The 56,784-nt window shown below is 61.1% G+C and carries 50 protein-coding genes, 1 tRNA gene and 4 pseudogenes (2 of these 55 running past the window's edge); 27 read left to right on the top strand and 28 right to left on the bottom strand.

The features are described 5' to 3' along the window. From AB4O12_RS01100 to AB4O12_RS01045, 12 genes are all read left to right on the top strand, one after another. Positions 1–217, top strand: the 3' end of a protein-coding gene (locus AB4O12_RS01100; RefSeq protein ID WP_016771287.1) for a putative urea ABC transporter substrate-binding protein. The gene continues 851 nt to the left of window position 1, outside the view; the window shows 217 of its 1,068 coding nt (coding positions 852–1,068); its start codon lies beyond the left edge, outside the window; the stop codon is at positions 215–217. An 18-nt stretch (positions 218–235) separates the two neighbouring features. Continuing rightward, positions 236–1,051 carry an ABC transporter permease gene (locus tag AB4O12_RS01095; RefSeq protein WP_024011982.1) on the top strand — a complete coding sequence of 272 codons (816 nt, stop codon included), beginning with the start codon at positions 236–238 and terminating at the stop codon, positions 1,049–1,051. Then, positions 1,048–1,836 carry an ABC transporter ATP-binding protein gene (locus AB4O12_RS01090; RefSeq protein WP_281892689.1) on the top strand — a complete coding sequence of 263 codons (789 nt, stop codon included), beginning with the start codon at positions 1,048–1,050 and terminating at the stop codon, positions 1,834–1,836. Before AB4O12_RS01095 ends, AB4O12_RS01090 begins: the two co-directional genes overlap by 4 nt. A gap of 13 nt (positions 1,837–1,849) precedes the next feature. After that, entirely contained in the window at positions 1,850–2,575 is a 726-nt protein-coding gene (locus AB4O12_RS01085) for an urea amidolyase associated protein UAAP1 (protein WP_130929424.1), read from the top strand. Between the two features lie 11 nt (positions 2,576–2,586). Continuing rightward, positions 2,587–3,228 (top strand): urea amidolyase associated protein UAAP2, encoded by a 642-nt coding sequence (locus AB4O12_RS01080; protein WP_122704851.1) that lies wholly within the window; start codon positions 2,587–2,589, stop codon positions 3,226–3,228. Between the two features lie 283 nt (positions 3,229–3,511). Further along, positions 3,512–7,159, top strand: coding sequence for an urea carboxylase (uca, locus tag AB4O12_RS01075; protein ID WP_460060159.1), 3,648 nt, complete (start codon positions 3,512–3,514; stop codon positions 7,157–7,159). Positions 7,160–7,184: 25 nt separating this feature from the next. Further along, positions 7,185–8,957 carry an allophanate hydrolase gene (gene atzF, locus AB4O12_RS01070; protein WP_460060157.1) on the top strand — a complete coding sequence of 591 codons (1,773 nt, stop codon included), beginning with the start codon at positions 7,185–7,187 and terminating at the stop codon, positions 8,955–8,957. Positions 8,958–9,174: 217 nt separating this feature from the next. Further along, positions 9,175–10,662, top strand: coding sequence for a sensor domain-containing diguanylate cyclase (locus AB4O12_RS01065; RefSeq protein WP_460060155.1), 1,488 nt, complete (start codon positions 9,175–9,177; stop codon positions 10,660–10,662). Continuing rightward, on the top strand, positions 10,655–10,885 hold the full coding sequence (locus AB4O12_RS01060; protein ID WP_041478882.1) for a cysteine-rich CWC family protein: 231 nt from the start codon (positions 10,655–10,657) through the stop codon (positions 10,883–10,885). The genes AB4O12_RS01065 and AB4O12_RS01060 overlap by 8 nt, the downstream gene beginning before the upstream one ends. 33 nt (positions 10,886–10,918) lie before the next feature. Beyond that, positions 10,919–11,611, top strand: a complete 693-nt coding sequence (locus AB4O12_RS01055; RefSeq protein ID WP_460060153.1) for a pseudouridine synthase — start codon at positions 10,919–10,921, stop codon at positions 11,609–11,611. A 316-nt stretch (positions 11,612–11,927) separates the two neighbouring features. Then, the gene (locus AB4O12_RS01050) at positions 11,928–12,812 is read left to right on the top strand and encodes an alpha/beta fold hydrolase (RefSeq protein WP_041478884.1); all 885 of its coding nucleotides are present in this window, start codon (positions 11,928–11,930) and stop codon (positions 12,810–12,812) included. Between the two features lie 157 nt (positions 12,813–12,969). Beyond that, a tRNA-Gly gene (locus AB4O12_RS01045) sits at positions 12,970–13,043 on the top strand. Positions 13,044–13,188: 145 nt separating this feature from the next. Here AB4O12_RS01045 and AB4O12_RS01040 read toward each other — a convergent pair. Further along, positions 13,189–14,472, bottom strand: coding sequence for a type II toxin-antitoxin system HipA family toxin (locus tag AB4O12_RS01040; RefSeq protein ID WP_095180587.1), 1,284 nt, complete (start codon positions 14,470–14,472; stop codon positions 13,189–13,191). Further along, positions 14,472–14,768, bottom strand: a complete 297-nt coding sequence (locus AB4O12_RS01035) for a helix-turn-helix domain-containing protein (RefSeq protein WP_095180586.1) — start codon at positions 14,766–14,768, stop codon at positions 14,472–14,474. Before AB4O12_RS01035 ends, AB4O12_RS01040 begins: the two co-directional genes overlap by 1 nt. Before the next feature lie 299 nt (positions 14,769–15,067). Here AB4O12_RS01035 and AB4O12_RS01030 point away from each other — a divergent pair, with 299 nt between their 5' ends. Further along, the gene (locus AB4O12_RS01030) at positions 15,068–15,277 is read left to right on the top strand and encodes a transcriptional regulator (protein ID WP_081932519.1); all 210 of its coding nucleotides are present in this window, start codon (positions 15,068–15,070) and stop codon (positions 15,275–15,277) included. 64 nt (positions 15,278–15,341) lie between these two features. Here AB4O12_RS01030 and AB4O12_RS01025 read toward each other — a convergent pair. Both AB4O12_RS01025 and tam read right to left on the bottom strand, forming a co-directional pair. Further along, positions 15,342–15,700, bottom strand: a pseudogene (locus tag AB4O12_RS01025) (DUF6124 family protein). A 342-nt stretch (positions 15,701–16,042) separates the two neighbouring features. Then, positions 16,043–16,813: a trans-aconitate 2-methyltransferase gene (gene tam / locus AB4O12_RS01020; RefSeq protein ID WP_460060150.1), complete on the bottom strand. Its 771-nt coding sequence runs from the start codon at positions 16,811–16,813 to the stop codon at positions 16,043–16,045. 176 nt (positions 16,814–16,989) lie between these two features. Here tam and AB4O12_RS01015 point away from each other — a divergent pair, with 176 nt between their 5' ends. Beyond that, entirely contained in the window at positions 16,990–17,400 is a 411-nt protein-coding gene (locus AB4O12_RS01015) for a low affinity iron permease family protein (RefSeq protein ID WP_016771301.1), read from the top strand. 162 nt (positions 17,401–17,562) lie between these two features. On the opposite strand, the gene AB4O12_RS01010 is transcribed toward AB4O12_RS01015, so the two are convergent. The 10 genes and pseudogenes from AB4O12_RS01010 to AB4O12_RS00965 all read right to left on the bottom strand — a co-directional run bounded on the left by AB4O12_RS01010 (position 17,563) and on the right by AB4O12_RS00965 (position 27,559). Continuing rightward, a complete protein-coding gene (locus tag AB4O12_RS01010; protein ID WP_073475791.1) occupies positions 17,563–18,066 on the bottom strand; it encodes a DUF4142 domain-containing protein in 504 nt (167 codons plus the stop codon). A 153-nt stretch (positions 18,067–18,219) separates the two neighbouring features. Further along, entirely contained in the window at positions 18,220–19,569 is a 1,350-nt protein-coding gene (locus AB4O12_RS01005) for a sensor domain-containing protein (protein ID WP_460060147.1), read from the bottom strand. Between the two features lie 75 nt (positions 19,570–19,644). After that, complete coding sequence (locus AB4O12_RS01000; RefSeq protein ID WP_041478891.1) at positions 19,645–20,283, bottom strand: LysE family translocator; 639 nt, start codon at positions 20,281–20,283, stop codon at positions 19,645–19,647. A gap of 61 nt (positions 20,284–20,344) precedes the next feature. Then, positions 20,345–20,476: pseudogene (locus tag AB4O12_RS00995) on the bottom strand (glutathione transferase); the annotation flags it as partial. Continuing rightward, entirely contained in the window at positions 20,475–21,206 is a 732-nt protein-coding gene (locus AB4O12_RS00990) for a PA3715 family protein (RefSeq protein ID WP_150636484.1), read from the bottom strand. The gene AB4O12_RS00990 and the pseudogene AB4O12_RS00995, both read right to left, overlap by 2 nt. A gap of 192 nt (positions 21,207–21,398) precedes the next feature. Next, a complete protein-coding gene (locus AB4O12_RS00985; RefSeq protein WP_150636483.1) occupies positions 21,399–22,730 on the bottom strand; it encodes an MFS transporter in 1,332 nt (443 codons plus the stop codon). A 187-nt stretch (positions 22,731–22,917) separates the two neighbouring features. Next, positions 22,918–23,844: a hydroxymethylglutaryl-CoA lyase gene (locus AB4O12_RS00980; protein WP_460060144.1), complete on the bottom strand. Its 927-nt coding sequence runs from the start codon at positions 23,842–23,844 to the stop codon at positions 22,918–22,920. After that, positions 23,841–25,034, bottom strand: a complete 1,194-nt coding sequence (locus AB4O12_RS00975; protein WP_460060142.1) for a CaiB/BaiF CoA transferase family protein — start codon at positions 25,032–25,034, stop codon at positions 23,841–23,843. Before AB4O12_RS00975 ends, AB4O12_RS00980 begins: the two co-directional genes overlap by 4 nt. A gap of 252 nt (positions 25,035–25,286) precedes the next feature. Next, positions 25,287–26,193 (bottom strand): annotated as a pseudogene (locus tag AB4O12_RS00970) (LysR family transcriptional regulator). 61 nt (positions 26,194–26,254) lie between these two features. Beyond that, positions 26,255–27,559 carry an NHL repeat-containing protein gene (locus AB4O12_RS00965; RefSeq protein ID WP_460060140.1) on the bottom strand — a complete coding sequence of 435 codons (1,305 nt, stop codon included), beginning with the start codon at positions 27,557–27,559 and terminating at the stop codon, positions 26,255–26,257. Between the two features lie 215 nt (positions 27,560–27,774). Here AB4O12_RS00965 and AB4O12_RS00960 point away from each other — a divergent pair, with 215 nt between their 5' ends. Continuing rightward, positions 27,775–28,449, top strand: coding sequence for a hypothetical protein (locus AB4O12_RS00960; RefSeq protein ID WP_460060138.1), 675 nt, complete (start codon positions 27,775–27,777; stop codon positions 28,447–28,449). Here AB4O12_RS00960 and yiaY read toward each other — a convergent pair. Beyond that, complete coding sequence (gene yiaY, locus AB4O12_RS00955) at positions 28,410–29,558, bottom strand: L-threonine dehydrogenase (RefSeq protein ID WP_056783452.1); 1,149 nt, start codon at positions 29,556–29,558, stop codon at positions 28,410–28,412. The genes AB4O12_RS00960 and yiaY overlap by 40 nt on opposite strands. Positions 29,559–29,712: 154 nt before the next feature. On the opposite strand from yiaY, the gene AB4O12_RS00950 reads away from it, so the two are divergent. Further along, entirely contained in the window at positions 29,713–30,732 is a 1,020-nt protein-coding gene (locus AB4O12_RS00950) for a DUF4917 family protein (protein ID WP_423663873.1), read from the top strand. Positions 30,733–30,896: 164 nt separating this feature from the next. Here the strand turns inward: AB4O12_RS00950 and AB4O12_RS00945 are convergent, their stop codons facing one another. From AB4O12_RS00945 to AB4O12_RS00920, 6 genes are all read right to left on the bottom strand, one after another. Beyond that, entirely contained in the window at positions 30,897–31,241 is a 345-nt protein-coding gene (locus AB4O12_RS00945; protein WP_056783446.1) for a YegP family protein, read from the bottom strand. Positions 31,242–31,321: 80 nt separating this feature from the next. Then, positions 31,322–31,903, bottom strand: a complete 582-nt coding sequence (locus AB4O12_RS00940; protein WP_460060135.1) for a DJ-1/PfpI family protein — start codon at positions 31,901–31,903, stop codon at positions 31,322–31,324. Positions 31,904–32,103: 200 nt separating this feature from the next. After that, complete coding sequence (locus tag AB4O12_RS00935) at positions 32,104–33,330, bottom strand: class I SAM-dependent methyltransferase (protein ID WP_460060133.1); 1,227 nt, start codon at positions 33,328–33,330, stop codon at positions 32,104–32,106. Between the two features lie 177 nt (positions 33,331–33,507). Further along, the gene (locus AB4O12_RS00930; protein ID WP_460060131.1) at positions 33,508–34,125 is read right to left on the bottom strand and encodes a TPM domain-containing protein; all 618 of its coding nucleotides are present in this window, start codon (positions 34,123–34,125) and stop codon (positions 33,508–33,510) included. A gap of 33 nt (positions 34,126–34,158) precedes the next feature. Continuing rightward, positions 34,159–34,911 (bottom strand): TPM domain-containing protein, encoded by a 753-nt coding sequence (locus tag AB4O12_RS00925; protein WP_460060129.1) that lies wholly within the window; start codon positions 34,909–34,911, stop codon positions 34,159–34,161. Between the two features lie 13 nt (positions 34,912–34,924). Then, positions 34,925–35,533, bottom strand: coding sequence for a LemA family protein (locus AB4O12_RS00920; protein WP_095180575.1), 609 nt, complete (start codon positions 35,531–35,533; stop codon positions 34,925–34,927). Between the two features lie 258 nt (positions 35,534–35,791). Here AB4O12_RS00920 and bglX point away from each other — a divergent pair, with 258 nt between their 5' ends. Beyond that, the gene (gene bglX / locus AB4O12_RS00915) at positions 35,792–38,083 is read left to right on the top strand and encodes a beta-glucosidase BglX (RefSeq protein ID WP_460060128.1); all 2,292 of its coding nucleotides are present in this window, start codon (positions 35,792–35,794) and stop codon (positions 38,081–38,083) included. Positions 38,084–38,278: 195 nt separating this feature from the next. Here the strand turns inward: bglX and AB4O12_RS00910 are convergent, their stop codons facing one another. The 5 genes from AB4O12_RS00910 to AB4O12_RS00890 form a co-directional block, all read right to left on the bottom strand. Further along, positions 38,279–39,436 carry a phospholipase D-like domain-containing protein gene (locus AB4O12_RS00910; protein ID WP_305382369.1) on the bottom strand — a complete coding sequence of 386 codons (1,158 nt, stop codon included), beginning with the start codon at positions 39,434–39,436 and terminating at the stop codon, positions 38,279–38,281. A gap of 1 nt (position 39,437) precedes the next feature. Beyond that, complete coding sequence (locus AB4O12_RS00905; RefSeq protein ID WP_016771320.1) at positions 39,438–40,028, bottom strand: YceI family protein; 591 nt, start codon at positions 40,026–40,028, stop codon at positions 39,438–39,440. Positions 40,029–40,198: 170 nt separating this feature from the next. Then, positions 40,199–40,495: an amidase gene (locus AB4O12_RS00900; RefSeq protein ID WP_252868926.1), complete on the bottom strand. Its 297-nt coding sequence runs from the start codon at positions 40,493–40,495 to the stop codon at positions 40,199–40,201. Next, positions 40,492–41,571 carry a serine hydrolase domain-containing protein gene (locus tag AB4O12_RS00895; RefSeq protein ID WP_460060126.1) on the bottom strand — a complete coding sequence of 360 codons (1,080 nt, stop codon included), beginning with the start codon at positions 41,569–41,571 and terminating at the stop codon, positions 40,492–40,494. The genes AB4O12_RS00900 and AB4O12_RS00895 overlap by 4 nt, the downstream gene beginning before the upstream one ends. 164 nt (positions 41,572–41,735) lie before the next feature. Continuing rightward, positions 41,736–42,614: an acyl-CoA dehydrogenase middle domain-containing protein gene (locus AB4O12_RS00890; RefSeq protein ID WP_460060124.1), complete on the bottom strand. Its 879-nt coding sequence runs from the start codon at positions 42,612–42,614 to the stop codon at positions 41,736–41,738. 153 nt (positions 42,615–42,767) lie between these two features. Here AB4O12_RS00890 and olsB point away from each other — a divergent pair, with 153 nt between their 5' ends. Both olsB and AB4O12_RS00880 read left to right on the top strand, forming a co-directional pair. Continuing rightward, positions 42,768–43,523, top strand: coding sequence for an L-ornithine N(alpha)-acyltransferase (gene olsB, locus AB4O12_RS00885; protein WP_016771324.1), 756 nt, complete (start codon positions 42,768–42,770; stop codon positions 43,521–43,523). Then, complete coding sequence (locus AB4O12_RS00880; RefSeq protein WP_122691696.1) at positions 43,523–44,317, top strand: lysophospholipid acyltransferase family protein; 795 nt, start codon at positions 43,523–43,525, stop codon at positions 44,315–44,317. The genes olsB and AB4O12_RS00880 overlap by 1 nt, the downstream gene beginning before the upstream one ends. A gap of 105 nt (positions 44,318–44,422) precedes the next feature. Here the strand turns inward: AB4O12_RS00880 and AB4O12_RS00875 are convergent, their stop codons facing one another. Further along, entirely contained in the window at positions 44,423–45,007 is a 585-nt protein-coding gene (locus AB4O12_RS00875) for an acyl carrier protein phosphodiesterase (RefSeq protein ID WP_460060122.1), read from the bottom strand. 168 nt (positions 45,008–45,175) lie between these two features. Between AB4O12_RS00875 and AB4O12_RS00870 the strand changes: the two genes are divergently transcribed. Genes AB4O12_RS00870 through AB4O12_RS00860 form a run of 3 tightly spaced genes read left to right on the top strand, consistent with a single transcriptional unit; the run spans position 45,176 to position 47,762 of the window. Further along, the gene (locus tag AB4O12_RS00870; RefSeq protein ID WP_016771327.1) at positions 45,176–45,478 is read left to right on the top strand and encodes an ArsR/SmtB family transcription factor; all 303 of its coding nucleotides are present in this window, start codon (positions 45,176–45,178) and stop codon (positions 45,476–45,478) included. 34 nt (positions 45,479–45,512) lie between these two features. Then, on the top strand, positions 45,513–46,679 hold the full coding sequence (locus AB4O12_RS00865; protein WP_016771328.1) for an MFS transporter: 1,167 nt from the start codon (positions 45,513–45,515) through the stop codon (positions 46,677–46,679). A 33-nt stretch (positions 46,680–46,712) separates the two neighbouring features. Beyond that, positions 46,713–47,762, top strand: a complete 1,050-nt coding sequence (locus tag AB4O12_RS00860; protein ID WP_016771329.1) for an alkene reductase — start codon at positions 46,713–46,715, stop codon at positions 47,760–47,762. Positions 47,763–47,973: 211 nt separating this feature from the next. Here AB4O12_RS00860 and emhR read toward each other — a convergent pair whose 3' ends face one another. After that, positions 47,974–48,606, bottom strand: a complete 633-nt coding sequence (emhR, locus tag AB4O12_RS00855) for an efflux system transcriptional repressor EmhR (RefSeq protein ID WP_016771330.1) — start codon at positions 48,604–48,606, stop codon at positions 47,974–47,976. 266 nt (positions 48,607–48,872) lie between these two features. Between emhR and emhA the strand changes: the two genes are divergently transcribed. The 5 genes and pseudogenes from emhA to AB4O12_RS00830 all read left to right on the top strand — a co-directional run. Next, the gene (gene emhA / locus AB4O12_RS00850; protein ID WP_039762673.1) at positions 48,873–50,030 is read left to right on the top strand and encodes an efflux RND transporter periplasmic adaptor subunit EmhA; all 1,158 of its coding nucleotides are present in this window, start codon (positions 48,873–48,875) and stop codon (positions 50,028–50,030) included. A gap of 3 nt (positions 50,031–50,033) precedes the next feature. Continuing rightward, a pseudogene (gene emhB / locus AB4O12_RS00845) lies at positions 50,034–53,199 on the top strand (efflux RND transporter permease subunit EmhB). Continuing rightward, positions 53,196–54,656: an efflux RND transporter outer membrane subunit EmhC gene (gene emhC, locus AB4O12_RS00840; RefSeq protein ID WP_024011945.1), complete on the top strand. Its 1,461-nt coding sequence runs from the start codon at positions 53,196–53,198 to the stop codon at positions 54,654–54,656. Before emhB ends, emhC begins: the two are co-directional and overlap by 4 nt. A gap of 377 nt (positions 54,657–55,033) precedes the next feature. Continuing rightward, positions 55,034–56,293, top strand: a complete 1,260-nt coding sequence (locus tag AB4O12_RS00835) for an OprD family porin (RefSeq protein WP_460060119.1) — start codon at positions 55,034–55,036, stop codon at positions 56,291–56,293. 292 nt (positions 56,294–56,585) lie between these two features. Continuing rightward, positions 56,586–56,784 carry the beginning of a methyltransferase domain-containing protein gene (locus tag AB4O12_RS00830; protein ID WP_460060117.1) on the top strand. The gene runs 608 nt beyond the window's last position, so 199 of the gene's 807 nt are visible here — the first part of the coding sequence; the start codon lies at positions 56,586–56,588; its stop codon lies off the right edge, out of view.

The following is a 56,784-nucleotide window of genomic DNA, read 5'->3' as shown; positions in this document are numbered from 1 at the left end:
CGAAGCGCTGAATTTCGCCACCAGCAAACAACTGCCGGACACCATGCGCAAGGTCGCGGAATTCTCCTTCGAGCATGGTCTGCTCGGCGAAGGCGCGAAGGACCCGAGCGCGGTCGGCATGTCCTTCGCCAACGGCGTGACCAGCGGCGACACCGCCAATCTCAAGCTGCGCTTCGATCCGACCTACGTGCAGATGGCCGCCGACGCCAAGCTGTAAGCCACGGAGGATTTGGCCATGCGCCTGATCAATCGCCACCCCGATCGCCCGAGTCGCCTGTTGTTGGTGATCCTGCCGTTCGCGCTCGTGCTGTTCGCCTACTTCACAGGCTCGGCCGAGCGCCTGGCGGACAACCCCAACGACAAACTGCTGCCCAGCGCCGTGCAGATGAGCGACGCGGTAAAACGCCTGGCCTTCAACGCCGACAGCCGCACCGGTGAATATCTGTTGTGGCAAGACACCGCGTCGAGTCTGCGCCGTTTGGCCATCGGCCTCGGCATCGCGGCGCTGGCGGGTCTTTGCCTGGGTATTGCGGCGGGCACCCTGCCGCTGTTCGGCGCGCCGTTGTCGCCGTTGCTGACGGTGCTGTCGATGGTGCCGCCGCTGGCGATCCTGCCGATTCTGTTCATCGTCTTCGGCCTGGGCGAGTTGTCGAAAGTCATGCTGATCGTGATTGGCATCACCCCGGCGCTGGCCCGGGATCTGGAACAGCGTGCCCGCGACATTCCGGTCGAACTGCTGATCAAGGCGCAGACCCTCGGCGCCTCGACCTGGACGCTGATGCTGCGCGTGGTCTTGCCGCAGCTGTTGCCGCGCTTGCTGATCTCGCTGCGCTTGATGCTCGGTTCGGCGTGGCTGTTCCTGATTGCTGCCGAAGCGATCGCTTCCACCGATGGCCTCGGCTACCGGATCTTTCTGGTGCGGCGCTACCTGGCCATGGACGTGATCCTGCCCTATGTGGTGTGGATCACCCTGCTGGCCTGGCTGATGGACTGGGGCCTGAAGCAGCTGACCCAGCGCGCTTTCCCTTGGTATGAGGGAGCGGCGAAATGAGCTTCATCACAGTAAAGAACGTCTGGCAGCAGTACGCCGATCAAGTGGTTCTGGAAGGCTTGAACCTGAACGTCAACGAAGGCGAGTTCTGCACCTTGGTCGGCGCCTCCGGTTGCGGCAAATCGACCTTCCTGCGCCTGTTGCTCGGCCAGGAAACCGCCAGTCGCGGGGAGATTCTGCTCGACGGCCAGCCCTTGGCCAGCGAGCCGGATGCCAGCCGTGGCGTGGTCTTTCAGCGCTACTCGGTGTTCCCGCACCTGAGCGTGCTCGACAACGTCGCCCTCGGTCTCGAATTGCCGCGCGCGCCCTTGCTTGGCCGGCTGTTCGGCAACGCCAAACGCGAGGCGCGCGAGCAGGCTGCAGCCCTGCTGACAAAAGTCGGCCTCGGCCATGCGCTGGACAAGTACCCGGCACAGCTGTCCGGCGGCATGCAGCAACGCTTGGCCATCGCTCAGGCGCTGATCATGAAGCCGCGCGTGTTGTTGCTCGATGAGCCCTTCGGCGCGCTTGATCCGGGCATCCGCAAGGACATGCACGCGCTGCTGCTGGAGCTGTGGCGCGAGACGCAACTGACGGTGTTCATGGTCACCCACGACCTGTCCGAAGGCTTCAGCCTCGGCACGCGCCTGCTGGTGTTCGACAAGGTGCGCCTCGACCCGCACGCCCCCGGCGCCTATGGCGCCCGCATCACCTACGACATCCCGTTGAACAGCGACCGCCGCGCCCAGCGCGCCGCCGTCGAGGCCCTGCCGCTGCCGCTGGCGGGCACCCTTCGCACTGCTTGAGAGGACTGCTCCAATGACTGATTCAATCCAACTATTCCCACCCTTCGCTGAAGAACTGCTGCCGGGCGGCGGCCACCGTTCGTTCGTGCTCAAGCGCGGCCAATTGCTGCGCCTGACCGACCTGCGCGGCGGCGCCAATGTCAGCCTGACCTTGCTCAATGCCAATGAAAAAACCGAGCGGCTGAACCTGCCCGACAGCCTCAAATGCCAACACACCGCCAAGCTCACTGCCGGCCACTGCCTGTACTCGGACATGGGCCGCGTGCTCGCCGCGATCACCGCCGACACCTGCGGCTGGAGCGACAGCCTCGGCGGCGTGCTCTGCGCGCAAGAAGTCGCCGAAAAATACGGTCAGGGCCGCTACCAGGAACTGCGCAACGGCTTCTTTCGCAACGGCACCGACAACCTGCTGGTGGAGCTCGGCAAGTGGGGCCTGGGCCTGTCCGACCTGCTGATGACACTCAACCTGTTCAGCCGTGTGAACGTCGATGAGGCCGGGCGTTTCCACTTCGTCGAAGGCAACTCGAAGGCCGGTGACTACATCGAGCTATATGCGCCGATGGACACCCTGGTGGTGCTCACCGCCCTGCAACATCCGATGGACCCGTCCCCCGAATACGCCCCGAAACCCTTGAAGCTGAGCTGGATGAACGCCGACGCCAGCGTCGCCGAACACTGCCGCACTTCGCGCCCGGAGAACGAGCGCGGCTTCACCAACACCGACCGTTTGTTCGCCTGAGGATCGCTGCCATGTCACTCGCAATCGCCACTTCGCACAAGCAAGCCGACAGCGCGATCTACCGCGCGACCATTCCCGCCGGCGAGCCCTGGCTGATGGAAGTCAAGGCCGGGCAGACCCTGCGCATCCTCGATCTGGAAGGCAATCAGGCAGTCGACACTTTGTTCTACAGCCTCGCCAACCCCAAGGAACGCTACGACGTGCAACGCACCTTGCGCCGGCAGAACAGCGTCTACCTGAGCACCGGCAGCGTGCTGTATTCCAACCTCGGCCAGCCGATGCTGACCATCGTTGCCGACACCTGCGGGCGCCACGACACCCTCGGCGGCGCCTGCGCGCAAGAGAGCAACACCGTGCGCTACGCCCTGGAAAAACGCTACATGCACAGCTGCCGCGACAACTACCTGCGCGCCTGCGTCCACGACGGCCGATTGAGCAAGAGCGACATCGGGCCGAACATCAATTTCTTCATGAACGTGCCAGTGACGGCGGATGGCGGGCTGACCTTCGAGGACGGTATTTCCGCGCCGGGCAAGTACGTTGATTTGCGCGCGGAGATGGACGTCATCGTGCTGATTTCCAACTGCCCGCAGTTGAACAACCCGTGCAATGCCTACAACCCGACCCCGGCGGAGTTGCTCGTATGGAACTGACCATCAGCCGTTTACGCCGTTGGCTTTTTGCCCTGTGCCAGGCGCGTTCCGGGCAGTGCCTGAAATCCACCAGACAACCCTAACCCCTGTGGGAGCGAGCCTGCTCGCGAATGCGCCGTGTCATTCAGCATTGATGTGGCTGATACACCGCCTTCGCGAGCAGGCTCGCTCCCACAGGGTGTTTGTGGTGGGTTTGAGTGAAGTGTGTTTTTTCCATCCGGGACGGCCCGGATGTCTGTCGAAAAACAGCGGGACGGCCCGCTCCCCCTTCAGGGGTTATGCCATGTTCGAAAAAATCCTCATCGCCAACCGTGGCGCGATTGCCTGTCGCATCCTGCGCACGATCAACGTGCTGAAGGCCCAAGGCGTCGCCGTGTACTCAGAAGCCGATGCTGCCAGCCTGCACATCTCCCAGGCCGCTGAAGCGTACAGCCTCGGCGAAGGCGCGGCGTCCGCGACGTATCTGGCCGTCGATAAAATCCTCGCTATTGCCAAACAAAGCGGCGCCACGGCGATTCATCCCGGCTACGGATTTCTCTCGGAAAACGCAGCGTTCGCCGAAGCCTGCGAAGCGCAGGGCATCGCCTTCATCGGGCCGACGCCGGAGCAATTGCGGATGTTCGGCCTCAAGCACACTGCTCGCGCATTAGCCAGACAGCACGGCGTACCCATGCTCGAAGGCACCGACCTGCTCGACAGCCTCGATTGCGCGCTGAGCGCCGCCGAACAGGTCGGCTACCCGGTAATGCTGAAAAGCACCGCTGGCGGTGGTGGCATCGGCATGCGCGTGTGCCGCAGCGCCAGTGAATTGAGCGAATCATTCGAAGCGGTGAAACGCCTCGGCCAGAACAACTTCAGCGACGCCGGGGTGTTCATCGAGAAGTACATCGAACGCGCGCGGCATCTGGAAGTGCAGGTGTTCGGCGACGGCTGCGGTGAAGTCATCGCTCTCGGTGTGCGCGACTGTTCGGTGCAGCGGCGCAACCAGAAAGTCCTCGAAGAAACCCCGGCGCCGAACCTGCCCGAAGGCATGGCCGATGAGCTGTGTGCAGCGGCGATCAAACTGGCGCAAGCAGTGAATTACCGCAGCGCCGGCACCGTCGAATTCGTCTTCGACAGCGAGGCCCAGCGCTTCTATTTTCTCGAAGTGAACACGCGCTTGCAGGTCGAGCACGGCGTCACCGAGCAGGTGTGGGACGTGGATCTGGTGCGCTGGATGATCGAGTTGGCCGCCGGTGATCTGCCGCCGCTGAACGAGTTGTATCAAGGCCTGGAACCGCAGGGCCATGCGATTCAGGCACGTCTGTACGCGGAAGATCCGGGGCGTGATTTTCAGCCAAGCCCGGGCCTGCTGACCGCTGTGCAGTTTCCGCCAGCCAACGGCGTTGAGTTGCGCATCGACACCTGGGTCGAGGCCGGCGTGGAAATCCCGCCGTATTTCGACCCGATGATCGCCAAGCTCATCGCGTGGGCGCCGAGCCGCGAACAGGCTCGCGCCGAACTCCATCAGGCACTGGGCGATAGCCTGCTGTATGGCGTGGAAACCAACCGCGATTACCTGCGGCAGATTCTCCTCGATACTCCATTCGCCAGCGGCCAGCCGTGGACCCGTTGCCTGGAAAATCTGCTCTATCACGCCAACACCTTCGAAGTGCTCAGCGCCGGCACGCAGACCAGCGTGCAGGACTATCCCGGCCGCCTCGGTTATTGGGCCGTCGGCGTGCCTCCGTCGGGGCCGATGGACAGCCGAGCACTGCGTCTGGGTAATCGCCTGCTCGGCAATGAACAAGGCGCAGCCGCGCTGGAAATCACCATGAGCGGGCCGATCCTGCGCTTCAATTGTGACGCGGTGGTCGCGGTGACCGGCGCGCCGATTGCCTTGACCCTTGACGCTGAACCGGTGCCGATGAACACCGCGCTGCTGATCCCGGCCGGCGCGACATTGCAACTGGGCAGCATCAGCGGCGCCGGCGCGCGCAGTTATCTGTGCCTGCGCGGCGGCGTGCAGGTGCCGGATTATCTGGGCAGCAAAAGTACCTTTACCCTCGGCCAGTTCGGTGGGCATGGCGGGCGCGCGTTGAGGGCCGGTGACGTCTTGCATGTGCCGGCATTGGCCGACCACAGCGCCGGCCAGCAACTGGCCGAACAGCACATCACCACGCTGCCGAGCGTGCGCCAGATCCGGGTGATCTACGGCCCGCACGGCGCACCGGAATACTTCAGCGAAAACTACATCGCCACGTTCTTCGCGACCCAGTGGGAAGTGCACTTCAATTCCAGCCGCACCGGCGTGCGCCTGATCGGACCGAAGCCTGAGTGGGTGCGTGAGGATGGCGGTGAAGCGGGTCTGCACCCGTCGAACATCCATGACAATCCGTATGCGATCGGGGCGGTGGACTTCACTGGCGACATGCCGGTGATTCTCGGCCCGGATGGCCCGAGCCTGGGTGGGTTTGTCTGCCCGGTGACGGTGATTGAGGCGGACCTGTGGCAGCTGGGGCAGCTCAAGGCGGGCGATAAAATTCAGTTCATTCCCGTCGACCTCGGCACCGCCCGCGATCTCGCCCTGAAATGGGATGCACCCTGTGGGAGCGAGCCTGCTCGCGAAAGCGTCGCCCCAGACAAATCGATATTGACTGACACGGCCTCTTCGCGAGCAGGCTCGCTCCCACAGGGTTTGGTGTCGCCTGTGGTGTTGGCGTTGGGCCAAGGCGATCAGCGACTTGTTGCACGGGTTTCTGGCGACACTCATTTACTGCTGGAAATCGGCGAGCCCGAGCTTGATCTGGTCCTGCGCTTTCGCGCCCACGCGCTGATGCAGGCGCTGGAAAGCCAGGCCCTGCATGGGGTGATCGACCTCACCCCGGGCATTCGCTCGCTGCAAGTGCACTACCAGCCCGAGCAACTGCCGCTGGCCGATCTGCTCGGCATCGTCGCTGGCGAATGGGACGCGGTGTGCGCCGCCAAGGACTTGCAGGTGCCTTCGCGCATCGTGCACTTGCCGCTGTCGTGGGACGACCCGGCCTGTCAGTTGGCGATCGAGAAATACATGACCACCGTGCGCAAGGACGCGCCGTGGTGCCCGAGCAATCTGGAGTTCATCCGGCGCATCAACGACCTGCCGAATCTCGACGAAGTGCAGCGCACGGTGTTCGATGCGAGCTATCTGGTGATGGGCCTTGGCGACGTCTATCTCGGCGCGCCGGTGGCCACGCCGCTCGACCCGCGTCATCGTCTGGTGACCACCAAGTACAACCCGGCACGCACCTGGACCGCCGAGAATTCGGTCGGCATCGGCGGCGCCTACATGTGCGTGTACGGCATGGAAGGCCCGGGCGGTTATCAGTTTGTCGGGCGCACTCTGCAGATGTGGAATCGCTATCGCGAAGTCGCCGCGTTCGACGGCAAACCGTGGCTGCTGCGCTTCTTCGATCAGATCCGTTTCTACCCGGTCAGCGCCGAAGAACTGCTGCGCATTCGCCGCGATTTCCCGTTGGGGCGCTTCGATCTGAACATCGAACACAGCCAGCTCAACCTCGCCGACTATCAGGCATTTCTCAGTCAGGAAGCCGCGGGCATCAGCGCTTTCCGTGCGCAGCAACAGGGCGCGTTCAAAGCTGAACGCGAGCGCTGGATCGCCAGCGGCCAGGCGCATTTCGACAGTGAAGAAGCCGTGCCTGACGCCAGCGAAGAAGCACCACTGGAAAACGGTGAACACAGCGTCGACAGCCACATCGCCGGCAATCTCTGGCAGGTGCAGGTCGAGGCCGGCCAGCGTGTCGCGGCGGGCGATGTGCTGGTGATTCTCGAGTCGATGAAGATGGAAATCCCTGTGCTCGCGCCGCTGGCCGGTGTGGTGCGAGAGATCCGCGTGCAACCCGGTTCGGCGGTGCGCGCCGGACAACGGGTGGTGGTGCTGGAACTCGACTGAAGCCATTTTTTATAAGGATCAACCGATGAATCTGCAACTCGATGCACTGCGCCAGGCCTACCGCAATGGCGACACCACACCGCGCCAGCTGCTGCTGCAACTGCGCGAAAAAGCCGCTGCGCTGAATCCCGACTATCACCTGTTCATCCACCTGCTCAGCATCGATGAACTGGAGCCGTATCTGGCCGCCCTCGACGGTCGTGACCTCGACAGTCTGCCGCTGTATGGCGTGCCATTCGCGATCAAGGACAACATCGATCTGGCCGGCATTCCCACCACCGCTGCGTGCCCGGCGTTCGCCTATGTGCCGCAGCAGTCGGCGACCATCGTCGAGCAACTGTTGGCGCTGGGCGCGATCCCGCTGGGCAAGACCAATCTCGATCAGTTCGCCACCGGCCTCAATGGCAGCCGCTCGCCTTATGGTGCGTGCCCGAACAGCGTGCTGGCGGAGTATCCGTCCGGCGGTTCCAGTGCGGGTTCATCGCTGGCGGTAGCGCTGGGTGTGGCGAGTTTTGCCTTGGGCACTGACACCGCCGGTTCCGGGCGGGTGCCGGCGGCGCTGAACAATCTGGTGGGTTTGAAGGCGAGCAAAGGCCTGATTTCCACCGCTGGCGTGCTGCCGGCGTGCCGCACGCTGGACTGCGTAACCACCTTCACCGCGACCGCCCGTGAGGCCAGTCAGTTGCTGGCGTTGACGGCCAGACACGATCCTCGCGATGAATACAGCCGAGGCAATCCGGCATGGAACGACGGCTCGGCATTTGGCGCGCCACGGCCGTTTCGCTTCGGCGTGCCACGGGCACAGGACCTTGAATTTTTCGGCTGCAACGAGGGGCCACAGTTGTTCGCAGCGGCCATCGAACGGCTCAAGGCTTTGGGAGGCGAGGCAGTCGAATTGGATCTGTCGCCGTTTCTCGAAGCGGCGCGTCTGCTCTACGACGGGCCGTGGGTCGCCGAGCGTTACAGCGTCGCCGGTGAGCTGATGGAGCAGAATCCCGAAGCGGTGCTGCCAGTGATCCGAGCGGTGCTGGCCAAGGCTCCGGCAGTGACTGGCGTGCAGACCTTCCGCGCGCAATATCGATTGCAGGCGCTGAAGGCCCTCTGCGACGAGGCCCTGGAAAATCTCGACTGCGTGCTGACGCCGACCATCGGCCGTCCAGTGACCCTGGCCGAGCTTGAGGCGGAACCGGTGCTGCGCAACTCCGAACTCGGTTATTACACCAACTTCATGAACCTGCTCGACTACGCCGCCGTCGCCGTGCCGACCGCGTTCATGGACAATGGTTTGCCGTGGGGCGTGACGTTGTTCGGGCGGGTATTTACCGATCAGTATCTGTTGAGCGTGGCGGATGCCTTGCAGCGCCAGCAGGACAGCGCCCTGCCAGCTCCGGCGAACGCTGCGCGCAACGACCGCGCTCGATTGGTGGTGTGTGGCGCGCATCTGCAAGGGCTGGCGCTGAACTGGCAACTGACCCAGCGTGGCGGGCGTTTGCTGGAAACCACATTCAGTTCGCCGGACTATCGACTGCACGCCCTCGCCGGCGGCCCGCCATTGCGGCCGGGCATGGTGCGGGTCAAGGACGGCGGCGTGGCGATTGCCGTGGAGGTCTGGGAATTGCCGAGCAGCGAGCTGGGCTCGTTTCTCACCGGAATTCCGGCGCCGCTCGGGTTGGGCAAGGTGCAACTGGCGGATGGGCGCTGGGAGAGCGGGTTTATCTGCGAGCCGTATGGCCTGGAGGGTGCGGTGGATATCAGTCATTTGGGGGGATGGCGGGCATACCTCAAAACCCTGGCCTGAATCTGTCGCCCTGTGGGAGCGAGCCTGCTCGCGAATGCGGTATGTCATTCAACATTGATGTGGCTGACCCACCGCTTTCGCGAGCAGGCTCGCTCCCACAGGTTCTGGCGCACCACCCCCGAATAAAGGAACGACCATTCACGCCGCACAGGGAGCAGTTATTTGCGCGCAGTGCCACTAGAATGCATCCCATCGGGCCACTGCCAACGGATCTGCCATGCCGCTTCGTTCTCCCTTGTACTCGCAACGTTCACTGGTGCTCACGTTGGTCGCCCTGCTCGGCGCCGGGTTTCTCGCCACCTCGCTGTTGAGCTATTTCGCTTCCCGCGAGTCGATCCGCGACAACATCGTCAACACTGAACTGCCACTGACCTCCGACACGGTCTATTCGGAAATCCAGAAAGATCTGGTCCGGCCGATCCTGATTTCCTCGATGATGTCCCGTGACACGTTCATGCGCGACTGGGTGGTCAACGGCGAGCAGAATCCCGAGCAGATGACCCGCTATCTCGACGAGGTCATGACCCATTACGGCGCCTACACGGCGTTCTTCGTTTCCAATGCCACGCTCACCTACTACCACGCCAAAGGCGTGCTCAAACAGGTCAAAGTCGATGAGCCGCGCGACACCTGGTACTTCCGCGTGCGCGACATGCAGGACCCGTACGAGATCAACGTCGACCCGGATCTGGCCAACAAGGACAACCTGACGTTCTTCATCAACTACAAGGTCTACGACTACCACAACCGCTTCATCGGTGCCGCGGGCGTGGGCCTGACCGTGGACGCGGTGATCAAGCTGATCGACAAGTATCAACAGCGCTATCAACGCAGCGTGTACTTCGTCGACACCTTCGGCCGCCTCGTATTGACCGGTGCCGAGGGTGGTCCGGAAGGCGCGCACATCGGCCAGAGTCTTGGCGAACTGGAGAGCATGAAAGGTCTGGTCAGCCAGTTGCCCAAGCCGCACAGCGGCAGCTACGAATACTCCACCCACGGCCAGGGACATTTTCTCAACGTGCGGTTTATCCCCGAGTTGAACTGGTACCTGTTCGTCGATAAACGCGAAGACGGCGCGCTGAGCGAGATCCGCCAGTCGCTGTATCTCAATCTGCTGATCTGCCTGTTGGTGACGTTGATCGTACTGGCGCTGCTCAATCGGGTGATCAAGCGCTTCCAGGCGAAGATCCAGGCGCACGCCACCCTCGACAGTCTGACCGAACTGCAGAACCGACGCGGCTTCGACATCCTCGCTGCGCAAGCGCTGCACGAGGCCCAACGGGAAACCAAGCCGCTGACCGCGTTGCTGCTCGACCTCGACCACTTCAAAGCCTTGAACGACACCTACGGGCACATGGCTGGCGATCAGGTGTTGATCGGTTTCGCCCGCGACCTGCAAAGTTGCCTGCGTCACGCCGATATCGTCTGCCGCTGGGGCGGTGAAGAGTTCATCGTTCTGTTGAAAGACACCGACGGCGAGACCGGGCAGAAAATCGCCGAGAAGATCCGCCAGCACGTCGAGCAACACGAATATGCCTACGATGGCCACAGCCTGCATCTGACCGTGAGCATCGGCGCCACCACCGTGCAACACGATGACACCTTGCACACCCTGCTGTCGCGGGCCGATCATGCGATGTACCGCGCCAAGCAAACCGGGCGCAACTGCACCTGCATGGAAATGCCGCACTCGACCTATGCCTGATAACGACGTCAAACCCGACCACTGCCCGGCCTGCGGTGCGCGCAACGATTGCAGCCTCGCCGACCCGCGCACCGCCGACCGCGAATGCTGGTGCTATGGCGTAACCATCGACCCGGCGGTGCTCGAAGCGCTGCCGGCCGCGCTGCGCAATCAAGCCTGCCTGTGCCCGCGTTGCGCCCAGGTCGAAGCGCAGTTGCAAGCAGACCGGCGGCCGATCCCGTAAGATGCGCGGCCCTTTGTCCGTTGAATTCTGACCATGCGTGTCGATCGTTTCCTTAGCAATCTGCCCCGCTACAACCGTCAGCAGGTGCGCCTGTTGCTGGTGGAAAAGCGCGTGCGGATTGACGGAAAAGTCGTCAGCGACCCGCACAGTGACGTACTGGAATTCAGCCGGGTCGAAGTTGACGATGAGGTGCTGCAAAGCGGTAAGCCGGCTCGCTATTTCATGCTGCACAAACCGCCGGGCTGCGTCAGCGCCACCCGCGATCCGCAGCATGCGACCGTGCTCGACCTGCTCGATGAACCGCACAAGGACGATCTGCACATCGCCGGGCGTCTGGATTTCAACACCACCGGGCTGATGCTGATCACCAATGACGGCGCCTGGTCGCGGCGCCTGACGCAGCCGCAAACCAAACTGGCGAAGGTCTATTACATCGAAACCGAACAGGACATCGACCCGAGCTACGCGCTGAAATTTGCCGAGGGCATCTACTTCGCTTTCGAAGATCTGACCACGCAACCGGCACAGCTTGAGCTGCTCGGCCCACGCTCGGCACGGCTGAGCATCGTTGAAGGCCGCTACCATCAGGTCAAGCGCATGTTTGGGTTCTTCAACAACAAAGTCCTGCGCCTGCACCGCGAATCCATCGGCGAACTGACCCTCGATCACGCGCTAAAAACGGGCGAGTACCGCGCTTTGCGCACCGAAGAGATTCATTTGTTCTAAGCCGGCGACCGCTCAGCCGAAGTTGTCGAACAATTCGCCGACGGCACTTGCGTGATCCTGAGTCCCCTGCTTGAATCAGGACGTCGGCCGAAATGTGACCGATGAGTCACCACATACTTCCAAGAAACTTTTTGTCGGTCGTCTGCCCTCAAGGGCTGCGCCTCAGCCGGCAATCTGCCCGCCAATAACAACACCCGTCGACCTGCCGTACCGGATCGACATGGGCCAGCAAATTTCAGGCGTATGCCTACCTGTCACAAAGCTCGTGCAATCTCGATTGCGCGCATACCCGCTTGCTTGCCAGGAGTCTTATGACATGAGGCCAGAAATCGCTGTGCTGGATATACAGGGTCAGTATCGGGTTTACACGGAGTTCTATCGCGCAGACGCCGCAGAAAAGACCATCATTCTGGTCAACGGCTCGATGGCCACGACTGCGTCGTTTGCACAGACCGTGAAAAACCTGCACCCGCAATTCAACGTGGTCTGCTATGACCAGCCCTACGCGGGCCGCTCAAAAGCCCACAACCGGCATGAGAAACATCTGACGAAGGAAGTCGAAGGGCAGATTCTGCTGGAGCTGATCGACCACTTCGCCGCCGAACACGTGCTGTCGTTCTCCTGGGGCGGCGCCGCCACTCTGGTCGCCCTCGCCCAGCAGCCCCGGCGCATCGAAAAAGCCGTGATCAGCTCGTTCTCCCCGGTGATCAATGCGCACATGCTCGATTACCTTGAGCGCGGCGTCGATTACCTCGGCAGCCGCGACGGCGATCGGGTCGGCCATCTGGTCAACAACACCATCGGCAAACACCTGCCGTCGCTGTTCAAGCGTTTCAACTATCGCCACGTCAGCAGTCTCGCCGAGCATGAATACGGACAGATGCATTTTCATATCAACGACGTGCTGCACAGCGATCGCCAGTGCTATCTGAATGCGGCGAAAAAGATCAACGTGCCGGTGCTGTTTCTCAACGGCGAATGGGACGAATACACCGCCGCCGAGGATGCGCGACTGTTCGGCAACCACGTTGCCCACAGCAGCTTCACCACCCTGCAAGCCACCGGACACTTTCTCGACATGGAGCACAAGGCCGCCTGCCGCGACAGCCAGAACGCCCTGCTCGGCTTTCTGAAACCTGCGCCGCAAGCCAGCCGAACGCGCTACTCGTTTGTGCAGGATCAACATGCTTTGGCCATTTGAAACAGCGTCATCGCGGGCAAGGCTGCAAGCTTGAAGTGCCTGTTGCACCGGCGCAGCCCTTGCTCGCGATCGACCGTTTTCTGCGTGGCAAAGCCCTCGCAGAGAAAAGAAAACTTCAAATCCGTGGCCGAGTCTGGTACAAAGTCAGCCGCTCTGAGCGGGTATAGTTTAGTGGTAGAACGAAAGCTTCCCAAGCTTTAGATGAGGGTTCGATTCCCTCTACCCGCTCCACCGAATATTGATCTCGCGTTGTGTTGTCTGACGGGGGATGCAGAAATGAAAAACCGGCCTTGATGGCCGGTTTTTTTGTGTCTGGAAGTTGAAGCGTGTTGGCGGTGAAGACTTCCAGAAGATCGCTGAGCCCCTCCTCCCCGGATTACTTCTCGAAATCCTGATGCAGCCTCGCCAGTACATTGAAGATCGGTTCCCCGGCTTTGTGCGGGACATTCAATCGAGTGAATACTTTCTTCCAGTCGGCGAGCGCTGCGAGAGTCTGCTCGATGTATTCCTCGGCCTTGAGGTATTTGTAATCCTTGCAGATCTCCATGATTCGCTTGCGCGTAGGCGTGCCGGGAGTGCGGCCACCGAAGTCAGTGGTGTGCTCGCCCATGGCGTTTGCGAAAGTCAGGTCGTATGCCGGGGACAGCGTCCAGGTTTCTTTCTCGCCTTTTTTTTCAGGATTGTGGCAGAGAAAGGCAAAGTTCTTCGCATGGTCGTCATGGTTGTGAGACAGCGCATTGAAGATCATTAACCTGGCCATCTTTTCCACTTCGACGGAGCTTCTGGTCAACACCTGAGTGAGCTTGAGCAGGTTCGGGTAGTCGATGGATGACAATGCGCGGTAGTCCGCGTACATGAGCGCCGAGACGGTCATCATGTGAATCTTGCGCTCGCCGTCGCGGTCGAAGCGCTTGGTTGCGAAGAAACGCTCAACCTCGCCGCCAGGCATCTGCACATCCAGAAGATCCGATTCAGCCATGGTCACTCCGGCGGCACGAGCCATCTCGGCATAGGCGAGTTCAATGCCGCCGGTTTCAATCGGTTCGTACAATGCCCTGAACTTCACGATCCAATGTGCATAGCCCTCGGGCAGGGCATCAAAGGCCGAAATTGCGTGTTTTTTGTCGGCAGACAGCGCCACGATTGCCTTCGGTCGTGCGCCCCCCGGTGAGCCACCGGCCAGTCGCAATTTGGTAAGCACAGCAGGGGTCTCACCCTCTTGAACTTCGATTGAAGCTTCGTAGAGTTGGCAAATATCCAAAGGGCCTGTGAGCTCTGTTTTTTCCGCCTTCGGCTGATATTCAAACGCCCCCATACTGCGCTCGCCCATATAAGCAAGGCGATCAAGCGCTGTGAGGGTAAGGTGGGTGCCGTCACCGAAGGTGCTGTCGAAATATCGATCCATCAGCAGCATGCCCCAGCCGTCAGGCAGTGAATCGGCGAATGGTCCGTGTAGCCCTTCGAAGAGGCTGGTGTTCCTGGCCAACTGGGGCTTTTCGTCCCAAGCCATTGTCAGCGGCGAAAGATTGTAGCCAGTGGCAAGCCAACCCGGATCGTAAGCGAAGTAAATCCCCCGGCCCGCGACTCTGACCAGCTCACCAACCTTGGCGCCCTCTTTCAAAACATCCAGCGCTTCTGTGTGTTTGAAAGGCTTGATCATCAGCGCATCCCTCTCTTGCGCCTGGCATTCTTCAGCTCATCCAGCGAGCTCGGTTGCTCTGGTTTGAACAGCCTGGTCACAGCGTTGAGTTCATCAAGCGCAGTGGCTATCAGGATCAAAGCCTCCAACGTCACGAGGCCGGTCGCTTCGAATCGCTTGATGGTGGATTCGGAAACCCCCGCCTTTTCTGCGAGCGTCTTGCGGGAAAGGTTTTTGGAGAGCCGCAGGATTTTGGCGTTTTCTCCGACATTTCTAGCGATCTCAGCCGGCGAGTGAAGCAAATGCATGAATGACATGGCAAACCCTTCCAATTCTTAAGGATCTTAATAGAGCCATTGTAGCCATCTAACCTCCCTTAAGGATCAGATATGACCATTTTTGAAAAATTTCACTAATTTCGTGGAGCAATAGAGATCTTCTGATTGCTACACAGCTGACATTGAGGATTACGCGGTTGGGTCACGCGTGGCCGCTTTTGTCACCGCGAATCTGACTCTCCGCAATGCAGTCATATTTGGCAACGTAATGATGAACACAGCGTTTGTTGTGCCGTTCAAGATCGCCGCTCATGTGGTTACCAAAGCGGACATCATTTATGGACATCAAACCCATTCGGAGCACTGAAGACTTGTCCGCAGCATTGCTGCGTATCGAGCAGATTTGGGGCGCTGAGATGAACTCGCCGGAAGGCGATGAATTGGAAATTCTCGCTCGGCGGGTGGGCGAGTATGAGGAGCAGCAATTCCCGATTCCCCCTTCCGAGCCCTTTCAAGAGGACAAACCTGGTATTGATCAGCGGTTTTGACGCTGCACTAGCCGAAAAACCGGTCGCAACGACCGGTTACTTTTTACTCGGAAATCAACGCCGGCTAACCCACCGGCACCACATTATCCAACACCTGATTCACCGCCAGCTCGCCCAGCATGACGACCTGGGCGATGCCGAGCAGGGTTTGCGCTGGCTGCCGTCGAGCAAGGCGGCGAAGTCGCCGAGCATGACGCTGGCCGAGCCGAGGGATTCGCTGGCGTTGACCAATAGCGACTCGGTGTCGGTGCCTGGATTGACCATGAACATGCTGCTGGCCTGGTATGGCGGTGAGCTGGTTTGCGGCGGGATGAGATAGTGGTCGAGAGCGCGTTCGGCGGCTTCGTGGAGTTTTTTCGAATCGAGGGACTCGTACGGAGAAGCCGGATCGGTTTCCGGCGGATTTGGCGTTACCTTGAACATGGAATCTTCCTGTAGTGGTAACTGCAACCATCCCGCTGCTATACGAAAGGGTGGCAGCTGTACGCAAGTTAGCAGACCGGTAGGAAGTCCAAAACCCGGCGCACCCGAGGGTGCCATGCGCACAGCCACCATCAAGTGCAGGCGAAGCCTGACTGGAAGGTACATGTGCAACCGTTGGTCAATCCTGGCCGGGCTTCTAAACCCATCACTGCCCCAGCGAGCCCCTCACCCTCACCCTCTCCCGAGGGAGAGGGGACCGATCGGGTTGTTCTTGCGAGTTACGCCGACCTGAACCAATGCGTCGAACTCACGATAAAAAACGAGCTAGACGAATGAATATTTTCAGCGGGTCGCAACAATGAACAAACGTGGAAACGGCAACAGCACCGAGCCGTCAGCCAAGGCCGGATAAGCCTTGGCAACTTCCGCCAGATACCGCTGCAGATACTGCGCCCGCTCCTCCTCGGTCAATGGGCTCAGGAATGGAATCAACCCGCTACCCTTGAACCACTCCACCACCCCCGCTGCACCATCGCGAAGTTGATGGTGATAGGTGGTGCGCCACACATCGACCCGCGCGCAGTGCGGCCGCAGCATTGAAAAATACTCACTGGCACTGGCCATGTCGGTGCGCTGCCCGGCAGCGTCTGCGAGCTTGCTCGCCCACGGCCCATTGGCGGCGACTTCACGCATCAAGCGGTGGGACGGTTCGTTGAGGTTGTCCGGCATCTGGATCGCCAGGCTGCCACCGCCTGAAAGCTTGCTCGCCAGGGCTGGCAGCAACGAAGCGTGATCAGGCACCCATTGCAGCACCGCATTGGCGAAGATCACATCGAACGGACCCTCGTCAGCCCATTTGTCGACCTCGGCCACCTGAAACTGCACGTCAGGCAAGCGCTTGCGCGCGGCGGCAATCATGTCCGCCGAACTGTCGAGGCCACTGACGCTCGCATCGGGAAAACGCTGCACCAGCAATTCGGTGGAATTGCCCGGTCCGCAACCAATGTCCACCACCGCCCGGGCCTGCGCGGTGGGTATCGCCGCCAACAGATCACGGGCCGGGCGGGTGCGTTCATCTTCGAAAGCGACGTATTGCTTGGCAGACCAACTCATTGCGTTCTCCTGTCGGGGCATGGCTTGAAACCGGGAAGTGCAGCTGCCCATACCATACAGCGATAAGGCCGATGAGCTCGCCTCGCCTCCGGCGTCCGGCCCGGTTATTTGTAATTAGAATTTTCAGCACAACACCGATGTCTGAATTTCAAGCTCCCAAAACAAGGACTTCCATCATGAAATTCGCAAAGATTGCCCAGAAACTTGCCCTGTGGGCCGGTAGCCCGAAGACGTTCATGGGGGCGTTGATTCTGATCGGGCTGTGGGGGTTGAGCGGGCCGATTTTTGGTTACAACGACACGTGGCAGCTGATCATCAACACCTCGACGACGATCATCACGTTCCTGATGGTGTTCCTGATTCAGAACACGCAGAACCGCGATACCGACATTCTGCATTTGAAACTCGATGAGCTGTTGCGAGTGAACAAGGAAGCGCAGAACGCGATGCTCGGGCTGGAGGCGCTGGATCTGAAGCAGCTCGAAGCGCTGCGCCGGCATTACCGCGCGCTGGGTGAGAATCAGGTGTTTGATCTTGAGGGGCTTGGCGACAAGAGCAAGCCAAAGCAGGATTTGAATGAGTGCTGAGCAAGTAAACACACCCTGTGGGAGCGAGCCTGCTCGCGAAGACGCAGGGTCAGTCAAAACATCATTGACTGATACACCGCTTTCGCGAGCAGGCTCGCTCTCACAGGGGAGGCATCGCATTTCAACTGAAGGTTTCGCTCGCGCTGCACCAACAAGGCGAAGTTAGCGACTGGCCTGCAACGCTCGAGCTTTCTCCAGATGGCTTTGCAGTTTCGGCAAAGTCTCATCGGCAAACGCTTTGATTTCCGGCACGTCGGTGGTCTGTGCCTGTTGCTCGATCTGGGTGATGGCCTCTTCGGTCGCCTTGACCTGACTGGCGGCGTAAGCCTGATCGAATGTCGCGCCGTCCTTCACTTCCGGCATCAGTTCTTTGGCCTTGTCAGCAAGTTCTTCGCGGGGGGCAACCGGCAGGTCGAGTTTCTTGGCGATTTTCGCCAGATGCTGGTTGGCCGTGGTGCGGTCGTTGATCACAACGATGGTGTAATCCTTGACCTCTTTCGATTCGGTCTTGCCGTGGGCCAGACGACTTGCTTCGATGTCGGCCATGCCTTTGGCGGAGGCATCGTTGATGAATTCGGCAGGCGACTGGGCGAACGCACTGCTGGCGCACAGGCCCAGCAGGGTTGCAAAACTGACGTTACGTAAACGGGTGGCCATCCGGCTCATGGTCGCGCCCTCCTTCGTGGAAAATTCAAACGGGCCGTGATTCGCCCGCAGCTCAAATAGTCGCGGCGGACAATTGTCCGCCTCAATTAGGAATGCTTTAGCGGTCAAAGGTTTAGAAAATCTGCCTGAACCGCGACGAACGGCGCGCTCGCTTCAGCTTCCCAAGGCTCGATGATTCAGGCGTTTGGCCGCATACATGGCTTGATCGGCATGCCGAAACAGTTGCTGTTCTTCTTCGCCGTGTTCAGGAAAGCGCGCCACGCCGATGCTCGATTCGATCCACAAGTCATGCCCGTCGAGGCGCATGGGCTGCGCCAGAACCTGTCGGATTTTTCCGGCGACACTGTCGGGATCGCCGGCGGCATGCACGCTGTGCAGCAGCACGACGAACTCATCGCCACCGATACGCGCCACCGTGTCGGTTTCACGCACGCAGCCTTTCAGCCGGTTGGCCACGGTTTGCAGGAGCATGTCACCGACGGCATGGCCATGGGTGTCGTTGACCTGTTTGAAGCGATCCAGATCGACATACAGCAGCGCCATGCGCCCGTGCCCGGTTCGCGCATGGGCCAGCGCTGCCTTGAGCCGATCACGCAGCAGTTCGCGGTTGGGCAGTTGCGTCAGTTGATCGTATTGCGCCATGCGTTTGAGCCGCGCGTGCAGTTGCTGGCGCTCGACGGCCGTGGCGACTTGTGCACAGACATATTGCAGCAGTTCCTTGTCCTGCTCGGTGTAGCGTTCGCCGCCAGCGAGGCTTTTGACGATCAAGGCGCCGATGGTGCCGTTTTTTGAGTTCAGTGGTACGCCGAGCCAGCAAGGCGCGTTTTGTTCCGCCACCAGCTCAGCAAAATCGGGCGTGGCATCGGCGCTGTCCGGCGTCAGCAACATCGGCTGGCCGCTGCGGATCACTTGCGCGCAGAGCCGTCCGATGACGGTGCCGGGCTGCTCGGGCTGCAATTCGTGATCGTCGACGTGATAGGGAAAATTCAGCTGCGCGCAGTGTTCGTCGTACAGCGCCACGGAAAAATTCAGCGCCGGCAGCCACTCGCCAATCAGCAGATGGATGCGTTTGAACAGCGCCAGCAAATCTTCCGCCGCGTGCGCCGCTTCGGAAATCGCGTACAACGCCGCTTGCCGCGACTCGGCCTGCTTGCGCTCGGTGATATCGCGGGCGACGGCGATGCGCAGTTGATCGACTTCCGACCAGCGCGCCGACCAGGAAATGTGCGCGACGCTGCCGTCCTTGCGCAGATAGCGGTTCTCGAAATTGTGCTTCGGGTCGCCGCCCATGATTTCGCCAGCGGCCGCAAGGGTGCGCTGGCGATCAGCCGGGTGCACCAGCTCGATCATCGAGCGGCCGATCAGTTCGTCAGGCGTGTAGCCGAAAATCCGCTCGCAGGCAGCGCTGACAAAAACGAAACGGCCCTGTTTGTCGACCGCGCAAACGGCGTCCAGCAACAGGTCAATGTAGCTCGCCAGCGGCGCAGGGTTTGGGCTTGCCATGGTTCTAACGATTGTCCGCGCAGTGCAGCGATTTCAATCATCCATGATCGTGATTGCGCGTCCCTGCCCATTCCATCAAGTCTTGTTCGGCAGCAGCCCCGGCAGCGCGTGCATCAACGCGTTGATGGCGAAGCCGATAAACATCACGCCGCATAAACGCGTGATGAGCAGCTCATGCCGCTGATACACCATGCGCACTCGCTGTGCGCCGACCACGCCGATGAGGATAGCGTAGGCCAGGGCGCCGCCGATGAAACTCAGGGCGATCAGTGCAGGTAGCATCGACCAGTTGAGCAGTTCGGCGCGGCTCGACAACAGCGCCGTAAAGGTCGCCACCGCCACCGGATAGGCCTTGGGATTGGTCAGGCCGAAGACGATGCCGTGCCAGAACGGCTGCCGCGCCGCCCCTTGCGCCTCGTCGCCATTGCGGCGTTGGGCACGCACCGCACGCCAGCCGAGCCAGAACAGGTACAACGCGCTGAGCACGCCGAGCACATCGAACGCGGTGCTGCCGATCTCGCGGGCGCCGACGATTGCCACCAGCGCGGTGCTGCACCAGATCACATCGCCGAGCAGATGCCCGCACAGAAACCCCGCCCCGGCCCGCCGGCCATGGGCCGCGCCAATCCCGAACACCGCCAGCACGCCCGGCCCGGGCGTGATCCCGTAGATGAAACCCGAAGCCAGAACGGCCAACAGCAATGATGGAGTCATGAGAAACCTGCAAGCGCCAGAACACGTGGCGCAGAGTCTATATCACCGCGATTGAAGCGGATCAGGGTTCGTCGCAGAAACGCATGCCGGGGTACGGTTTCTGCCGACACGTAGCCAGCCGCGATTGCAAATCGCCGACGTGGACTTCCAGCTTGTGCCCGTCGGGATCGAGGAAGTAGAACGACGCGCCTTCAATAGCCTCTCAGATTTTCGGGAACGAAATATTGCTGTCCGTCATAGCGCAACGTGGTCAGCACCGGCTTTTCGTGGGTAGTTTTCGATTCGCAGGTGTCGGGTGGCCCCTCACCGACCAGGCCCATGGTGACTGAGCGGACAATGATATCGGCGTAACCATGGGAACTGGTTTTGCCCATCTCAAGCGTACGCACCGTCTCCGAGCGCTCTCCGGCGCAATTGCCATCCCATTCGCCACTGAAGCTGTAGGCGACCAAGCGATCCAGCACCGGGCGCAGTTTGTCGCCCTCTTTCACGTAGAGCGACAGCAGGGTTTCATCCAGCGGATTGACGCGTGACGAGCCTTTGAAATGGGCGCGAACGCCGAAGGCACGGAGGTCGGGCGTGAGTTTATAACGCGCCGTATCCAGCTCCAGACTCTCCAGCGCGATGGCATCGGAGAGAAACGCCGACCGCTGATGATAGGTCGCCAGCGGTTTGGGGCTGCCGGCCGTGATGATAGCCAGATCCAGATCGTACGAGCCCACGCTGCCGTCATGGCCATAGACCGGATCGGGCACGAACGTCGATAGCGCGATAATCGTCAGCGACGGATAAGCCGGCCATTCTTTGCACAGCGAGAAATCCGCTTCCGCGCTGACCGCCGGCGGTGTGCAATCGGCCCAGGCCTGCCCAGCCATGAACCACCCGCAGAGCGCTGCGCTGATCCATACTGACTTCACTGTCATTTCCTGCTCCTTGAAGATATTTCCAGGCGCGCACTATCCCTTTCTGCATCGGAGGATTCAACAGATCTGGCCAGCGAATCTTCTCATGTGTCTGAAGTCGGAATTCGCGAGCAGGCACGCTCGCACAGGAAAGCGCATTCCAAAGTGGGAGCGAGCCTGCTCGCGAAGGCGTCATCACAGACGCCGCGAGTCTCAGAACTTATCCAGCGTGCGCAACTTCTGCGGCAAGCCCCACAACAGCAAAGCGGCCGCAATCAGCGCGGCGACGCCGATGACGTACAGCGCCGGGGTGGTGCTGCCGGTGAGGTCCTTGATGCGTCCGACCATGACAGGGCTGACGATCCCGCCGAACTGCCCCAGGGTATTGATCACCGCGATCCCGCCCGCTGCGCCGGCACCGGCGCCCGCCAGCAGTTTCGGTGGCAGGGTCCAGAAGCTCGGAATCGAAGCGATGATGCCCGCGCCGAGCAGGCCGAGCGCGACGATCAGGAAGGTCGTGTGGCTGGCGAAGATTCCCGCGCTGAAGAAGCCGATCGCGCCGACGATCACCAGCCCGGCGACAAACTTGCGCCGTTCACCGGTGGCGTCGGACAAGCGTCCGATCACCACCATGCTGATCGCCCCGCAGATGTACGGAATGGCGGTCAGCAGGCCGATCATCACCGGGCTTTCGGTGCCGGCGCTGCGGATCAATTGCGGTGCCCAGAAATTCAAACCGTAGGACGCGACCTGGATCAGGAAGTAGATCAAACCCAACGTCAGGAACCCGGGAATTTTCAGCGCCGCGAGCAATGAGCCGCCGCTCTTGTGTGGTTCGTGATGAGCGATGCGACTGGAGAGCAATTTCTTCTCGTCAGCCGTCAGCCAGTGCGCATCCTCGATGCGGTCCTTCAGCTGCGTCAGCACCAGAAAACCCAGCGCGATGCACGGCACGCCTCCGAGCAGGAACAACCAATGCCAGCCGCGCATCTGCAATACGCCATCGAGGTGTTGCAACACCAGCCCTGAGAACGGTGCGCCGACCAGCCCGGCAAACGCCGAGGCGAGAAACAGCATCGAGGTGATGCGGCCACGGAAGTGCTGCGGAAACCACAGCGTCAGGTAATACAGCACGCCCGGAGCAAACCCGGCTTCCATCGCACCGATGACGAAGCGCAGCGCATAGAACTGCCATTCGCTGTTGACGAAGACCATCGCCGCCGTCGCCACGCCCCACGACATCATGATCCGCGCGATCCAGCGCCGCGCGCCGACCTTGTACAGCATCATGTTGCTCGGCACTTCGAACAGCACGTAACCGACCACGAACAGCCCGGCGCCCAAGCCATACGCGGTGTCGCTCAGACTCAGGTCGGTCTGCAACTGGAATTTGGCGAAGCTGATGTTGATGCGGTCGAAAAAGGCGAACAGGTAGCAGACCATGATCAGCGGCATCAGGCGCCAGGCAACTTTGCTGACCAGGGCTTTTTCGGCGTCGTGATCGACGGACGGATTCACGCCCGCCTCCATTACATTGAGGCTCATAGATTTTCTCCAGGCGGACTGCCGATGGGCGTCCGATTGTTTTTGTTGTCTGGTGATGACGCTCCCTGTGGAGCGCTTTTGTGTGGGAGCTGGCTTGCCAGCGATGGCGTCAGTTCAGCTAACGCTTTCGTTGAATTTGCTGCCGTCATCGCGGGCAAGCCCGCTCCCACAGGGGTACTGGTGTTTCTCAGGTGGGCATCGGATGCAGATCGCAGTTGCGCCCGGCCTTGGCCAGTTGGCCGGGGACATCGTGGCCCAACAGCGCCGGCAAGCCGCGCGAAAGCTTCAGCAGCAGCGGCAAATCGATCCCCGTGGGAATGCCGACTTCAGCGCACAGGTTCACCAGGTCTTCGGTGCAGATATTGCCCGACGCCCCCGGCGCAAACGGACAGCCACCGAGGCCACCCAGCGCCGCATCGAAGCGCCGCGCGCCGGCCTCGTAAGCGGCCAGCACATTGCACAGGCCGAGGCCGCGGGTGTTGTGGAAATGCAGGGTCAGATCGGCCGGCGAAACCCGCTGCAAAACGCGCCGCACCAAGCGATCGACCTGACGCGGATTGGCCATGCCGGTGGTATCGGCGAGGCTGATGCCCTGAATGCCGAGCTCTTGATAAGCGTCGACGATCTGCAGTACGCGATCCTCATCGATCCGGCCTTCGAACGGACAACCGAACGTGGTGGCGATGCTGCCGTTGAGGCGCACACCTGAGCCGCTGACAAACGCAACAATGTCAGCGAATGCCGCCAGCGACTCTTCGCAACGCATGCGCATGTTGGCGAGGTTGTGGGTCTGGCTGGCGGACATCACCAGGTTCAACTCATCGGCATTCGCCGCCAGTGCCCGTTGTGCGCCTCTCAGATTAGGGATCAACGCGACATAAATTACCCCTGGCTGGCGCTGAATGCCGTTGAACACTTGCTCGCCGTCACGCAGGGCCGGAATGGCTTTGGGCGAGACGAACGAGCCGGCCTCGATGCGGCTGAATCCGGCCTCTGACAATTGATTGATCAGGGCGATCTTGTCAGAGGTTTCCACCCACGTCGGCTCGATCTGCAAACCGTCGCGGGGTGAGACTTCCTGGATGATCAGGGTTTGCGAATAGTCAGTGATCATTGCACCACCCCCTGGCCTTTCAGACGTTCGATGTCGAGTTCAGTCAGGCCAAGATTGGTGAGAATAGCGTCGGTGTGCTGGCCCAGCTGCGGCCCCGACCAGTTCACCCCGCCGGGGGTCTCCGAGAGTTTGGGGACGATGCCGGGCATCTTCACCGTTGCGCCACCGGGCAACTCGGCATCGAGCAGCATGTCCCGCGCCTGATAGTGCGGATCGGCGACGATATCAGCCACCGAATAGATGCGCCCGGCCGGCACTTCGGCAGCTTCGAGAGCAGCCAGTACCTCGTCGATCGGCAGGCTGCTGGTCCAGTGTGTGATGGCCGCATCGAGCAAACCGCTCTGCGCCGCGCGGCCGTCGTTGTGGGCGAACTCTTCTGCGTCGGCCAGATCAGCGCGGCCGATAGTGTGCATCAGGCGCTTGTAGATCGGGTCGCTGTTGCCGGCAATCACCACATAAGCGCCGTCGGACGTGAGGTAAGTATTGGAGGGCGCGATGCCCGGCAAGGCGCCGCCGCTGCGCTCGCGGACATGGCCGAGCATGTCGTATTCCGGCACCAGACTTTCCATGACGTTGAACACGCTTTCGGCCAGCGACACATCGACGATCTGTCCACCGCCCTGCCCGGTCTTGACCCGCAACAGCGACATCAGCGCGCCGATCACCGCGTGCAGCGAGGCCAGCGAATCGCCGAGGCTGACGCCGACCCGCGCCGGTGGCGAATCGGGATTGCCGGTGGTGTAGCGGATGCCGCCCATGGCCTCGCCAATCGCACCGAAACCGGGCCGGTCACGGTAAGGGCCGGTCTGGCCGTAGCCGGAGATACGCACCAGGGTCAGGTTCGGATTCAGCGCATGTAGCACGTCCCAACCCAGACCGAGTTTTTCCAGCGCACCGGGGCGCAGGTTTTCAATGATCACGTCGGCGTCGCCGGCCAGTTGCTTGACCAGTTCGATGCCTTCAGCGGATTTGAGATTGAGCGCCAGGGATTTCTTGTTGCGCGATTGCAGGTACCACCACAGCGATGTGCCTTCGTGCAGCTTGCGCCATTTGCGCAGCGGGTCGCCCTGACCCATGGCTTCGATCTTGATCACCTCGGCGCCGAACTCGGCAAGCATGCGCGCGGCAAACGGCGCGGCGATCAGGGTGCCGATCTCGATCACTTTGATTGCACTCAAAGGGGCAGTCATCGCGGGTACCTCTTGTTCTTGGAATATGTCGCCAAGGCTAGAGGAACGATCGTCAGCGAATCCAGCCGTCTCTCGGCAATGGGCGTTCGCGAAATGCGAATGCTCCTCTGTGATTGCGTGGTGAATTCAGGGCCGCCTTCGCGAGCAGGCTCGCTCCCACAAGGATCTGTAGTGGTTTCAGATTCTGTGTTCACACAAGTTCAATGTGGGAGCGAGCCTGCTCGCGAAGAGGCCATCAGCCGCAATGAAGATCTACCGCCCGCGCAAATGCTCAAACAACATCCGGCTCACCGGCGACAACCCCTGCCTCATCGCGCACCACCACAATCAGCGCGCGATCCGCCCAGGCATCGGTCAGCGGCACCGCACGCAAGCCCAGTGCCTGACCAAACAACTCATAGGCTCGCTGCGGCAGAATGCCGATGCCCATGTTCGCCTGGACCATCCGGCACACCGCATCGAATCCCGGCACATGAATGCGGATGCGCAGGACTTTGCCGGCCTGCCGCGCCGCCGCATGGGTACGCATGTTGATCGAACTGGCTGCGTGCAAGCCGACGTAATCGCTGTCGAGAGTTTCATCGAAAGTCACCGATGCGCGCGTAGCCAACGGATGCTCCGGGAGCATCACCACCACCAGTTTGTCCTGGCGGTACAACACGCTGTGCAGGCCTTTGGTGTCGCTGTCGTCGGAGCAGATGCCGAGGTCGGCGACGCCATCGAGCACGCCCTGAATCACCCCGGCGCTGGGGCGTTCTTCAAGGTCGGTCTTGACCTGCGGCTGCCGCGCGGAGAAGTCGCGCAAGTCTTCGGGCAGGAACTGAATGATCGCCGAAAGATTGGCCAGCATGCGCACGTAACCCCGCACACCGTGGCTGTGCTCGCCCAGTTCCAGGCCCATCTTTTCCACGTTGAAGAGCATCTGCCGCGCATGGTGCAGCAGGGTCTCACCGGCCGGCGTGAGGATCATGCCTTTGGCTTGGCGCACGAACAAAGCGATGCCCAGCGCCTCCTCCAACTCCATCAGGCGCTTGCTCGCCGCCGACACCGCGATGGCTTCGCGCGCAGCCGCACGGGTCAACGTACCTTCCTCGTGGACGGCGACGAACAGTTGCAGAGTGATCAGGTCGAGACGGCGGATCAGGCTTTTTTGCAGCATGGTGGCTCGAAGGCAGGGTTCATCCGAGCCGGCAGGATAGCCCGGTTTTACCGCTGACTGCTCAGTTGCTCATGCTGGCGCGCTGTTTTGTGACAGGCGCGGTCAGCAAGCGAACCAGCTGCGCGCTGTCGTCCCTGCGACCCAACACCAGGATCGATAAGCCTTGCAGGCAGGCATCGATGGCTGGCCATGAAATGTCCTTCGCGCCCTCGACATCAAACGAATCATCCACTGCGCCATCGACCAGAAAGCCTGCCGTCAACAAGCCTCGTGCGCTGCCCGAGGTCTGTCCGACCGCCACAATCCGTTTACCGGCGATATCATCCAGCGCAAACCCTGCCTTCCAACCTCTCAGATCCCGTTCCTGCGCCGTCGGGGTGAGGACAGGATTGTTGAACGCGTCATCCATCTGGCCGGCGTAGGTAATACCACTGATGAACCCGTGTTGCAGTTTCGTGCCTTGCGTTGACTCGACCGCCGAACCGAGCAGAAGCAGGCGCTGCGCCGTTTGCACCGCGATGTCCGTCACGCTGCTTTCGAGCGGCTGGCCATCACGCTGAATGTTCAACAGCAGTACACCCTTGTCGCCGAACGCTTGTGCAACTTTCCCGTTGTGGTCGAACGCCATGACCAGTCCCTGATTGGTTACTTCCGTTTTGCCATGCAGCAGAATCAGCCCATCGTCGAGCTGGATGATCCCGGACAGCGAAATGGCCACCCCTGGCAGTGACAGGGGCAGCCAACCGTTGCTGGCGAACGATAAATCGTCCGAGCCATCGAGATGGAGTCGCGTCAACAGGCCACTGCCCTTTTGCGCGGTCACGAACAGCAACCGGTCCGGCTGCGCAAGCTGCGGATCGGATTTCGCCAGCAGCAGTTGCCCATGCGTGGCCCCAAAGAGTGCCGGAATCCGCATGGGCACAATCCGGTAGCCATTCCTGTCGCCGCCGAACTCGATGTCCGGCGAACCGTCGGGCAGAAACCGGGCGATGACTTGCTGGTATTCAAGAGTCTGGTCTTTGACGACGCCAATCACACAGCACATCCAGATCCGTCCCAGCGCATCAACGATCAATGGCCCGCCTTGCGTGAGCGAGTCTGTGCCGAACTGGCCGCTGAGATATCCGCCGGTGCCGAAAGCCGGATCCGGATTGCCATCGGCATCCAGGCGCGCAAGGCCGTAGTACGAATGGCCCGATTGCTCGACGGTAGCGCTGACCATGATCTGCTCCGAAGGCGTGATCGCCACGCCTTTGGCAATGGTCTTGCCCGCTCCGGGGAATTTCAGCGTTCGCAGACCAAAGAGCGCATCCAGCTCCCCGGCTGACTGCACGTTTGGGGGCAATGGCGCGGTGGATTCCGGCATGTTTGCATTCTCCTATGGGATCGACATCGATCCCCTCGTAGCGAGCATTCGACCCCAGGCCGGCACGCCGGACAACTGACAGAAATGACAGTTTTTTAGAAGAAAAAGAAATTACCTACTGTGTAAAAAAGACTGAATGACTGGTAGTTCTTACAGGTTCGAATTCAGGCACGTCATGCCAACCTCAGCGTTCAAATCAGCCATGGACGAGAAGCATGATGAGCACTCGCGACGAGCAAATTTCACAACCGGCCCCGACCATCACTTATCCCGAGGAGGCCAGCACGACGGGACCTGCGACATTGTTGCTCGGCAGCGGCATACCCAATGCTCTTGTGCAGGTCTGGAACATTGAAAACACCCATTCGCTTGGCGAAGGGCTGGTCAGCGCAAATGGACGATGGGCGTTCAGCATCACCGGCGTTCAGGCCCAGGGCCAGCAGAAGATTCACGCCCACCAGACCTATGCAGGCATCACGTCCGAATGGAGCGAAGAGCGCGGATATGAGGTGCGACTGCGGCCCGAGATCGACGTCCCGGTCGTTGTCGAACCGATTGAGGGCGCGCAGGTCGATACGCCTCTGATCTTTTCGGGAGATGTCATGCGAGCCGAGGGTTTCGTCAGTATTTTCGATCTGGACACTGGCCTGGAGATTGCCAGAGCAGCGGTCGAAAGCGACCGGAAATGGCAAATCCCGGCAGCACCCTCCCTGGCGGTCGGGCAGTACCGTATCTCCGCCGTCCACAACATCGCCGGCAAGGTTTCAGATTGGGGCCGTGTGCGGACATTTGCCGTGGTCGCAGAAGCAAGCGAAGGCTTGTCCGACTTCGCTCGCCTGCGCGCCTTCATTCAAAACGCATTGCGGAAAATTTCCTCGATCTGGCGCTGATCCGCCGCCCGTGGATTGGTCAGTCCACAGGCGTCCTTCAAGGCGTTGGTGGCGAGCACCGGGATATCGCTGAGTTTCGCGCCCAGCTCACGCAGTCCGCCGGGAATCTCGACGTCCTTGGCAAGGTTGCGAATGGCATTGATCGCCGCCTGCGCGCCCTCCTCTGCGCTGAAACCACGAATATCCGCGCCCATGGCGTGGGCGACGTCCCTGAGTCGGTCAGCACAGACCAGCGCATTGAAACTCTGCACATGCGGCAACAGCACGGCATTGCAGACGCCGTGGGGCAAGTCGTAGTAGCCGCCGAGCTGATGCGCCATGGCGTGGACAAATCCGAGCGAGGCGTTGTTGAACGCCATGCCGGCGAGGAACTGCGCGTAAGCCATGTTCTCCCGCGCCGCCAGGTCGCTGCCGTCGCGCACGGCCAGACGCAGGTTGCTGCTGATCAGGCTCATGGCCTTCAAAGCGCAGGCGTCGGTGATCGGGTTGGCGGCGGTCGAGACGTAGGCTTCGATAGCGTGGGTCAGTGCATCCATGCCAGTGGCGGCGGTCAGGCCTTTGGGCATCGCGACCATCAGTTCCGGATCGTTGACTGACAGCAGTGGCGTGACGTTGCGGTCGACGATGGCCATTTTCACGTGGCGCGATTCGTCGGTGATGATGCAGAAGCGGGTCATTTCGCTGGCAGTGCCGGCGGTGGTATTGATGGCGATCAGCGGCAATTGCGGCTTGCTCGAGCGGTCGACGCCTTCGTAATCGCCGATCTGCCCGCCATTGGTTGCGCACAGGGCGATGCCCTTGGCGCAATCGTGCGGCGAGCCGCCACCCAGCGACACGACGAAATCGCAACGGCTTTCCTTCAGCAGCCCCAACCCGGATTCGACATTGGCCGTGGTCGGGTTCGGTCTGGCGCCATCGAAGATCACCGAATCGATGTCCTGCATCGCCAGTTTCTCGGCGATCATTGCGGCCACGCCCGCCTTGGCCAGCCCGGCGTCGGTGACAATCAGCGCCTTGCGAAAACCATAATTGCGAATCGCGACCATGGCTTCGTCGAGGCAGCCGCTGCCCATGATGTTGACCGCCGGAATGAAGAAGGTGCTGCTCATCGTGTGTCTCCTGACTGAAGCCGGATCGACTGCCTCGATTCGGCGGGTGCACACAGGATCGACCGATCGGTCACAAGCAATGTTGATCTGGCTCAATGTCCGCTCGTGATAAAGTCGCCGTCCATCTGCCCTTTGTTTTGAGACCGCCCACGCAATGACCGATTTTCTCGATGTCGACGCCACCCTCGAAGACTGGAATGCCTTGCGCGCCGCGAACGATTTCCAGGGTTTGCTGGTGGGCAATGGCGCCAGCCGCGCGGTGTGGGATGACTTCGGCTACGACTCGCTGTTCGAAAACGCCCGTACGGTCGAAGAGAAACCGCTGAGCCCATCGGAACTGGCGGTGTTCGACGCGCTGCAAACCCGCAGCTTCGAACAAGTGCTGGGCGCCCTGAAAACCACCAGCCGGGTCAACAAGGCCCTGGCGGTCAGCTCCGCGGCGCCGCGCAATCGCTATTACGCGATCAAGGAAGCGCTGATCAACACCGTGCATGCGGTGCACATCCCGTGGCGGCTGGTGCAGCCTTCGACACTGACGGTGCTCAATGCTGAACTGGCGCGCTATCACACGGTGTTCACCACCAACTACGACCTGCTCAATTACTGGGCACTGCAACATCCCGGCGAGACCATCGACGACCTGTTCAACGGCGCCGACGCGAGTTTCGATCTGAGCCAGAGCGCCACCGACAAACCGCGTCTGCTGTACCTGCACGGTGGTCTGCATCTGGTGCGCAATCAGGACGGCACCGCGCGCAAACTGACCTCGACCGAAGGCACGCTGCTCGGCAGTTTCGCCATCAACAATACGATCAAGACGCTGGACGACGTGCCGCTGTTCGTCACCGAAGGGCCGAGCGCGGACAAGCTCAAGACCATCCGCAGCTCGGATTATCTGTCGTTCTGCTACGAGCAGTTACTGGCTCATGGCGACAGCCTGTGCATCTTCGGCCACGCGCTGGGCGAGCAGGATGCGCATCTGGTGCGGGCGTTGCGCCTGGCCCGACCGAAGTGCGTGGCGATCTCGATTTACCCGCGCAGCGCCGCGTTCATCCAGCATCAGAAGCGTCACTACGCCAAGGTGTTTGAAGGTACCGGGGTTGAGTTGCGGTTCTTTGATGCCAAGAGCCATGCGTTGGGTGATCCGAAATTGTCGGTACCGGTTGAGGTTTGATATTGGCCGGGCTGACGCCTTCGCGAGCAGGCTCGCTCCCACAATGGAATGCGGTCACCTGTGGGAGCGAGCCCGCTCGCGAAGACGGCATATCAGCCAACCCAAAAGGTGACTGGAACACCGCTTTCGCGAGCAGGCTCACTCCCACAGGTTGATGTCGGATTTCAGAGCACCGGCTGGGTCTTGTCCTTGATGACTTTGGTCGGGCCGTTGGCCTTCACGCTGGCGATGCCCTTGTCACACGCGCCATCCGATGAATACGACTCGCTGCTGCCGATGATCTGGTGATTGGCCGCCTTCAGGTTGAAGTACGGGTGGCCGTCCTTGGTCGATTTTTTCTCGTAACGTTCGTCCAGCGGGCTGTTGGCCTGCACCGAGGCGATGCCGCCGTCGGCACCGGCGCGGGTGCTGTAGAGCTCGCTGGTCAGGATCGTTTCGGCGTTCGCCGCTTTCAACACGAACCTGAATTGGCCGTTGCTGCTTTTGCTCACTTCGTACCATCCGGACATGTCTGTTTCTCCTGGGGGCGATTGAGAGATTTCGCGCTTCAGAGTAAAGACCAGCGCCTGCGATCTGTCGCCTGCATCGACTACAAGGTGATTTTCGTACCGAGCAGACCGAGGAAACCGGCCAGCCATCGCGGATGCGCCGGCCACGCCGGAGCGGTGGCGAAATTTCCCTGAACATGGCCGTCGGTCACCGGAATGTCGATATAGGTGCCACCGGCCAGACGCACTTCCGGGGCGCAGGCCGGATACGCGCTGCACTCACGCCCCTCGAGCACACCCGCCGCCGCGAGCAGTTGCGCGCCATGGCAGACCGCTGCGATGGGCTTGCCAGCGTTGTCGAAGGCGCGCACCAGTTCGAGGACTTTGTCGTTCAGCCGCAGGTACTCCGGAGCGCGACCGCCGGGAATCAGCAGCGCGTCGTAATCAGTTTCGCGGGCCTTGGCGAAGTCGAAATTGAGCGCGAACAGGTGACCGGGTTTTTCGCTGTAGGTCTGATCACCTTCAAAATCATGAATCGCCGTGCGCACGGTGCTGCCGGCGGACTTGTCCGGGCACACGGCGTGCACCGTGTGGCCGACCATCTGCAGGGCCTGGAACGGCACCATCACTTCGTAGTCTTCGACGTAATCGCCGACCAGCATCAGGATCTTTTTCGCGGCCATGGGAAAACTCCTCGGGGAAAGGTCTGGGAGTATTCAAGGTAGACCGTATCCAAGGGTTGCGGTAATTCCAGGCTTACTACGCTCGATCGCGATAAATGTAGGAGCCGCCGAAGGCTGCGATCTTTTGATCTTGCATTTAAATAATCAGGATCAAAAGATCGCAGCCTTCGGCGGCTCCTACAGGGGTGTATTTCAGGCTATCAGGCGAGAAAACCGTCAGCGCGCAGCAGGGTTTCCAGGCAGTGTTCGCTGATGTGGTAGAACGCTTTCAGCTCTGCGATCTTCGCCAACAATTGCGCTGGATTAACCGGCTCGGCGCGTTTCACCGCGAGAATCATCTTGTTCTTGTTGGTGTGTTCCAGCGAAATGAATTCGAAGACTTTGGTCTCGTAACCGCAGGCTTCGAGGAATAACGCGCGCAAGCTGTCGGTGACCATTTCCGCCTGCTGGCCGAGGTGCAAGCCGTATTGCAGCATCGGTTTGAGCAGCGCCGGGCTTTGGATCTGCAGGCGGATCTGTTTGTGGCAGCACGGCGAGCACATGATGATCGACGCGCCCGAGCGGATGCCGGTGTGGATCGCGTAATCGGTAGCGATATCGCAGGCATGCAGGGCGATCATCACGTCCAGTTCGCTCGGCGCCACCGTACGCACGTCACCGCACTTGAACACCAGCCCCGGATGCTCGAGCTTGCTCGCTGCGGCGTTGCACAGGCTGACCATTTCTTCGCGCAGCTCGACGCCGGTGACTTCGCCCTCGGCCTTGAGCGTGTTGCGCAGGTAGTCGTGAATGGCGAACGTCAGGTAGCCCTTGCCCGAACCGAAATCGGCGACCCGCACCGGTTTGTCCAGCGCCAGCGGCGACGAGGTCAGGGCATGGCTGAACACTTCGATGAACTTGTTGATCTGCTTCCACTTGCGCGACATCGCCGGGATCAGCTCCTGTTGCGCATTGGTCACGCCCAAGTCTTTGAGGAAGGGGCGGTTCAGTTCGAGAAAGCGGTTTTTCTCGCGGTTGTGCTCGGCGGACGGCGCTTCACGCAATTGCTGAGGTTTGCTCTTGAACAGCGAACTCTTGCCCTTTTTGCTGTATTCCAGCTGCGCTTCGTCGGTCAGCGCCAGTAAATGAGCATTTTTGAACGAGGCCGGCAGCAGCCCGGCAATCAGCGCCACGCCTTCGCTCAGCGGCAGATTTTTGGTGATGTCGCGGGTCTTGTAGCGATAAACGAATGACAGGCACGGCTGCGCCTTGACCGTCACCGGTTTGATGATGACCCGTTGCAGATCCGCCTCTTCACCGACGTACTTGGCCAGCACCAGCTTGATGAAACCGCTGTCGTCGAGGCTGGCTTGCAGCAGCTCGATGAACTGGGCGTGGTGATCGGCGGCCGGTTTGGCGGACGGCGCGGAAGCAGTGGAAACGGACATGGACAAGCGGCCTCGGACGGGCGGAATCGGGAATGGCGGGTATTTTAGGGGGGATGGGGGTTGGGGACACCCTCTTATTTACCCAACGGCGAAAATCAAAAGATCGCAGCCTTCGGCAGCTCCTACGATTGGAATGCATTCTCCTGTAGGAGCTGCCGAAGGCTGCGAGCTTTTGATCTACCCCAACACCACCAACCGATTCGGCAACTCGTTCCGCACCTGCGTCACCGGCACGTGCACCTTCAACAACTCGCCACACGCCTCCACGCACGTGACAAACCCTTCCAGCGTGCGGCCCTGGCGGACCTGTTCGGTGAACGCTGAGACAATCGCGTCCCAGTTGCTGTTATCCAGCCGTCTGGAAATCCCCTCGTCCACCAGAATCTCCACATAGCGCTCAGCCTCGCAGACAAAAATCAGCATGCCGGTGCTGCCCACGGTGTGGTGCAGGTTCTGTTCGAGAAACTGCCGCCGCGCCAGGTTGGAGGCGCGCCAGTGGCGCACGCGGCGCGGGACCAGATGCGTGGTGATTTTCGGCAGGCGGAACAACAGGCAGAGGACGATGAACATGCCCCATTGCACCAGCAGCAGACTGTGCAGGGTCAGCCAGCCCGTGAAGTAGTGGACGATGCCCGGCAACACCAGCGCCAGCAGACTGGCCCAGAGCAGCGGGATGTACGCGTAATCGTCGGCACGGGCAGCGAGCACCGTGACCAGTTCAGCGTCGGTGTCGCGTTCGACCCGGGCGATGGCCTCGGCGACTTTGCGTTGTTCGTGTTCAGTCAGTAATGCCATGTCGAAAAGTGCCTGCTCATTATTCTTTTGATCTCACCAGCCGCCGGACGAACCGCCGCCGCCGAAACTCCCCCCGCCACCGCTGAAGCCGCCACCGCCACCGCCGCCGAATCCGCCGCCACCGCCAAAGCCGCCCCCTCCTCCGGAGCCGCCCCGGCCGGCAGGCAGGATACCGAGCATCTGGCAGACAAACACCGTCACGATGAACAACATCACCAGAAACATGAACAGCGCCGGATGCCGTGAGATGAAATCATCCGCCGGGTCGCCGCTGGATTCGTACACGGTCGACGGTTCGTCCAGCGGATTGCCACCGAGCACCACCAGCATCGCCGCAACGCCGTCGCTGATGCCTTTGCTGAAATTGCCGGCCTTGAACGCTGGCGTGATGACCTGATGAATGATCACCGACGACTGCGCATCGGTCAGGCGATCCTCCAGGCCATAGCCGACTTCGATGCGCAGTTTGCGCTCGTCACGGGCGACGATCAGCAAGGCGCCGTTGTTCTTGTCCTTCTGACCGATGCCCCAGTGCCGACCGAGCTGAACGCCGAAATCCTCGATGGTGGTGCCCTGCAGATCGGGCAACGTGACCACCACCAATTGCTCGCCGGTGGCCTGTTCGTGCGCCTGCAATTGCTGGCTAAGTTGCGCGCGAATCGATGGCTCGAGCATCTGCGCCTGATCGACCACGCGCCCGCTCAGCGGCGGAAACGTCAGTTCGGCCCGGGCGCTGACGGCGAACAGCCACAGCATCAGCATCAGGCCCAGTTTCAACACACGCATGGGCGACCTCGAGTCAGAATTTCACTTCCGGAGCTTTTTCCGCGCCGGGCGTGGTGGCTTCAAAGGTTTCGCGCATCGGCAGATCGCTGTACATCACGCTGTGCCACAGGCGACCGGGGAAGGTGCGGATCTCGGTGTTGTACTTCTGCACCGCCAGAATGAAGTCGCGACGCGCCACGGCGATGCGGTTTTCCGTGCCTTCAAGTTGCGACTGCAAGGCGAGGAAGTTCTGGTTGGCCTTCAGATCCGGATAGCGCTCGGAGACCACCATCAAACGGCTCAACGCGCCGGTCAGTTGATCCTGCGCCTGCTGGAACTGCTTGAGCTTCTCGGGATTGTCGAGGGTGCTGGCATCGACCTGAATCGACGTCGCCTTGGCCCGCGCCTCAATCACGGCGGTCAGCGTTTCCTGCTCATGGGCGGCATAGCCCTTCACGGTTTCCACCAGATTGGGGATCAGGTCGGCGCGGCGCTGATACTGGTTCTGCACCTGGCCCCAGGCGGCTTTGACCTGTTCGTCGAGGGTCGGGATATTGTTGATGCCGCACGCGGTCAACAGCGTGGCGAACACCAGCAACGTGGCGATCTGTAGCCGTGAACGGGAGGTTGAGCTGATATTCATTGCAGTGATGCTCCATGACACATTTGATTTAAAAACCGAGCGCTGGGCATTCCCGGCCAGCGGTTGGGGCATAATCGGCGCCGCCACTGGCATGCGACGGGTTAATCGGCTAAAAAGTGCCCTTCGCGTTCACGTTGCCGCTGTCGGCTGCGGTTTTCCGGCTCAGGATTTTGCGCCGACACCCGAACAACAATAGTCGCTCCCTACATTTTGGCTGGCCGGTGTTACATCACCGTTTGGGCTCTAGAGAAAAAATTCATGAAGAAGCTGTGTTTGCTGGGTCTGTTCGTCAGCCTGGCCAGTCATCAGGTACTGGCCGCCACGACCCCGGTACCTTTGGAAAACAAGGACGCTTTCATCAGCAACCTGATGAAACAAATGACCCTCGACGAGAAGATCGGCCAGTTGCGCCTGATCAGCATCGGCCCGGAAATGCCCCGCGAACTGATCCGCAAGGAAATTGCCGGCGGCAACATCGGTGGCACGTTCAACTCGATCACCCGCGCGGAAAACCGTCCGATGCAGGACGCGGCCATGCGCAGTCGCCTGAAGATTCCGATGTTTTTCGCGTACGACGTGATCCACGGTCACCGTACGATTTTCCCGATTCCGCTGGCCCTTGCGTCGAGCTGGGACATGGACGCCATCGGCCAGTCCGGTCGCGTTGCGGCGAAAGAAGCCGCCGCTGACAGCCTCGACATCACCTTCGCGCCGATGGTGGATATCTCCCGCGATCCGCGCTGGGGCCGCAGCTCCGAAGGTTTCGGCGAAGACACTTACCTGACCTCGCGCATCGCCAAAGTCATGGTCAAGGCCTATCAGGGCGAGACCCCAAGCGCCGCCGACAGCATCATGGCCAGCGTCAAGCACTTCGCCCTTTACGGCGCGGTCGAGGGCGGCCGCGACTACAACACCGTCGACATGAGCCCGGTGAAGATGTACCAGGATTATCTGCCGCCCTACCGCGCCGCGATCGATGCCGGTGCTGGCGGTGTGATGGTGGCGTTGAACTCGATCAACGGCATTCCGGCCACGGCCAACACCTGGCTGATGAACGACCTGCTGCGCAAGGACTGGGGCTTCAAAGGTCTGGCGGTCAGCGATCATGGCGCGATCTTCGAACTGATCAAGCACGGCGTCGCCCGCGACGGTCGCGAAGCGGCGAAGCTGGCGATCAAGGCGGGCATCGACATGAGCATGAACGACACCCTCTACGGCAAAGAGCTGCCGGGGCTGCTCAAGTCCGGCGAGATCGAACAGAAAGACATCGACAACGCTGTGCGCGAAGTGCTCGCGGCAAAGTACGACATGGGCCTGTTCAAGGACCCGTACCTGCGCATCGGCAAGGCCGAGGATGACCCGGCCGATACCTACGCCGAAAGCCGCCTGCATCGCGCTGAGGCCCGCGAAGTGGCACGTCGCAGTCTGGTGCTGCTGAAGAACCACAACGAAACCCTGCCGCTGAAGAAAGACGCGAAAATCGCGCTGGTCGGCCCATTGGCGAAAGCCCCGATCGACATGATGGGCAGCTGGGCCGCAGCCGGGCGCCCGGCGCAATCGGTCACGCTGTTCGATGGCATGAATTCCGTGATCGGCGACAAGGCCAACCTGATCTACGCCCGTGGCGCCAACATCACGGGCGACAAGAAGGTCCTCGACTACCTGAACTTCCTCAACTTCGATGCCCCGGAAGTGGTCGATGACCCGCGCCCGGCCAACGTGCTGATCGACGAGGCAGTGAAAGCGGCGAAGGATGCTGACGTGATCGTTGCAGCAGTGGGCGAATCCCGTGGCATGTCCCACGAATCCTCGAGCCGCACTGACCTGAACATCCCGGAAACCCAGCGCGAATTGATTCGCGCACTTAAAGCCACTGGCAAGCCTTTGGTGCTGGTGTTGATGAACGGCCGTCCGCTGACGATTCTCGAAGAAAACCAGTCGGCCGATGCGATTCTGGAAACCTGGTTCAGCGGCACCGAGGGCGGCAACGCCATCGCCGACGTGCTGTTCGGCGACTACAACCCGTCGGGCAAACTGCCGGTGACCTTCCCGCGTTCCGTGGGCCAGATCCCGACCTACTACAACCACCTGAGCATCGGCCGGCCGTTCACGCCGGGCAAACCGGGCAACTACACCTCGCAGTATTTCGATGACACCACCGGCCCGCTGTTTCCGTTCGGTTATGGCTTGAGCTACACCACCTTCGCCCTGAGCGATATGGCGCTGTCATCGACCACCCTGAACGCCAGCGGCAAGCTCGACGCCAGCGTCATGGTCAAGAACACCGGCAAGCGTGACGGCGAAACCGTGGTGCAGCTGTACATCCAGGACGTCACCGGTTCGATGATCCGCCCGGTGAAAGAACTGAAGAACTTCCAGAAGATCATGCTCAAGGCCGGCGAACAGAAAGTCGTGCACTTCACCATTACCGAGGAAGACCTGAAGTTCTACAACGCCCAGCTCAAATACGCGGCCGAGCCTGGCAAGTTCAACGTGCAGATCGGCCTGGATTCGCAGGCGGTGACGCAGCAGAGTTTTGAATTGCTGTAACAGCAAGCACACCGCCCCCTGCACTGATCGTTCCCACGCTCTGCGTGGGAATGCAGCCCGTGACGCTCCGCGTCACTGGACGCGGAGCGTCCCTAGAGGCGTTCCCACGCAGAGCGTGGGAACGATCAAATGACACACCGCTTTCGCGAGCAGGCTCGCTCCCACATTGGATTCAGGGTGTATTCAAAATCGTGGTTATCCGCGTCTATCGAGAATATTCACCACCAACCGATCCACCCAGCCCCACACCCGCTGCTTGATCCGCCGCCACAACGGTCGGCGCTGCCATTCCTCCAGGCTCACCAGCTGACTCAAGCCGAAGTCCTTCACAAAACTCGCCTCTACCGCTGCCGTCAACGCCGGGTCCAGCGCTTCCAGATTCGCCTCCAGATTGAAACGCAGATTCCAGTGATCGAAATTGCACGAACCGATGCTTACCCATTCGTCGACCAGAACCATTTTCAGGTGCAGGAAACACGGCTGGTATTCGAAGATCTGCACCCCGGCCTTGAGCAGGCGCGGGTAGTAGCGATGGCCGGCGTAGCGCACTGACGGGTGATCGGTGCGCGGCCCGGTCAGCAGCAAGCGCACATCGACACCGCGTGCGGCGGCTTTGCGCAGCGAGCGGCGGATTTTCCAGGTCGGCAGAAAGTACGGCGTGGCCATCCAGATGCGTTTTTGCCCGCTGTTCAACGCACGGAACAACGACTGCAAAATGTCGCGATGTTGACGGGCATCGGCATACGCCACGCGGCCCATGCCTTCGCCCTTGTCCGGTACGCGGGGCAGGCGCGGCAAGCCGAAATGCGCGGCCGGGCGCCAGGCGCGGCGGTAGCGGTTGGCGATCCACTGGCGATCAAACAGCAATTGCCAATCGATCACCAATGGGCCGCTGATCTCGACCATCACCTCGTGCCACTCGCTGACATCATGGCCCGGCGTCCAGAATTCATCGGTCACGCCGGTGCCGCCGACCACTGCCAGACATTGATCGACCAGCAGCAATTTACGGTGGTCGCGATAGAAGTTGCCGACCCAGCGCCGCCAGCTCAGGCGATTGTAAAAACGCAGTTCGACCCCGGCCTGAGTCAGGCGCTGGCGCAGGTGCAGCGTGAACGCGAGGCTGCCGTAATCATCGAACAGGCAACGCACGCGCACGCCGCGCTCGGCCGCCGCGACCAGCGCCTGGACGATGGCTTCGGCGCAGGCGCCGGCCTCGACCAGGTACAGCTCCAGTTCGATCTGCTCTGTAGCTCCAGCGATGTGCTCGAGCATGCGCGGAAAGAACTGCGGGCCGTCGATCAACAGTTCGAAACGGTTGCCGTCACGCCAGGGGAACACCGCACCGCGCATGTCAGCGCGCCGTGAAGATCAGCACCGCACCCACCGGCACCGACAGACTGATCGCCGACAGATCGGCGAGTTTGCGCAGGTTTTCCAGGCCGGGCGCCAGATCGAAATCCTCGGCATTGATCACCAGCGGCTCCAGCGTGACCACCTGAAAACGCCGGTCATCGAGACGCGTGGCGAGCAACTCGGCCGGGTATTCGTGCTGCTTGCCGTGCAGGCTGACGGTCAGCGGCAGGCGCAACTCCAGCTGCGCGCCGGGGGCCAGATCGTTGATCGGACGCAGGTCGATCTGGGTAGTGATGGTGGCTGCGGGAAACTGCTCGATCTGGAACAGCTCCTTGCGCATGCGCTCATCACGCAGCGGAATGCCGCTGTTGATCGATTCGAGCTCGACTTCGACCTCGGCGCGACCGTTGGGGTCGACCTTGCCGTGCAGCACCAGAAAGCGCTGCACTTCCGAAACGCTGGCATTTTTGGTGCTGACGAACGACAGCCGCGACGACTCGCCGTCCAGATACCAATTGGCCTGGGCCGGCAGCGCAACGGCGGTCAACAGCAGACTGGCGAAGGTTGTATAGAGGGAGCGGTTGAACATTGAACACTCGTGGGGGCGATAAACCTGCACGAACCTTAACCGCCCGCCAAGTTATTGCAAGCCCTGTGGGAGCGAGCCTGCTCGCGAATGCAATGCTCCCCGCACAGCATGTATTGCGGCTTGCGACGATTTCGCGAGCAGGCTCGCTCCCACAGGGGAGACCAGATAATTCAAGGATTCAGGCGACAGCCCTGGCGTTCGCTCAGCCACTGCGCGCTGTTGCTGCGGCCCATGCCGCTGACGGTGATGGTTTTGCTCGAAGCGTCATCGGTAAAACGGCTGGTTGGCAGCCATTGCTTCACATAGCCACGGCAATACCCAGCATCGTTGTTCATCACATAACGACACGAGCAATATTCCTTGGCGGTGTAGGCGCTGATGATGTCCGGGAAAGCCCAGAGATTCTCCCGCTCATACCAACCCCAGCCGAGCAGCACGACCAACAGCAACAATAGAAAGCGCTTCATCGCCGCACCGCCTGCAACACGCGTTTGAGCAGTTCGTTGTGCCGGTAGCTGCCATCGCGGTCATCGCCGTAACGCACGATCACCAGTTTCTGGCTGGGCATCACATACAGCGCCTGGCCCCAGTGGCCGAGGGCGGCGAAGGTGTCGGGTGGGGCGTCGGGCCATGGTGATGTGGCGCCGTCGACACGACGATTGAGCCACCAGTGGCCGCCGGGCACGGCTTCGTCCTGATGCGCCTTGTAGCCGGCAAACGGTGTGAGGTTGAACGCGAGCCAATCCTCGGGCAGCAACTGCCGATCGTTCCAGCGCCCGCCGCGCGCCATCAACAGACCGACCCGCGCCAGATCCCGCGCGGTGAGATAGGCATAGGACGAGGCGACAAAGGTGCCGCTGGCATCGCTTTCCCACACGGCGTGGCGAATGCCCAACGGCTCGAACAATGCTGTCCACGGATAATCGGCATAACGCTCTGCGCCGACCATGGTTTTCAGGGCAGCGGCGAGCAGATTGCTGTCACCGCTGGAATAACGGAAAGCCTGACCCGCTGCGGCATAACTGTCGTGTGCGGCGGTGAACGCGGCCATGTCGCGATGGCCGCGGGTGTAGAGCATCGCCACCACCGAAGATTTCAGCGGGGCGTATTCGTAGTCCTCCTGCCAATCGAGACCGGAGGCCCAGTTCAGCAGATGGCCGAGGGTGATCGCCGGGTGTTTGTCCAGCGTCGGGTAGAACTTCAGCGCCGAATCATGGAGTTTGAACCGGCCTTCGCCGTAGGCCACGCCGAGGACCGTTGCCAGCAGGCTTTTGCTGATCGACCAAGTCAGATGCGGTGTCTGTGCAGTGGTCGGAGCGGCGTAGCGTTCGTAAATGATCTGGCCGTCGCGGATGATCAGCAAGGCGTCGGTGCGGATGCCTTCGCGGGTGGCGTCGTTGCGGGGCGCGAAGGCGTAGTTTTCCAGCGCCTCGACGGCCGGGCCGGTGATCTGCGGTGCGATGGGCCATTGCTCGCCGGGCCATTGTTCGGCGCGGACGGTGAGGCTGATCAGCAGCAGGAACAGCGACAGGCCTTTGAACATGGTGGGCGCTCTGGGAATGAACCTGTCGAGACTAGTCGGGGTTTATGACAGATGTATGGTGATTTTGAGGCCGCCTTCGCGAGCAGGCTCGCTCCCACAGTTGATCGCATTTCAATTGAAGAATACCGTCCCTGTGGGAGCGAGCCTGCTCGCGAAGGGGCCGCTCAGGTCACCGCCAAAGCCTTGGCCAACCGCTTGGCCCTCGCCCCCGCCGCCAACTGCATCACGCCCTTGTCCCGCTGCCACATCTGCGCCCACTCCACCGGGCCATTGCCCAATGCCTGGTCCACCTCCCCCGCCAGCGCTTCAAACTGCGCAAACAACCCGCCCAGCAGCACATGCCAGGGCGGATTGTTCGGCGCTTGCCGGCTGGCCTCGGCGCACCCGGCCAGCAGCGCCAGCAAACGCAATTGCAGGGCCTGCGGCCAATTGCTGTCCTGGCCGATGCCGTACAGCCACGCGGTCATGGCGCTGAGCACGTAGACATCCTCAAGACTGCGAAACGGTTTGACGTAGGCGTCCCAGCCGTCGCCGGCGAGCAGTTCGCACAGGGCGCCGTCCAGATGCAGGCGACCGTGGCTGATGTCCGGCATCAACGGCAACGCCGGCAGTTTTTCCACCTTCACGCCGGGCTCGCCGGGATACACCACCGCCAGACTCAGGCGCGGTGTTTCGCCAGGCTCCTCACTGCGCGCAGCCACCAGTAACCAATCGGCGGCGTCGCCTGCGGTGACGAAATCCTTGCGCCCGCTCAGGCGCAAATCTTTCAGCCGCGTTTGCATGTCGGCCGGACGCAGGCTGCGTTGTTCGGTCGCGCACAAGGCGCCGAGGCTCAGCGGCGCGCTCGGCCACAACATGCGCAGCGCCGCCTGATAACCCACCAGAAACGCCAGCCCCGGCGTCGCCATCCGCCGCCCGCCGGCCACCGCCAATTCGAACGGCGTGACGTTGCCCAGCGTCTGCAACAACGTTGCAAAGCCCTCGGCCAGATCAGCTGCGGCGGGCAAGCGTTCACGGCGGTGCAGCAGATCTGGCCAGGGCATGGGCGCCTCCTTGTGGGCTGTCATATAAGCATCACCGAACGTTCATGGCGATGACACCGGGGCTACATAGCCTGACTTTGCACAACACGGCTGCATAAAGAAAGTCGATCGGCTGCAACCCACGACGGGTTAAAGGCCCGTACGGAGATTCACATGACGCAAATCGCCCGCATCAGCGACACCGGCAATGAACGCCGCCTGCAAGCCGAACGCCTGATCGGCGCCGAAGCCTTGCAGCAAGCCCAGGCCCTGCGCTTCGCCGTCTTCAGCGGCGAGTTCAACGCCAAACTCAAAGGCGCCGAACTGGGTCTGGACATGGATGATTATGATGTTCACTGCAGCCACATCGGCGTGCGTGATCTGAACACCGGGCGCCTGGTCGCCACCACGCGTCTGCTCGATCACACCGCCGCCAGCAGCCTCGGCAAGTTCTACAGCGAAGAAGAATTCAGCCTGCACGGCCTCGCCCATCTGCAAGGCCCGATCCTGGAAATCGGCCGCACCTGCGTCGATCCGGCGTACCGCAACGGCGGCACCATCGCCGTGCTCTGGGGCGAATTGGCCGAAGTGCTCAATCAGGGCGGCTACAGCTATCTGATGGGTTGCGCGAGCATCCCGATGCAGGACGGCGGCATTCAGGCCCACGCGATCATGCAGCGTCTGCGCGAACGTTATCTGTGCACCGAACACCTGCGCGCCGAGCCGAAAAATCCGCTGCCGACGCTGGATATTCCGTCCAACGTCATCGCCGAAATGCCGCCGCTGCTCAAGGCCTACATGCGCCTCGGGGCGAAGATCTGCGGCGAGCCGTGCTGGGACGAAGACTTCCAGGTGGCCGACGTGTTCATCCTGCTCAAGCGCGACGAACTCTGCCCGCGCTACGCCAAACACTTCAAGGCGGCGGTGTGATGAGCCGGTTGCGGGTGTACGCGCGAATCGCGCGAGTGCTGCTGGTGGTGACGCTGGGGCTGACCATGGCGAGCGTCTTCGGCGTGTTCGAACGCATCGGTCTGGCCCACTCGATGGAGCGGCGCCAGCGCTGGTCGCGCTTCTTCATGGCGCGGCTGAGCAACGCCCTGCCGTTTCGCGTGAGCGTGCATGGCGAGCTGCCGAAACAGCCGATGCTGTGGGTCAGCAATCACGTGTCGTGGACCGATATTCCGCTGCTGGGCATGCTCACACCGCTGTCGTTTCTGTCCAAGGCCGAAGTGCGCACCTGGCCGGTGGCCGGCTGGCTAGCGGCCAAGGCCGGCAGCCTGTTCATCCGCCGTGGGTCGGGCGACAGCCAGTTGATTCGCAAGCAGATGACCCGCCATCTGCAAACCGAACATGCGCTGCTGATGTTCCCCGAAGGCACCACCACCGATGGCCGTTCGCTGCGCACCTTTCATGGTCGCCTGCTGTCGGCGGCGATCGATTCCGAGGTGATGCTGCAACCGGTGGCGATCCGTTATCTGCGTGACGGCGAAATCGACACACTGGCGCCATTCATTGGCGACGATGACCTGCTCTCGCACTTGATGCGCCTGTTCAGCCACGACTGCGGCGATGTCGAGGTGCATCTGCTCAAGCCGATTGCCTGTCAGGGCCGCGAGCGCGCGGCGCTGGCGTTCGAAGCGCAGCAGGCGGTGCAGAAGGTGTTGTTTGGTGAGGTGGCGAAACCTGCCGAACCGCGTCGCGCAGGCGATTTGATCGCCGCCTGAAAATACAAATCCCCTGTGGGAGCGAGCCTGCTCGCGAATGCGACCTGTCAGTCGCCGAATATATTGACGGACAGGACGCCTTCGCGAGCAGGCTCGCTCCCACATTCAGATCTTCAGTGGATCAGAGTTTTGTGCGAAATCCTGCAATTGCGGGTAGAACAAGCTGAAGTCTTCACTCAACGGCTCATACAACCGCCGCAACTCCGCCATCGCCCCGGCCAATTCCTCGGGCCTGGTCAGGCGCCGCGAGATCCCGCGCAACACCTGCTCCAGCACTGCAAATTCGCGATACGAGCCCAGCCAGTCGTTGGCGACCATGTGCGGGGCGATCTTTGCCAGCCGCTCCGGCAATTGCCGTTCGCGGGACAGCACCTGATAGACGTCTGCGGTGAACTGCTCCAGCGGTCGATCGGCATACAGCGTCCAGTCCCGCGCCAGGCAATGGTCGAAAAACACATCGAGGACGATTCCGGCATAACGCCGCCGCGTTTCGTTGAAGCGGCCCAGAGCGATGTCGACCAGTGGATGCCGATCGGTGAACACGTCGATGCGCCGATGCAGCGCAATCGCCGCCTCCACTTCCGGGTCGAACTGGCCTTGCAGCCGACCTTTGACGAAGTCGCCATACAAGCTGCCGAGTAACTGACCGGGGCGCTGGCCGCCGAGATGCAAATGCGCGAGATAGTTCATGGGCGCAGCTTAGCACTGCGCTTGCTGCTCCAGCACCCTCGCATCGTTATAACCCGATATAGCGATTTATGCGCTCGTCAGACCGAATTCATATTGGTATATCGCGATCCAACGATTTAAAGTTCGCTCCATCGCGATATATCGCTACTGCCACTACGAGCCCAAGCCATGAACCTCGACCTCGACGAAATAATAAAAGCCCTGGCGCACCCAGTACGGCGAGACATCCTCAACTGGCTGAAAGACCCGAAAGGCGAATTCCCCGAGCAGTTGCACAACCACGAATACGGTATTTGCGCCGGGCAGATCGATCAACGTTGCGGCCTGTCGCAATCGACCGTGTCGGCACACCTGGCGACGTTGCAACGGGCCGGGCTGATCAGCAGCCAGAAGGCCGGGCAGTGGCATTTTTTCAAACGTAACGAGGACGTCATCCAGGCGTTTCTCAGCACCCTCAGTAAAGAGCTCTGACCCTTAACGTCAGCCAGCCGACAAGGAAACCTGCATGCCCCTTTCGCTTCTCATCCTCGCCCTGAGCGCCTTCGCCATCGGCACCACCGAATTCGTCATCATGGGCCTGCTGCCCGACGTGGCGGCGGATCTCGGTGTGTCGATTCCCGGCGCCGGCTGGCTGGTCACCGGTTACGCCCTGGGCGTGGCCATCGGTGCACCGTTCATGGCGCTGGCCACCGCGAAGCTGCCGCGCAAGGCCGCGCTGGTGGCGTTGATGGGCATCTTTATTGTCGGCAACCTGCTCTGCGCCATCGCCAGCGACTACAACGTGCTGATGTTTGCCCGGGTAGTCACCGCTTTGTGCCACGGTGCATTCTTCGGCATCGGCTCGGTGGTCGCGGCCAATCTGGTCGCGCCAAACAAACGTGCCTCGGCGGTCGCCCTGATGTTCACCGGTCTGACCCTGGCCAACGTGCTCGGCGTACCGCTGGGCACCGCATTGGGTCAGGAAGCCGGCTGGCGTTCGACCTTCTGGGCGGTGACCGTCATCGGTGTGATCGCGCTGATCGGCCTGATCCGCTTTCTGCCGGCCAAGCGTGACGAAGAGAAACTCGACATGCGCGCCGAACTCGCCGCGCTCAAAGGCGCCGGCATCTGGCTGTCGCTGAGCATGACCGCGCTGTTCGCCGCCTCGGTCTTCACCCTGTTCACCTACGTAGCGCCACTGCTTGGCGAAGTCACCGGCGTGTCGCCGCGTGGCGTGACCTGGACACTGATGCTGATCGGTCTGGGCCTGACGGTCGGCAACATCATCGGCGGCAAACTCGCCGATAAAGGCATGGCCGCCACGCTGATCGGCGTGTTCATCGCCATGGCCGTGGTTTCCACGGTGCTGAGCTGGACCAGCGTCGCGCTGATCCCGACTGAAATCACCCTGTTCCTCTGGGCCACCGCGTGTTTCGCCGCTGTGCCCGCGCTGCAAGTCAACGTGGTGACCTTCGGCAAGGCTGCGCCGAACCTGGTTTCGACCCTGAACATCGGCGCTTTCAACGTCGGCAACGCGCTTGGCGCTTGGGTCGGCGGCAGCGTCATCGCCCACGGCTACGGCCTGACCAGCGTGCCACTGGCCGCCGCCGCGCTGGCTGTACTGGCCCTGCTGGTAACCCTGATTACCTTCCGCCAGAACGGCAATGCCGAGCTGGCCCCTGCTTCCAACTGATCAACTTCCTTTATTAAAGAGAGGCTTTTAGACATGGCGACTATTTTCGACCCGATCAAACTCGGCGACATCGAGCTGAACAACCGCATCATCATGGCCCCGCTGACCCGCTGCCGCGCCGACGAAGGCCGTGTGCCGAACGCGCTGATGGCCGAATACTACGTACAACGCGCCTCGGCCGGCCTGATCCTCAGTGAAGCCACTTCGGTAACGCCGATGGGCGTCGGCTATCCGGACACCCCGGGCATCTGGTCCAACGATCAAGTGCGTGGCTGGGCCAACGTGACCAAGGCGATTCACGGCGCCGGCGGCAAGATCTTCCTGCAACTGTGGCACGTTGGCCGCATTTCCCACCCTTCGTACCTGAACGGTGAAGCACCGGTCGCGCCAAGCGCCATCCAGCCAAAGGGCCACGTCAGCCTGGTGCGTCCGCTGGCCGACTACCCAACGCCGCGCGCTCTGGAAACCGCTGAAATCGCCGACATCGTCGACGCCTACCGCACCGGTGCCGAGAACGCCAAGGCCGCCGGTTTCGACGGCGTGGAAATCCACGGCGCCAACGGCTACCTGCTCGACCAGTTCCTGCAAAGCAGCACCAACCAGCGCACCGACCAGTACGGCGGCTCGCTGGAAAACCGTGCGCGCCTGCTGCTGGAAGTGACCGACGCCGCGATCGAAGTCTGGGGCGCTGGCCGCGTTGGTGTGCACCTGGCACCGCGTGCCGATTCCCATGACATGGGCGATGACAATCTTGCCGAGACCTTCACCTACGTCGCCCGTGAACTGGGCAAGCGTGGCATCGCGTTCATCTGCTCGCGCGAAAAAGAAGGCGCCGACAGCCTCGGCCCGCAACTGAAAGAAGCTTTCGGTGGCCCGTACATCGCCAACGAGAAGTTCACCAAGGAAAGCGCCAACGAGTGGCTGGCCAGCGGTAAGGCAGACGCCGTAGCGTTCGGCGTGCCGTTCATTGCCAACCCGGACCTGCCGGCACGTTTGCAGGCCGATGCGCCGTTGAACGAGCCGCATCCGGAGACTTTCTACGGCAAGGGTCCGGTCGGCTACATCGACTATCCGACCTTGTAATCAGGCTGTAGCGCAGAAATGAAAAAGCCCCTGACTTTTAAGAGTCAGGGGCTTTTTGCTATTGGCGCAGGACAAGCGCAAGCAAACACCGTTTAACAACAGCGACACAATTTCCCTACAAAATCCACGACTCGCTACGTTTAAACTCCCCGCCGCGATGATCAGCCATGGCGGCTGATTGACATCCTGCCGGGCAATTGCGCATTTTGTTTCATTTGCGCAGGCTTGGGCTCAGGCGCAGCATGTCCAGCCCGGTGTCGACCCAGCGTTCAGCCTCGGCGTGCAGTTCGAAGCTGTCCGGGGCCAGCAGCCAGCCGTACAGCAGGCCGTCGATGTAGGCATGAATGCTGATGGCCGCGCGGGCAGTGTCGAGGTCTTCCGGCAACTGGCCGCGATTCACCGCATTACGCAGGGTCAGGCCGATGCGCAGGTTGCAATCGAGACTGGCCGTCCGGCGCTGCTGGCGCAGATCGCACATTTCATCGGTGAACTCGCACTTATGAAACAGAATTTCGTTGATGCGCCGGGTTTTCGGGTCCAGTGCAACTTGATGAAACAAATGAATCAGCAACTGCCGCATGCAGCCCAGCGGGTCCGGTTCGTCTTCGCTTTCGCTGGCCTTGGCCAGTTCATCCAGCGGTTCGTGCAGGCTGTCGAGCATCGCCTGGACCAGATCGGCCTTGTTGCTGAAATGCCAGTAGATGGCGCCACGCGTTACGCCGGCGAGGGTCGCGATGTCCGCCAGGGTGGTGCGGGCAACCCCCCTTTCATAAAAGGCTTTCTCGGCCGCTTCCAGAATCTGGCTGCGGGTTTCCTGAGCTTCCTCTTTGGTACGACGGACCATGGCAGTAAAACCTCAAACAGGATGTTTCAGGGATGGCTGAATATCCGCTGAATAAAGAGGGGGCGATCTCTCGTGAATCGACTCCCCGGCCTACAATTTCAAACCTTGCGACGACTTTTGTATCAGGGTGGGTACGCGGCGCAGGTGTTTACAAACAACCATGAACGTAAGTATATTACTTAGCAAGCTACTTATCCACCCGGTGCCCGACTTTTACTCTTTCACACTTCTTGTGCGCTTCTTGCGCGCCTGACCCGAGGATCTTCATGCAATTCAAGCCAGCTGTTACCGCTCTGGTCACTGCCGTCGCCCTGGCATCGCTGCTCAGCGGATGTAAAAAGGAAGAAGCGGCCCCTGCCGCTCCGCCCCCTCAGGTCGGCGTCGTCACCCTGCAACCACAAGCCTTTACCCTGACCTCGGAACTTCCGGGCCGCACCAGTGCGTTCCGCATCGCTGAAGTTCGCCCGCAGGTCAACGGCATCATTCTCAAGCGTCTGTTCAAGGAAGGCGCCGACGTCAAAGCCGGTCAGCAGCTTTATCAGATCGATCCGTCGGTCTATGAAGCGACGCTGAAAAGTGCCGAAGCCAACCTGCGTTCGACCAAGTCGATTTCCGACCGCTACAAGCAACTGGTCGACGAACAAGCCGTGAGCCGTCAGGAATACGACACCGCATTGGCCAACCGCCTGCAATCGGAAGCGTCGCTTCAGACTGCGCAGATCAACGTGCGTTACACCAAGGTCTATGCGCCGATCTCCGGCCGTATCGGCCGCTCTTCGGTGACCGAAGGCGCACTGGTCAGCAATGGCCAGGCCGATGCAATGGCAGTGATTCAGCAGCTCGATCCGATCTACGTCGACGTCACCCAGTCGTCGGTGGAACTGCTGGAACTGCGCCGCGAACTGGAAAGTGGCCGTCTGCAGAAGGCTGGCGACAACGCCGCCGCAGTCAAGCTGACCCTGGAAGACGGCAGCCAGTACAAGCTCGACGGCAAGCTGGAATTCTCCGAAGTCTCGGTTGACCAGACCACCGGCTCGGTGACCCTGCGCGCAGTGTTCCCCAACCCGGATCACACCCTGCTGCCAGGCATGTTCGTCCACGCCCAGTTGCAGGCCGGCGTCAACAGCGCAGCGATCCTCGCGCCACAGCAAGGCGTGACCCGCGACCTCAAAGGCACCCCGACCGCACTGGTCGTCGGCGCCGACAACAAGGTCGAGCTGCGTCAGCTCAAGGCCAGCCGCACTGTCGGCAGCCAGTGGTTGATCGAAGACGGCCTGAAAGCCGGCGATCGTCTGATCACCGAAGGGCTGCAGTACGTCAAACCGGGCGTCGAGGTCAAAGCGACCGAGGCGACTAACGTCGGCACCAAGAACCCGGCCCCCGCACAGGCAGCTGACAAAGCCGCCGGCGGCAAAGGGGAGTAACCCATGTCAAAATTCTTCATCGACCGTCCGATTTTCGCTTGGGTAATCGCCCTCGTGATCATGCTGGTCGGGGCACTTTCGATCCTGAAATTGCCGATCAACCAATACCCGAGCATTGCGCCACCGGCCATTGCGATCCAGGTGACCTACCCGGGTGCGTCCGCACAAACCGTGCAGGACACCGTGGTGCAGGTCATCGAGCAACAGCTCAACGGTATCGACAACCTGCGTTATGTGTCGTCGGAAAGTAACTCCGACGGCAGCATGACCATCACCGCGACCTTCGAGCAAGGCACCAACTCCGACACCGCGCAGGTCCGAGGTTCAGAACAAGCTGAACCTGGCCACCCCGCTGCTGCCGCAGGAAGTGCAGCAACAGGGTATCCGCGTGACCAAGGCAGTGAAGAACTTCCTGCTGGTGATCGGCGTGGTTTCGCGTGACGGCAGCATGAGCAAGGACGACCTGTCCAACTACATCGTGTCGAACATGCAGGACCCGATCTCGCGCACCGCCGGTGTCGGTGACTTCCAGGTCTTCGGTGCGCAGTACGCGATGCGTATCTGGCTCGACCCGGCCAAGTTGAACAACTTCAACCTGACCCCGGTCGACGTGAAGAACGCCATTGCTGCGCAGAACGTCCAGGTGTCGTCCGGTCAGCTCGGTGGCTTGCCTGCCGTGCAGGGCCAGCAACTGAACGCGACGATCATCGGCAAGACCCGTCTGCAGACCGCCGAGCAGTTCAAGGAAATCCTGCTCAAGGTCAACAAGGACGGCTCGCAGGTTCGCCTCAAAGACGTGGCTGAAGTTGGTCTCGGCGGCGAGAACTACGCGATCAGTGCCCAGTTCAACGGCAGCCCGGCGTCCGGTCTGGCGGTGAAACTGGCCAACGGCGCCAACGCCCTCGATACCGCCAAAGCGCTGCGCAACACTATCGACAGCCTCAAGCCGTTCTTCCCGCAAGGCATGGAAGTGGTGTTCCCGTACGACACCACTCCGGTGGTGACCGAGTCGATCAAAGGCGTGGTGCACACCCTGGTCGAAGCGATCGCTCTGGTGTTCCTGGTGATGTTCCTGTTCCTGCAGAACTTCCGCGCCACCGTCATCACCACGATGACCGTGCCGGTGGTACTGCTCGGTACGTTCGGCATCCTCGCCGCCGCCGGTTTCAGCATCAACACCCTGACCATGTTCGGCATGGTGCTGGCCATCGGTCTGCTGGTGGACGATGCCATCGTCGTGGTGGAAAACGTCGAGCGGGTGATGAGCGAAGAAGGCTTGTCACCGAAGGAAGCGACGAAGAAATCCATGGGCCAGATCCAGGGCGCACTGGTCGGTATCGCCCTCGTACTCTCGGCGGTACTGCTGCCGATGGCATTCTTCAGCGGCTCCACTGGTGTGATCTACAAGCAGTTCTCGATCACCATCGTTTCGGCGATGGCCCTGTCGGTGCTGGTTGCCCTGATCTTCACCCCGGCGCTGTGCGCGACCATGCTCAAGCCGATTCCGAAAGGCGAGCACGGTACTCCGAAGAAAGGTTTCTTCGGCTGGTTCAACCGTAACTTTGACCGTGGCGTGCGCAGCTACGAGCGCGGCGTCGGCAATATGCTGACCCGCAAGGCGCCGTACCTGCTGGCGTATCTGCTGATCGTCGTCGGCATGATCTGGCTGTTCACCCGCATCCCGACCGCGTTCCTGCCGGAAGAAGACCAGGGCGTACTGTTCGCCCAAGTGCAGACCCCGGCCGGTTCCAGTGCCCAGCGCACGCAGGTGGTCGTGGATGAAATGCGTGAGTACCTGCTGCGTCCGAACAAGGACGGTGGTGAAGCGGACGCGGTGGCTTCGGTGTTCACCGTGACCGGCTTCAACTTCGCCGGCCGTGGGCAGAGCTCGGGTATGGCGTTCATCATGCTCAAACCGTGGGGCGAACGTAACGCCGACAACAGCGTGTTCAAGCTCGCCGCGCGTGCCCAGCAACACTTCTTCAGTTTCCGTGACGCGATGGTGTTTGCCTTCGCCCCGCCAGCGGTTCTGGAATTGGGTAACGCCACCGGTTTCGACGTGTTCCTGCAAGACCGCGCCGGTATCGGTCACGAAAAACTGATGGAAGCGCGCAACCAGTTCCTTGGCATGGCGGCGCAAAGCAAGGTGCTGACCCAAGTGCGTCCGAACGGCCTGAACGATGAGCCGCAGTTCCAGCTGGAAATCGACGACGAGAAGGCCAGTGCCCTCGGCATCACCATCAGCGACATCAACAACACCCTGTCGATCGCGTTGGGCAGTAGCTACGTCAACGACTTCATCGACCGTGGTCGGGTGAAGAAAGTGTATGTGCAGGGCCAGCCGGACTCGCGCATGAGCCCCGAAGACCTGAAGAAGTGGTACGTGCGTAACGCCGAAGGCACCATGGTTCCGTTCTCGGCGTTCGCCAAGGGCGAGTGGGTCTACGGTTCGCCGAAGCTGGCGCGCTACAACGGTGTGGAAGCGGTCGAGGTACTCGGGGCTCCGGCGCCGGGCTACTCCACCGGTGAAGCGATGGCTGAAGTCGAAGCGATTGCCAAGAAGCTGCCGGCCGGTGTCGGTATCTCCTGGACCGGTCTGTCCTACGAGGAACGTCTGTCCGGCTCGCAAGCGCCAGCGCTGTACGCCCTGTCGCTGCTGATGGTGTTCCTGTGTCTGGCGGCGCTGTATGAGAGCTGGTCGATTCCGATCGCGGTCATGCTCGTGGTACCGCTGGGGATCATCGGTGCACTGATGGCTACCAGCCTGCGCGGTCTGTCCAACGACGTGTACTTCCAGGTGGGCTTGTTGACGACCATCGGTCTGGCGGCTAAAAACGCCATTCTGATCGTCGAATTCGCCAAGGAACTGCATGAACAGGGACGCAGCCTGCGCGAGGCGGCAATCGAAGCCTGCCGCATGCGTCTGCGCCCGATCATCATGACCTCGCTGGCCTTCGTTCTCGGTGTTGTGCCGCTGGCGATTTCCACCGGCGCCGGTTCAGGCAGTCAGCACGCGATCGGTACCGGCGTGATTGGCGGTATGCTCACGGCCACGATCCTGGCGATCTTCTGGGTCCCACTGTTCTTCGTTACTGTGTCGTCCATCGGTCAGCGTAAAAAGACCGACGCGGATGAGACTACTGAAACTCCTAAAGAGGCTGGCCAATGAGCAAGTCGCTACTCTCCATCGCAGTCGCCGCCTTCGTGCTGAGCGGTTGCTCGCTGATACCTGACTATCAGCAGCCTGAGGCTCCGGTCGCAGGTCAGTACCCGCAGGGGCCGGCATATTCGCCGGCCCAGGCTCCGGCGCAAGCCGCTGCCGAACAGGGCTGGAAGCAGTTTTTCCATGACCCTGCCCTGCAACAGCTGATCCAGGTCGCCTTGGAAAACAACCGCGACCTGCGTGTCGCGGCGCTGAACATCGACGCTTACGCGGCGCAGTACCGCATCCAGCGCGCAGACCTGTTCCCGGCAGTTTCGGCCAATGCCGCCGGCAGCCGCCAGCGTCTGCCGGCCCGTGCCTCGCAGACCGGCGAGTCGATGATCAGCAGCTCCTACTCGGCTACCGTCGGCGTCAGCGCCTACGAACTCGACCTGTTCGGTCGGGTGCGCAGCCTGAGCGAGCAAGCGTTGCAACAGTACTTCGCTACCGAAGAAGCACGCCGCAGTACGCAGATCAGTCTGGTCGCCAACGTCGCCAATGCCTACCTGACCTGGCAAGCGGACAAGGAACTGCTCAAGCTGACGCAGGACACCCTCGGTGCCTTCGAAGAAAGCTACAAGCTGACCAGCCGCAGCAACGAAGTCGGTGTGGCTTCGGCGCTGGACCTGGCGCAATCGCGCACTTCCGTGGAAAACGCCCGGGCACAATTGGCGCGTTATACCCGCCAGGTCGCGCAGGACGAAAACAGCCTGACCCTGCTGCTCGGCACCGGTATCCCGGCCAATCTGCAAGCCGCCAAACCGCTGTCTGATGATCTGCTCAGCGACGTACCGGCCGGTCTGCCTTCGGACCTGCTGCAACGTCGTCCGGACATCCTCCAGGCCGAGTACAACCTGAAGGCGGCCAACGCTAACATCGGCGCGGCGCGGGCAGCGTTCTTCCCGAGCATCAGCCTGACCGCCAACGCGGGCAGCCTGAGCCCGGATCTGTCCGGTCTGTTCAAGGGTGGCTCGGGGACGTGGCTGTTCCAGCCGCAGATCAACCTGCCGATCTTCAACGCCGGCAGCCTGCGCGCCAGCCTCGACTACGCCAAGATCCAGAAGGACATTGGCGTGGCGAACTACGAGAAGTCCATTCAAACGGCCTTCCAGGAAGTCGCCGACGGCCTGGCCGCGCGCCAGACCTACACCGAGCAGTTGCAAGCGCAGCGTGACTTCGTGCAGGCCAACCAGGATTACTACCGCTTGGCCGAACGTCGCTATCGCATCGGCGTCGACAGCAACCTGACCTTCCTCGATGCCCAGCGTCAGTTGTTCAGCGCACAACAAGCGCTGATCACCGACCGCCTCGCGCAGTTGACCAGTGCGGTCAACCTGTACAAGGCCCTGGGTGGTGGCTGGAATGCGCAGACCGCGCAGAACGAAGCGCTGAAAGAAGAAGCGCCGAAGATGAAGCTGTTCTGATCCTCGGCTGAATACATCAAGCCCACCTTATTGGTGGGCTTTTTGTTTTTTGAAGATCAAAAGATCGCAGCCTTCGGCAGCTCCTACATTTGAAATGCGTTGCCCTGCAAGGAGCTGCCGAAGGCTGCGATCTTTTGATCTTCAATGCTGTTCGATAATCGCCCAAAACCCGCTTTTCCCAATTGAATCCAAACATCCGCCCCCCGCACCATTCGCTCCACAAAACCAATAACAACAGGTTCGACACCATGCTCCCGCGCCCTGCCCCGTCCGGCTGATTGCCATCGTTTCACCCCTGAATACTTTCCAAGTCTGCACCCCGAAAACCGGCCGCAGCGCACCCGTTCGCCCTAAAAAAACAAGAGAGACCCGAGCCCATGACAACCTCCCCTGCGCCTTACGCAATTCCCGGCCTGATCGCCCTGGCCCTGGCGGGCGCCGCCCTCCCCGTCGCGGCGCAAGAAGCCGGCTTCGTTGAAGGCGCCAAGGTCAACCTGAACCTGCGCAACTTCTATATCAACCGCAACTTCACCAACCCGACCAAAACCCAGGGCAAGGCTGAAGAATGGACGCAGAGTTTCATCCTCGACGCCAAATCCGGCTTTACCCAAGGCACCGTCGGTTTCGGCATGGACGTACTCGGGCTGTATTCGATCAAGCTCGATGGCGGTAAAGGCACGGGCGGTACGCAGTTGTTGCCGCTGGACCATGACGGGCGCCCGGCGGACAACTTCGGTCGCACCAACGTCGCCTTCAAGGCCAGACTTTCGCAGACCGAGGTCAAGGTCGGCGAGTGGATGCCGGTATTGCCGATTCTGCGTTCGGACGACGGTCGCTCGCTGCCGCAAACCTTCCGTGGCGGCCAGATCACCTCCAAGGAAATCGCCGGCCTGACCCTCTATGGCGGCCAGTTCCGCGCCAACAGCCCGCGCGACGACAGCAGCATGAGCGACATGTCGATGACCGGCAAAGCCGCGTTCACCTCTGACCGTTTCAACTTCCAGGGCGGCGAATACCTGTTCAACGACAAGCGCACACAGATCGGCTTATGGAATGCGCAACTCAAGGACATCTACAGCCAGCAGTACCTCAATGTGCTGCACAGTCAGCCGCTCGGTGACTGGACGCTGGGCGCCAACCTCGGCTTTTTCTATGGCAAGGAAGATGGCAGCGCGCGTGCCGGCGATCTGGACAACAAGACCTGGTACGGGATGTTTTCGGCCAAGTACGGCGGCAGCACGTTCTACCTCGGCCTGCAGAAACTCACCGGCGACAGCGCCTGGATGCGCGTCAACGGCACCAGTGGCGGGACTCTGGCCAACGACAGCTACAACGCCAGTTATGACAACGCTCAGGAACGCTCCTGGCAGTTGCGTCACGACTACAACTTCGCCGCCATGGGCATCCCCGGCCTGACCCTGATGAACCGCTACATCAGCGGCGACAACGTGCACACCGGGACGATCACCGACGGCAAGGAATGGGGTCGCGAATCGGAACTCGGTTACACGGTGCAGAGCGGCACGTTGAAGGATTTGAACGTCAGATGGCGCAACTCGACCATGCGCCGCGACTTCAGCAACAACGAGTTCGACGAGAACCGATTGATCGTCAGCTACCCGATCAGCCTGCTTTAACCAAACATGCTCCACTGTGGGAGCGAGCCTGCTCGCGAAAGCGCTGCTTCAGTCGACATCTGTGTCGAATATGAAATGGCCTTCGCGAGCAGGCTCGCTCCCACATTTGATTCCCATCACAGATGCATGCCATTGGTCAGGCCATGTAGCGCTTTTGCGGGCGGCGGTTACAGTGAGCAAACCTGAAGGACTCAGGTGCTCCAACCCTTCACGCTTCCGTTTCGTAGTCGGTCTCCAGCTGTGCACCAGGTTGTCATCGGAAGACACCATTTGATCACCGGAGGATCACCTCATGATCACGCGCCGCACCACTGCACCCGATTGGGACGCCAAGGCGTACCAGCAGTTTTCCCGTCTCAGACAACGTCCGGTCAACGAATTGCTCGACCGCGTCGACCTGCACAACCCGCAACGCATTTACGATCTGGGCTGCGGCACCGGCATTGCCACGCAGTTGTTGGCCAAACGCTGGCCGCGCGCGCAGTTGCAGG

Source organism: Pseudomonas sp. S2_A05 (assembly GCF_054668485.1).
The sequence above is the reverse complement of the archived record's forward strand: the minus strand, read 5'-3'. Positions and strand labels throughout refer to the sequence as shown.

Excerpts from the sequence above, each read along its gene's own strand:
- AB4O12_RS01095 (WP_024011982.1), top strand. The coding sequence starts at position 236 with ATGCGCCTGATCAATCGCCACCCCGATCGCCCGAGTCGCCTGTTGTTG.
- AB4O12_RS01090 (WP_281892689.1), top strand. The coding sequence starts at position 1,048 with ATGAGCTTCATCACAGTAAAGAACGTCTGGCAGCAGTACGCCGATCAA.
- AB4O12_RS01085 (WP_130929424.1), top strand. The coding sequence starts at position 1,850 with ATGACTGATTCAATCCAACTATTCCCACCCTTCGCTGAAGAACTGCTG.
- AB4O12_RS01080 (WP_122704851.1), top strand. The coding sequence starts at position 2,587 with ATGTCACTCGCAATCGCCACTTCGCACAAGCAAGCCGACAGCGCGATC.
- uca (WP_460060159.1), top strand. The coding sequence starts at position 3,512 with ATGTTCGAAAAAATCCTCATCGCCAACCGTGGCGCGATTGCCTGTCGC.
- atzF (WP_460060157.1), top strand. The coding sequence starts at position 7,185 with ATGAATCTGCAACTCGATGCACTGCGCCAGGCCTACCGCAATGGCGAC.
- AB4O12_RS01065 (WP_460060155.1), top strand. The coding sequence starts at position 9,175 with ATGCCGCTTCGTTCTCCCTTGTACTCGCAACGTTCACTGGTGCTCACG.
- AB4O12_RS01060 (WP_041478882.1), top strand. The coding sequence starts at position 10,655 with ATGCCTGATAACGACGTCAAACCCGACCACTGCCCGGCCTGCGGTGCG.
- AB4O12_RS01055 (WP_460060153.1), top strand. The coding sequence starts at position 10,919 with ATGCGTGTCGATCGTTTCCTTAGCAATCTGCCCCGCTACAACCGTCAG.
- AB4O12_RS01050 (WP_041478884.1), top strand. The coding sequence starts at position 11,928 with ATGAGGCCAGAAATCGCTGTGCTGGATATACAGGGTCAGTATCGGGTT.
- AB4O12_RS01040 (WP_095180587.1), bottom strand. The coding sequence starts at position 14,472 with ATGATCAAGCCTTTCAAACACACAGAAGCGCTGGATGTTTTGAAAGAG.
- AB4O12_RS01035 (WP_095180586.1), bottom strand. The coding sequence starts at position 14,768 with ATGTCATTCATGCATTTGCTTCACTCGCCGGCTGAGATCGCTAGAAAT.
- AB4O12_RS01030 (WP_081932519.1), top strand. The coding sequence starts at position 15,068 with ATGGACATCAAACCCATTCGGAGCACTGAAGACTTGTCCGCAGCATTG.
- tam (WP_460060150.1), bottom strand. The coding sequence starts at position 16,813 with ATGAGTTGGTCTGCCAAGCAATACGTCGCTTTCGAAGATGAACGCACC.
- AB4O12_RS01015 (WP_016771301.1), top strand. The coding sequence starts at position 16,990 with ATGAAATTCGCAAAGATTGCCCAGAAACTTGCCCTGTGGGCCGGTAGC.
- AB4O12_RS01010 (WP_073475791.1), bottom strand. The coding sequence starts at position 18,066 with ATGAGCCGGATGGCCACCCGTTTACGTAACGTCAGTTTTGCAACCCTG.
- AB4O12_RS01005 (WP_460060147.1), bottom strand. The coding sequence starts at position 19,569 with ATGGCAAGCCCAAACCCTGCGCCGCTGGCGAGCTACATTGACCTGTTG.
- AB4O12_RS01000 (WP_041478891.1), bottom strand. The coding sequence starts at position 20,283 with ATGACTCCATCATTGCTGTTGGCCGTTCTGGCTTCGGGTTTCATCTAC.
- AB4O12_RS00990 (WP_150636484.1), bottom strand. The coding sequence starts at position 21,206 with ATGACAGTGAAGTCAGTATGGATCAGCGCAGCGCTCTGCGGGTGGTTC.
- AB4O12_RS00985 (WP_150636483.1), bottom strand. The coding sequence starts at position 22,730 with ATGAGCCTCAATGTAATGGAGGCGGGCGTGAATCCGTCCGTCGATCAC.
- AB4O12_RS00980 (WP_460060144.1), bottom strand. The coding sequence starts at position 23,844 with ATGATCACTGACTATTCGCAAACCCTGATCATCCAGGAAGTCTCACCC.
- AB4O12_RS00975 (WP_460060142.1), bottom strand. The coding sequence starts at position 25,034 with ATGACTGCCCCTTTGAGTGCAATCAAAGTGATCGAGATCGGCACCCTG.
- AB4O12_RS00965 (WP_460060140.1), bottom strand. The coding sequence starts at position 27,559 with ATGCCGGAATCCACCGCGCCATTGCCCCCAAACGTGCAGTCAGCCGGG.
- AB4O12_RS00960 (WP_460060138.1), top strand. The coding sequence starts at position 27,775 with ATGATGAGCACTCGCGACGAGCAAATTTCACAACCGGCCCCGACCATC.
- yiaY (WP_056783452.1), bottom strand. The coding sequence starts at position 29,558 with ATGAGCAGCACCTTCTTCATTCCGGCGGTCAACATCATGGGCAGCGGC.
- AB4O12_RS00950 (WP_423663873.1), top strand. The coding sequence starts at position 29,713 with ATGACCGATTTTCTCGATGTCGACGCCACCCTCGAAGACTGGAATGCC.
- AB4O12_RS00945 (WP_056783446.1), bottom strand. The coding sequence starts at position 31,241 with ATGTCCGGATGGTACGAAGTGAGCAAAAGCAGCAACGGCCAATTCAGG.
- AB4O12_RS00940 (WP_460060135.1), bottom strand. The coding sequence starts at position 31,903 with ATGGCCGCGAAAAAGATCCTGATGCTGGTCGGCGATTACGTCGAAGAC.
- AB4O12_RS00935 (WP_460060133.1), bottom strand. The coding sequence starts at position 33,330 with ATGTCCGTTTCCACTGCTTCCGCGCCGTCCGCCAAACCGGCCGCCGAT.
- AB4O12_RS00930 (WP_460060131.1), bottom strand. The coding sequence starts at position 34,125 with ATGGCATTACTGACTGAACACGAACAACGCAAAGTCGCCGAGGCCATC.
- AB4O12_RS00925 (WP_460060129.1), bottom strand. The coding sequence starts at position 34,911 with ATGCGTGTGTTGAAACTGGGCCTGATGCTGATGCTGTGGCTGTTCGCC.
- AB4O12_RS00920 (WP_095180575.1), bottom strand. The coding sequence starts at position 35,533 with ATGAATATCAGCTCAACCTCCCGTTCACGGCTACAGATCGCCACGTTG.
- bglX (WP_460060128.1), top strand. The coding sequence starts at position 35,792 with ATGAAGAAGCTGTGTTTGCTGGGTCTGTTCGTCAGCCTGGCCAGTCAT.
- AB4O12_RS00910 (WP_305382369.1), bottom strand. The coding sequence starts at position 39,436 with ATGCGCGGTGCGGTGTTCCCCTGGCGTGACGGCAACCGTTTCGAACTG.
- AB4O12_RS00905 (WP_016771320.1), bottom strand. The coding sequence starts at position 40,028 with ATGTTCAACCGCTCCCTCTATACAACCTTCGCCAGTCTGCTGTTGACC.
- AB4O12_RS00900 (WP_252868926.1), bottom strand. The coding sequence starts at position 40,495 with ATGAAGCGCTTTCTATTGTTGCTGTTGGTCGTGCTGCTCGGCTGGGGT.
- AB4O12_RS00895 (WP_460060126.1), bottom strand. The coding sequence starts at position 41,571 with ATGTTCAAAGGCCTGTCGCTGTTCCTGCTGCTGATCAGCCTCACCGTC.
- AB4O12_RS00890 (WP_460060124.1), bottom strand. The coding sequence starts at position 42,614 with ATGCCCTGGCCAGATCTGCTGCACCGCCGTGAACGCTTGCCCGCCGCA.
- olsB (WP_016771324.1), top strand. The coding sequence starts at position 42,768 with ATGACGCAAATCGCCCGCATCAGCGACACCGGCAATGAACGCCGCCTG.
- AB4O12_RS00880 (WP_122691696.1), top strand. The coding sequence starts at position 43,523 with ATGAGCCGGTTGCGGGTGTACGCGCGAATCGCGCGAGTGCTGCTGGTG.
- AB4O12_RS00875 (WP_460060122.1), bottom strand. The coding sequence starts at position 45,007 with ATGAACTATCTCGCGCATTTGCATCTCGGCGGCCAGCGCCCCGGTCAG.
- AB4O12_RS00870 (WP_016771327.1), top strand. The coding sequence starts at position 45,176 with ATGAACCTCGACCTCGACGAAATAATAAAAGCCCTGGCGCACCCAGTA.
- AB4O12_RS00865 (WP_016771328.1), top strand. The coding sequence starts at position 45,513 with ATGCCCCTTTCGCTTCTCATCCTCGCCCTGAGCGCCTTCGCCATCGGC.
- AB4O12_RS00860 (WP_016771329.1), top strand. The coding sequence starts at position 46,713 with ATGGCGACTATTTTCGACCCGATCAAACTCGGCGACATCGAGCTGAAC.
- emhR (WP_016771330.1), bottom strand. The coding sequence starts at position 48,606 with ATGGTCCGTCGTACCAAAGAGGAAGCTCAGGAAACCCGCAGCCAGATT.
- emhA (WP_039762673.1), top strand. The coding sequence starts at position 48,873 with ATGCAATTCAAGCCAGCTGTTACCGCTCTGGTCACTGCCGTCGCCCTG.
- emhC (WP_024011945.1), top strand. The coding sequence starts at position 53,196 with ATGAGCAAGTCGCTACTCTCCATCGCAGTCGCCGCCTTCGTGCTGAGC.
- AB4O12_RS00835 (WP_460060119.1), top strand. The coding sequence starts at position 55,034 with ATGACAACCTCCCCTGCGCCTTACGCAATTCCCGGCCTGATCGCCCTG.